Here is a 47,634-nt window from a genome sequence, read left to right as displayed (position 1 = left end):
ACGCTATGACAAACGCGCCTACATCTTCCTCGGCACCGTCACCCTGGCCGCCCTGGCCATCTGGCTCCGAACTTGATCTAAGAAACAGCTCTTAGAGCGAATTACGCGCTCCCTTCGTGTTGAGCTCGTGGTGGGCGGCCCCGCGGGCGGCGGCACGAAGCCATTCGACTACGGCGACGGCGCTGTGATCGTCGTTCCATGAGCTGAGCGTGTCGTCGGACGTCTCCCCGGGGTCGAAACCGAGGAAGTCGAGTAAGGCATCAATCGCAGCGTCAAGGCGGTCGGCTGGGTCGCCGTGATCGTCACCAGCTGCCCGGATTCCAGCATGCGCCGCAGTGCCTCACCGAGCTGCGCCAGCAGTTGATCGAGCCCGGCCGTGGCATTGCCGATACGGCTGAGCACGTCGTACACAGTGGACGGATAGGTGATGCCCGCGCAGGAGAGCGTGGCATGGTTGAGGACGCGGATCACCTCAGATAAGGCTATGGCGACCTCGCTGGTGTAGTCGTAGTCGTGAGGGCCATCTGGGGACAGCCTGACAGTTTCAGCCATCGCTCCTAACTCCGATCGCTCGAAACTTGTCAAGAAGCCTGTGTGTTGCAAGAGTGGTGACGAGAGTCAGCAGCCGACATACGAGCCGTCGAGGTCCCCTGAAGGCGTCTGCGCTCGCGCAGGATGGCATGCTGATCATGACCGACCCCTTTCGAGTGGGTCTGGCGCCTCGTGCGCCGGCAAGCATTCGCGGCGCCAGGTACTCCCCTGACAGTGATCTGGAAGTGGCCTGACATCGGAGGCCATCGATCGGGGCTGTTCATCTGTTTCATGGGCAGGCATCGCTGCCCGCCCGGTGTCCTCGATGTTGCGCCACAGCTCGACCAACTTGACGGAGAACACGTATACGACGGTGCTGCCGGAGCTTGCGCACGATGCGGCCGAGGCGAGCGCCGCTATCGTCCCGCGGGCGGTCTCCCAAACTGGCGGTCTCCCCTCGGTCTCCCAAGAGGGTTTCGGCGGCCCTGCGGATTCCGTGGGAGAGGTAAAGTCCCTGGTCAAAAGGGGAAAGAATGGTAGGGCGCCCGGGGCTCGAACCCGGAACCTACGGATTAAAAGTGGAGCGATGCTCACGCACCGGACGGCATACTGACCTGCGGTCAAGCGTCTGGCCTCTCCGGGCGAGGTGTCGGCGTTCCGCACATATTCCGGATCTTGCCCCCTGTGAGACTGCGGTCGATTGGGTCGGACGGAACCCAACCGCATTAGCAGCTCGGATGCCCCACGTCTCGACCGGTTCAATCTGGACCAACGGGCGTGACCGGTCCGTCTAGAACGACATGAGAAGGTGCTGGATTGCAACTAAAGCTGCAATTGGGAAGCGGTCACCACTGGCGGCATGGTCTCGATGATGCGGCTAGTACGCAGAGCTTATCGCCTTGCCATGTACTACTTTTTCAAAAGAGAGTGTCTTGATCCGAAATATGCGACTCTTGCACATCTTCTGGATCAATATTATTAGGAGATGCCGGGACATCCACAGAGGGAGTATCATTATCAGGCTGTGCGAGGAACTCACTCATCACGGCTCTAAGCTCGGCATCGGGCGCCCAAAGTACATTTACTCCAGCTTCCGCCAGCTTCCCAATAGGCGCTCCCTGATCTCCGGCGTCCAGGATCCACTTGCCGAAGTCGGCTTCTACATAAAGAGGCCCATTCCAATCAATTAGAGTGGCTCGTCTCACTTGCATTTCCTCATGTACAGCTGACGACAAACCTATTATGTCCGCATCCATAAGGAGATTCCGTGCCTCATCAACCTTTACTTCTACTTGGGTGGTAGGACCGATGAGAGAAAGCTGCTGAACTCTGTACGATTCAAGTCGCGGATTCAAGTCTGACCATGATGGCAAGCGATGAGTGCTGCGGACTTGACCGAAGCGACGCCTGTCTGACGCAAGAAGGACACGGAATCCGTCTCCTTCCAAGGCAAGAGAACGATCGCGGACACTCCAGCGTGGAAGATCCCGATCTAGGATCTCTGGGTCTCGATTTTCTACTGCAAGAACCAGCGCTCTAAAGCGATCGAGATTTGCCGATACGAGATTATTGAAATTCGCATTGTGGGGGATGTCTACAAAAGTTTCGAGCTGCTCTAGGTCGAGAAGGCCACCCAATCTTCTCCAGAAAGCGAGATCTTCAAGAGAAGGACTCGCAAATAGCTCAGTCAAAAGCTCACGCGCTTCCGAGTCGGATAGATGCCCAGAAAGAACATCGCTGCTCGGGAAGGTCTGCAATTCGTGGCCGTGAGCTCGCCACATTAGTTGCATAAAGCGGTTGAGGCGAAGCGTATGATCCTCTGCAAGGTATTGACCAAAGGTATCGATCGCTTGGGCAGTACTCTGCACGTCTCCCTCGTGAAGAGACTCCAAGCTATGACTGGCCGCTGCGGACACAGTTTCGGCTTCTTCATCGAGCAGTACACCCTTACCGCCTCTGATCAAGCTGCCAGCCACCATCCGCCCCAAGGACTGGGACGTCACATCTGGTTTAGCAATCTTTTCCAGCGCGGTGGCTTGAGTGATGAGAGTACTCGGTGCCTTATCTGAAAGATCACGCCGTAGAGGATGTGGAGTCCTACGGAGTGCCACGAACATCGGAGAGTCATTGGCAGCCGCACTCATATCAGCAGCCACGTCAGGTGTATCTAGGTGGAATCGCAGAAATACTTGCCGATTGTTCACCACCCCCGCATCGCGCCACTCAACAATCAAGTCAGGGATATAATTATGTGTAAAGTAGGAAGTGGATCTTACTCGAAGTCGACGGTCAAACCTTTGCAGCTCAGCTGCAATAACGTTCTTCGCCCGTCTCGCAGCATCCTCACGGTCAGAGGTTTCAAAAGCGTGGGCGATAGCAGATTCAACTGCCGTTGGCGCTTCCTCGCTCGCCATCACGTTGCATCCCGAACCGCTTGGGCCTTCACATGAGCGAAGTACTCGGGCCGCATCATCAATTCACTATGCTTGTCCGACAATATAAGCAGCCACAATCGCGACGCAACAAGCTGCAACATATCATCGGCCACTTTGGCGCCACCCAAAATGCTTGGATGATTTCCACAGGCAGCGCGCACCTCGACAGGAGACGAGAGCTCCTCCCATCGTGTCGCAGAGTGCGGCGACCAACTTATCCAAAAGAACTGCGTATTTCTGTCCGGTTGCGTGTCAAGCATATGCACTGTCACCGCATAGCAGTTCACAAGGAACTCTTCATACTTCTTCTTAAGATCAAGCTGTTTTTCGTATTTCTTCACTTCGGCATAAAAGTCGCGCCCCGGAGGGTCAAGGAAGCGACCAGCCAAATCGAATCTATGCGGAGTGCGATCGGGTCGCAGGAGCGTGGTGAACTGTGCATTGTCATATACCGTCCACGGCGCGTCGAGGCGAGTGGTGTAGTTCAGCCATCGGCGGGCGAACTCCACTCCCTCTTTACCTTTGACGTGTTCCGCTTCCGCAACCATATCCCTCACAACATAGATCGACTTCCTCGATCCGTAAAGGCTTGCATCGGAGACGTTATATAACGTACGAGTTACATTGTCTTGGGAACACACGTTCGCCTGGCCAACTCTGAACCGTAAAGAACCCCATGACTCCCCGCTGTTCCTCTTGTTCCCGCCCCATAAGGCCGCGGTACGGGCACGCCGGCCACCGAGTCCGGTGGGACAGGGCTGAGGCACGAAGCCCTGGACCGTCGATCGCCCCCAGCCATCTACGATGACCAGCCACACACAGGCGATCGTGCGGGTGGTATCCGCACGCTGTGCCTTCCGGGACTGAGCGCTTATCGGCCTAGACGAGTTAATGCATAATCGGGCTTATGTGAGCTATGAGGCGTCGAGCGGCCTGATCGTTGTCTCGTACGTGTCTAGCAGAATACTTTGGCTGCGCATTCCAGAGTCTTTCTCGACCAACAGGGCAGGTCGCTCGTATAGCCGGAGAAGCGTCTCTATCGCATATTGAAGAGACGCATTTTTATACTGATGAAGCTTATCCCGTTTTGGCTGCTGCTTTGAATTGCCGTGCACGAGGGCGCTGCGGGCCTTATATATGTCCTTTAGTTCCGCGTGGATCACTTTGCGCTTTTCCGGGTCTCGCGACTCGATAAGCTTGGCCATTGAGCTTGTGACGCGCAGTACAGCCTCCTGGGGACTTCCAAGCATATTTTCCCAGCAGATCACGCCATCAATAAGTGCATCTGTCGGATCGCGATCTACAGTAAAGGCGGTAATAAGTCGGCGCATAGTTATGTCTAGACTGGACGGATGCCGTTCTGCGACGACCTTCGCCCAGCTCTCTACCCTACGAGCTGCCGTCTCATCCAGCATCGCTGCTGCCGGACGGAACATCGGGGTCGGGTTAAACCCATATGACATTCCGCTTAGGATGCCAGGATTCAGTATTATGTCGAATGCGACTGTAGCTGTTTTAGGCCGGTCCTCGGAAGACGCTAGAAGCAACGAAAGCTGGACCATGGCCAGTTTCCTGCTGTTTTCATCTCGTGGGACCGCAAATTTTCCTTTGAGCTCATCCCATTTTTTAGATTGCTCCTCATCATTGCTCTCTTCCCGACCAATCCAAAGCACCTCTAGCGGAAAGTGCATAACGAGTAGCGCGGATGCCTGATTTTCGATTTCTGGCGTGCCGATAACGCCCCACCCAACGCTGCTTTTGATGATACCAAACGGCAATTTCATAGTTATAGTTTCTGGCACATCCACGCCTCTAATTCCTATGACATGTGGAACGTTAATCTTCTTGCCTTCCGCAAGTAGTCGAATTTGGCCCAGGATGGCCCTCACCTTCTCAAGATATGTCGCAGCGGTTGGGCGAGAGTCCAATACACACCAGCGCCAAGCTGCATCCAGCATCGACGGAAGGAGGCCTATTAGCTGAATCCCACTTCCCGAGCCATTGGAGAGAATAATCGAGGAGGATATCGCATGTGGATCGACTTCCTTCTCCGTGTCTACACCCGGGAAAAGATTTGCCAATGAAGGGTCCTGCAATGCCGCACGACAGAAGGGAATGCTTGCAGGATGTGTATATGCGATCGTTGGTGCGCCAATTCTGCCGCCGGAAATACTGTCTGGATACAAGAGCAAGTAGAGTGGGTATGTCTCACGGGCGACAGCCAAGGCGAGAGCCGCCACTGGATCCCCATCTGTTGCCTCAGGCAGATCTCCGCCGCATACTAGCCGCAACCTATTCGCTAGACTGAGACCGCTGTCATCGATGGAGCCGATTGCGTGCTGCAGATTAATATATTTGCCGAAAGGATCAGTGACGCCTTCGATCTGTTGCGCAATTTCTCGCAGAACTTGAATTGCTTCTGCCGGCTTGTCCGAATAGTCTATTGCTGGATATTCGCTAACCAGCGCATACATGAGAAATTTTTCGCCGTATGCCTGTGTAAGATCGTCCATCCCCCGATGCTCGCACAGGCGAGAACCTCATACCCTAAAAACCGTACGACTGGCCATCGATGCCTATCGCGACCGTCCTGCATGGCGTACATGGTTCCGAAGCGGATCCAGGCGAGCGTTAAAGTGTTTGTGACACGCGGCATACCTCGTCCTAGCGTGGCCCGAGCACGGCCGTGCGCGAGAACGGCCTCCAGGCCGCACGCGCAGCGTGCGGCCGAGCGCAGGGCCGCGCTAGCGGCGCGGAGCGCCGCGCTTGATACCTATGAGAACAATTCGGCAAGTTCCGTCAGCGTGCGTTTCCAGGGGTAGGCGTCGATGCGGTCGCCTCCGGAGCTGGGGGCATGGGGCTCGAACTGGCCAGGGCCGAACAGTACGTGTACGCCTTCGGCGCGTAGGTCTTCGACGCTGCGTTGGAAGGGTGCGCGTGTGGCGAGGGCGCTGTTGACGAAGGGCAGTACGACGACTGGGATGCCGAGTCCGGGGGCTTCGGACAGGACGCCGAGTGCGTAGGTGTCGGCGATGCCTTGGGCGAACTTGTTGATGGTGTTGTAGGTCGCCGGGGCGATGATGATCGCGTCGGCTCGTGGTGACTTCGGCTCGTCTGGTGTGCGGTACTGGCTGCGGACTGGGCGGCCGGTCTGCTGTTCCAGTTCCGAGACGTTGATGAAGTTGAGAGCTGGCGGGGTGGCGATGATCTGCACGGTCCAGCCGTCGTCTTGGGCGAGGGTGACGAGGCGGCCGACGTCTCCGGCTGGTCCGGCTGCGCACACGATGATGTAGAGGACCTTGCCGCGCTGGGTCACGCGCTGACTCCCAGAGACTCGGCGTATTCGCGGGCTTCGCGGCGCACACTGATGGGTGCGGTTGCTGCGATGTCGCGGACCAGGCGCAGGGCTGCGGCTCGGCCGGTGATCTCCTCGGGGGCTAGCTGGCCTGCGGCGCGAAGGATGTGCAGGGCCTTGTCGTGCTGGCCGCACATGAGGAACGCGCGGGAGGTGTCCAGGAGCAGCGTCGCTTTGCGCTCATTGATCGGGAGATAATCGATCTCGACCTGCCGCGCGTAGGTGATCGCGCTGCCTGCGTCGCCGAGTCGCAGAGCGATGTTGACGCGGTGGCATAGGACGTTGTTCGGTCCGAATGCGGTCCACATGTGGTTGGCGTCGACGCCGAGTCGGGTGCCGGCCTCGGCGGCTTCGTCCAGGAGTTCGGCGATGTTGTGGCGGCTGCCGGTGTTGGCGGCGGCGACGGCTCCTCGGAGTAGGAGTGATCCGTAGATGGACAGGTCGGCGGGTGATGGCTGGGTGAGGTCGGCGTCCATGCGGGTGGCGGCGCCGCGGGCGGCGTCGGTGGCGGCCTGGTAGTGGCCGCCGTCCATGAGGGCGTGGGTGATGATGCGTGAGCTGGAGCCGATCATGAGGGGGCTCTGGCTGGCGTGGGCCGCTTGGACGCTGCGGTCTGCGGCGAGCCATGCTAGGCCCTTGTCCTCCTGCTTGAGCAGGACGGAGGCGGCGACGTGGTGGGCCTCGGCGGACAGTGCGTGGGCGCGTAGCCGGGCGTCGCCGTCCAGGATCGTACAGGCGGCGCGCAGGCTCTGGAGGAGGGCGGGCAATGTTGCGCTGACCTGGGAGTATCGGCAGGCTTGGTAGTTTTGTTTGGCTGCCGCGACGGCGGCCGATAGCGCGTCGAGGTCGATGGGGCCGTCTGCAGGCGAGGCGTAGTCGACGAGAACGGCGGCCAAGGATTCGAGGTGGCGCTTCGCGTCTGTCGCGTTCTGCGGTTGCCCGAGAACTGCGTTGAACAGCGCGGCACCCGTGAGCCCGACGAATTCCCGGCGTCGCACGTCGTCTTCAGCCTCCCCCTGTCCAGCGAGATCCATCGTGCGGGGTTGGATGCCCTGATTGTCAACCTCTCCTGAACGGCGTTGCGCTGGCTTCTTTGCTGATCCGCCGCGTCTGGGGGTGAACCCTAGATCCTCCAGGTCGGTGTGCGTGACCTCCTTGATCGCGAATCGGTAGGGGTCATGCGGCCAGCGAACCTCCCCCGCTTCCCAACGTCGGATGCGCTCCTCGTCGCAGGTCAGACCGTGCTTGATGCCGCTCTGACTGAGGTTGATCATTTTGGCCATTTCGGCGCGGGTCAGATCCGCGTTCTCCCGCCACGCCCGAAGTCGATCATTGGGGGTCGCACCCGTCATATCCGCTCTGCTTTCCGATTGGGGGGATCGAAAAGGGGGCTGAAGGGGGGCCTTTTTAGAGGGCCTCATCCAGCCCGTTTGCCGGTGGACTTGCCATCAATCAACAAGGTACGTCACGCGGCTTCCCGGCACAGGGAACGCCGGTAATCGAGGAGATGGCGACGGTGATCCGGCCAGACGAGACCAGCGAGGTACGACCCTGTTTAGCGTGCCGGGGGCGTGGGACCAAGCGACGTACGCCGCGCCGGGCGCTGCTGGTGGGTGATGAGGAGTGCGAGCAAGCCGGTGGGGAGTTGCTGTGTCTCGATTGCGCCGGAAGCGGCCTGGGCGAAGAGAGCGGGAGATGAACTCGATCATGGCCTTGCTGGCCAACATGACCAATCCACAAGACGAGGCGGACAAGCTGCTGCGGTTGCAGGTCGAACTGGTGCGGATCGGGGTCCGGGCGGAGCTGCGCGACAACAACTCCGCGTTGATGGTGCTGCGTCCGGATCCTGGGCTGCCGGTGTGGGTGTTCGTCGGCTACAGCGGTGCGTACTACTCCTGGGACAACGCCAACGATCGGCATCCGGCCTCCGATCCGCAAGGGACTGCGCAGGCGCTGGTCAAGTACATCAAACCGTCCTGATCAAGCCGCCCCCTGAGACGGGCGCGGCGAGGTGGTCCATCCCGACCGAGGGGGTCGGGTGGATGCGCTCTCCAGCCCCTCGCCGCGCCTCTGATCGCCCCGGCAGGCAGGAGCGCCGGAACCCTGTGCGGGCCTATCGTCCGCCAAGGTCCGCCCGCGCCCTGTCTGCCGGGGTCGTTTGCTTGTATCGCTCGCGCCACATCGACCGACATGGACAGGCGGGGGTGCGCCGGGCTACGCTCCAACTTGGTAAAACAACCTGTCAGGTGCAGGACGGTCATGATGTCACTAGAGTCCGTGCCGCCGAAGTACGCACAGCTTGTGCAGACCCTTCAACGGCGTATCGAGTCCGGAACCTACCTTCCCGGCTCTCTTCTCCCCAGCGAGAACCAGCTCATCCAAGAGTTCGGCGTGTCCCGGCCCACTGTGGTCGCCGCGTTGCGGGTGCTGCGCGAACAAGGCTGGATCGACTCCCAGCAAGGCAAGGGCCGTTTCGTGCGCGGCCGTCCCGCGATGGCGGCCGTCGAGCGTAACCGCCCCGGTCGGGCGTACCTGATCCGGCCGGAGCTCGATTCGGAGGGCGAGGTGGTGCAGGTCGGCACCGTCGTCGCGCCCAACCGGATCGCCGCCCTGCTGGAACTGCCGGACAAGGACAAGGCGTTCCTGCGGCGACGGGTGATCACCCTTGAGGGTGAGCCAAGCATGCTGGTGTCGGTGTGGCTGCCTGCGGAGCTCTCGGAGGGCACCGATCTGACCAGTTCCGCCCCGTTGCCGCAGGGACTGCGCGAGCACCTCCAGGCGCGTAAGGGGGTGCGCTTCGATCACGTGGTTGAGCAGATCACCGCGCGCATGCCCACGGCCGGTGAGGCGAGGCAGCTTGCGATGGGCAAGAGCACTCCTTTGTTGGCGGTCTTCGGCGCGGTGCGCGAGGCTTCCGGCCGGCCGTTGCTGGTGGTGGAAGTGCTGCTGCCCGCTGATCGGCATGAGCTGGACGACGCCTATCCGATTGGTTAGGGAAGTGTTCCCGACAGAGCCCGCATAGGCACTTGACCTATCAAGCGGGCTCTCTTTATTCTCGAATCACTTGATAGGTTAAGTGCCTATCACTCGACAGAAGGAACTTGTTATGGCTCTGCAAGGCCCCATCCCCGTCACCTACCAGATGCTCTTCCCGCACGGCTGCTACGTGGTTGGCGAGATCGAGCCGGTCAAGGACTTCGACGCCTCGACCAACGGCCGGTTCGTCCAGGCCCGCGACAAGCAGTCCGGTGAGCTGGTCTGGCAGGTCGCGGTCATGGACGGCGACCCGACCCTCAAGCCCGCCCAGAAGACCGTCGCGGTCAAGATCCTGTCCCCGACCCAGCCCACCCCGCCCACGCCGATGCCGGGCATGCCGTTCACCCCGGTCCTGTTCGACCAGATCACCGTCACCCCGTACGTCAACGCGGCCGGACGGCTGTCGTACTCGATCCGGGTCCGCCAGATGCACGCACCCTCCACCGGTCCTGCGCACCGAGCTCCATCCGCGAAGGAGGGGCAGGCATGACCCGCCGTTGGACGCCTCGCCGCAGCGTGATCCGGCTGACCACCGCCCGGAACGCCACCGCCACCCACCACCGCTACCCCTACCGCTCGCCCGTGCTGGCGCTGGACTGCGGCGCAACCACCGTCGTACTCACCAGCGACGGGCCGGTCACGGCCGCTGACCTCGCCTTCGCCCACCAGCTCGCCCGCGAGGCCGCCCGCTACGCCCGCTCGGTCGAGACCCGCTTCTACCAGCCGAGCAACCCCCCGGAGGCGGCGGCATGAACAAGACCCCGTACACCAACGTCACGCTCTGTGTCAGCCCCGGCGAGACCACCCGGCTGGACGTGTCGTTCTACACCTCAAAGATCCACATCTACAACCTGCTGCTCGCCGAGCGTCCGGTCCTGGACCTGACCACCACCGAAGCGGCCGTCTCGATCAGCACCACCGGAGGCGGGTCCGTCACTGACGCTGACCTGGCCTTCGCCCGTGAGCTGTTCGCCGCTACCGCCCGCTACCTGTCCGACTGCGAGCGCCTGCACGCCATACAGGCCGACACGGTCACCAACGACGGCACCAGCAAGGCCACCGAACAGACGGCGGCCTGACCCTGTGGCGGGGCCGCCAGAAGCGCCAACTTCCGGCGGCCCCTTGGTTCTCCCTGATCTCACTCACGAGAGGTTCCAAGCATATGTTCCGCAAGCTCCCCGGCGATGAGGCTCGCAATCTTGTCTCCACCACCCCTGACACGGCCATCGTCTTCCGTCCGGCCGTCGTCACCACCCCCGCCATCATCACCATCGTCATCTTCGCCTGGCGGCTGCTCGTCGGGCTGGTGCGGCTGTCCTGGCGACACCCCGTCGCCGTGCTGGCTGTGCTCATTCCCGCCGCGCTGATCTGGCTGTACGGCTGGCGCGTCGCGCTGCTGCTGCTCACCCCGGTCCCGGTCGGGCTGATCGCCTGGCTTCTCACGGATCGCGCGTCGTTCGTGCACCTGGTCGGCTGGCGGCTGCTGGCCTGGTGGCGGCTCATCTGGATCTACCGGCGCCACTGGCAACCCGTCATGATCGTGTCCGGGCTCGGCAAACACGTCATGGGCCGCGACTACCTCCCCCGGCTCGGCAAGGTCACCTGCACCTCCTGGGCCGACCAGATAACCGTGCGCATGCTCGACGGGCAAGCCGTCAAGGACTGGTCCGACCGCATCGACCACCTCGCCCACGGCTTCGGGGCGCCTTCCTGCCGCGTCGCCATCATCAAGGCCGGTCGGCTGCTGCTGACCTTCCCCCGTCGTGACCCGCTCGCCACCGTGATACCGGCGCTGCCCATCCCGGCCACCCCCACCGTCGGACCGGTCAAGGTCGGCACGCGCGAGGACGGCACCCCCTGGTTACTGAAGATCCTCGGCACGCACATCCTCATCGCCGGTGCCACCGGGGCGGGCAAGGGCTCGATCATCTGGTCCACCATCCGCGCCCTACTCCCGGCCCTGCGGGCGGGCCTGGTCCAGGTGTGGGCGCTGGACCCCAAGCTGATGGAACTGTCCTTCGGCCATGCCCTGTTCGGTGACCGGTACGCGGCCACCCCGCAGGAGTGCGCCGAGCTGCTGGAGTCGGCCGTCAAGGTGATGCAGGAACGCGCCGCGCGCTTCGGCGGTGTCCAGCGCTCGCACACTCCGACCGTGGACGATCCGTTTGTCCTGGTCGTCGTCGACGAGGTGGCGTTCCTGACCGCCTACCAGGCCGACAAGGACCTGAAACGGCGCATCTCCGCAGCACTGGCCACACTCACCACACAAGGCCGCGCGGTCGGCGTTGGCGTCCTGGCGGCGCTCCAAGACCCGCGCAAGGAGGTCATGAACATCCGCAACCTGTTCCCCGACAAGATCGCCCTACGCCTCGACGAGTCGGAGCAGGTCGACATGGTTTTGGGTGACGGGGCGAGGGATCGGGGTGCGCTGGCCGACCACATCTCCCCGGTTCCCGAGCTGGGCGCGGGCATCGGCTATGTCCGGCTGGAAGCCTCACCTGATCCGATCCGGGTCCGGGCCGCCTACGTCGCCGACACCGACATCCGCGCCATGGTGGCCACCTTCGCGGGTGGTGAGGGGCGATGACGCTGGTGCACTTCCTAGACGGTCTGCGCTGCTCGGTCTGCCGGACGCTCAACACGCTGCGGCTCGACCCGGCCCGCTCGCTGGTCGAGTGCGCTGAGTGCGGACAGTCGGCGCTGGTCTTCCCCGCGATCGGCGAGGGGCAGGAGTCATGACTGACTGGCAAGCGGAGCGGCCGGCGCAATCCGAAGGACCCCAAAGGGGCCGCGAAGCGGTTGGGCCGGTGGTCGGAGCGACTGACCGCGCCACACCCCGTGCCCTGCGCATGGCTCAACCCCTGGCCCGTGAGGTGGCCGTGGAGGTCGCCAAGCAGCACGGCGTATGCATCCGGCCGGTGCCCCTCAAACGACTCGACATCCACACCGGAACCTGGGACGTCGTGGATGTGCCGTGCGGGGCCACGCTGGAGGCCACATGCCCGCCGTGCGCCAAGCGCAACCGGCAGCTCCGCATGGCTCAATGCCGGGAAGGCTGGCACCTCGACCAGGAACCCGTGATCACGCCCGACGAGCCGAACGACGAACAGCGCTGGCTGATCGAGTTCCGGGCCGACATCCAGGCCCAACACGACCAAGCTGTGTCCAAAGGTGAGGACACGGCCGACCAGGACGCGATCATCACCGAGTTGGATGGCGAGATCAACGAGGCGGGCATGCGCGGCAACGTACTCAGCCGAACGACTGCCAAACGCAACCGCTCGACTAGACGGCGGCAGGATGCCCCGAACCTGCCCAAGCGCGCCATGACGGCGACCACGCTGGGCAGAACGTTCACCAGCTCGGACGGCAAGACCTACCGACCGTCGCTGTTCCTCACGCTCACCCTGCCGTCCTACGGCAAGATCCGCAACGGCGTCCCGGTCGACCCCGCGAGCTACGACTACGCACGGGCCGCCCGTGACGCGCTGCACTTCTCCAAGCTGGTGGACCGGTTCGTGCAGAACCTACGCCGCGTCGCCGGCTATGACGTGCAGTACTTCGCCGCCGTCGAACCACAGAAACGGCTCGCGCCGCACCTGCACATGGCCATCAGGGGCACCCTGCCCAGAGCAGAGATCAAGCAGATAGCTGCCGCGACCTACCACCAAGTGTGGTGGCCCCCGGCCGAGACGGCCGCCTTCGATGGTGACCACCTGCCCATATGGGAAGACGGAGTCGGCTACCTCAACCCGGCAACCGGCGAGGTACTGCCCACCTGGGAACAAGCCCTCGACCAAACGGCCGAACCCTTGCACGTGTCCCGGTTCGGCGTCCAAGTCGACGTTCAGGGCGTGCTCGCGGGCACTCCGGATGCCGACCAGTGCATCCGCTACCTGTCCAAGTACCTGACCAAGTCCATCGCTGACAGCCTCGACCCCGACGACCAAGCCCAGAAAGATCACGCGGCGCGAATGACTGAGGCGCTGCGCTTCGAACCCTGCTCGCCCACCTGCCCCAACTGGCTACGCTACGGAGTTCAGCCCAAGGGCGCCAAGCCGGGGATGATGCCTGGCCGCTGCCGGTCCAAGGCGCACAAGCCCGATCACCTCGGCTACGCCGGACGGCGCGTCCTGGTCTCGCGCAAGTGGTCGAACAAGACCCTGACCGAACACAAGCAAGACCGCCGTACCTGGGTCCTGGAAGCCCTCGGCCAGAACGACCAGCCACCAGACCCGCACCGCTACGTCTGGAAGCCCGTCCCTGCCGGTGACGCCAACGTCGCGCCCCTGGCCGTACGCCTCCTCCGGTCGGTCGCTGAGCGGCAACGCTGGCGCACCCACATGGCCCAACTCCAAGCCCAAGCAGACAGCCAAGATCTTTCGGCAACTGATGGCCTGGCGGGTGCGGCATGAGCAAGCGAGACGAACTGCTCACCGTCGCCCAGGTCCTCGACGAACTCGGCGGTGTCTCTCGCCGCACCTTCTACCGCTGGCGCGAGATCGGCAAGGCACCCGAGGGCATCCGGCTCCCTAACGGCGAACTCCGCATCTACCGCAGCGACCTCAACGTCTGGCTCGAATCCCTCCGGAGCGCAGCATGAACACCTCGTACAAGGTCAAGTTCTGGGACATCCGCACCAACACCAAGTCGGACGGCACGGGTAAGAAGCTCCGGATCGTCTCCCACACCGTCCGCTGGACCGTTGGCGCACGGGAGAAGTCCTTGACCTTCAAGACCAAGGGACTGGCTGAGAGCTTCCTATCCGACCTTCGACAGGCGGCCAAGAACGGCGAGGCGTTCGACGAGGAAAGCGGGCTGCCGCTCTCAAAGATCAAGGCCAAGGACGCCCGTACCTGGTACTCCTTCGCGGTGGCGTACCTGCAAGCCTTCTGGCCACACGCGGCGGCCAAGTCCCGTGAGGGCATGACCGACACGCTGGCCTACATCACGCCGATCCTGACCAGCGACCTGCCCGGTCGTCCCGACGATGAGATCATTCGGCAAGCGCTGCTCAAGTACTCCTTCCTGCCGGCGGATCGGCGTCCGACTCCAACGCCGGAGATCGCCCAGGCGGTTCGCTGGCTGGAGAAGGCGTCGCTTCCATTGAAGGCGCTGGAGGAGGAGACCAAGCACACTCGGGCCGCGCTGGAGGGCCTGTCCTTGTGCCTGGACGGCAAGCGCGCGGCCACCTCGACCTATCGACGTAAGCGGGCGGTCTTCCATCACCTGCTGGAGTACGCCGTGGAGCTGGAAGAGCTGTCGTCCAATCCGCTACACAAGGTCAAGTTCCGCAAGGCCAAGGTCGGCGGCGAGGTAGACCGTCGTTCCGTGGTGAACCCCCAGCAAGCGCGCCGACTGCTGGTCGCGGTCGGCTACGTGGGCAAGAGTCGCGGTCCGATGATGGCGGCGATGTTCGCATGCATGTACTTCGCCGGTCTTCGTCCCGGCGAGGCTGCGGGCCTGCGCAAGAAGGACTGCTTCCTGCCCGAGAGGGGATGGGGCCTGCTGACGCTGGAGAAGACCCGGCCAGAGAGCAACAAGCGCTACACCGACTCGGGAGAGAGTCACGATGAGCGGGGCTTGAAGCATCGCGACGTGAAGGAGACTCGCCCGGTGCCGATCCCGCCCGAACTGGTCGAGATCCTGCGTCACCACATCGAACAGTACGGCGTGTCCAAGGACGGTCGGCTGTTCAGGACCAGCACAGGCAAGCCGTTCCCGGGCTCGACGGTGTCGATGGTCTGGCGCGAGGCACGGACCTACGGGCTGACGCCCGACCAGGTCGCCTCCCCGCTGGCGGCTCGGCCCTACGACCTGCGGCACGCGGCCGTGTCGCTGTGGCTCAACGCTGGCGTTCATGCCCCTGAGGCGGCCGAACGGGCGGGTCATGGCGTTGATGTCCTGTTACGCGTCTACGCCAAGTGCATCGACGGGCAACGCGATGTCGCCAATCAAAGGATCTTGGATGCCCTTGAGGCCGCGTAACAGGTGCTCACAGAGAAGGACCCCGAGATACCTCGGGGTCCTTCGTCGTTGTCGCGGAATCTCCGAAGAACGCTTCCGAATTGCTGCCTCGACCTGGGCAAACGCGCCAAGATCCATTCCGCGTATATTCCGGGAAGGGTGGCAGACGGCTGCTTTCGGTGGCCTGTGGCTGCCTTCGCGGCCCACGCCGTTCCAGGGCAAAACCCCAGCTCAGAAGCAGGATTCGAGGTAGAAGATGGTAGGGCGCCCGGGGCTCGAACCCGGAACCTACGGATTAAAAGTCCGCAGCTCTGCCAATTGAGCTAACGCCCCCAGCAACAGCAAGGGTACAGAGATTACCGCCCCCCACGCGACGCCCTTTCGCCCCCTCACCGGTAAGCCGCGAGCCCCGTCAGCGCCTCGCCCAGCACCAGTGTGTGGATCTCCTGGGTGCCTTCGTAGGTGAGCACGCTCTCCAGGTTGTTCATATGCCTGATCACAGGGTACTCCAGCGTGATCCCGTTCCCGCCCAAGATCGTCCGAGCTTGGCGGGCGATGTCCAGCGCTGCCCGTACGTTGGCCAGTTTGCCGAAGCTGATCTGCCGGGGCTCCAGCTTTCCGGCCTCCTTCAGGGCGCCCAGATGCAGGGCCGTCAGGCCGGCCTGGGCCGTCCCGACGTACATCCACGCGAGTTTCTCCTGTGTCAGCTGGAAGGCTCCGATCGGCTTGTCGAACTGGATGCGGGTCTTCGCGTACGAGACCGCCGCCTCCAGGCAGGCGCGGGCCGCGCCCACGACGCCCCAGATGATGCCGAAGCGGGCTTCTGAGAGGCAGGAGAGAGGGCCCTTGAGGCCGGACACGCCTGGGAGTACGGCGGAGGCGGGCAGGCGTACGTCGTCGAAGTACAGGGACGAGGTGACGGAGGCCCTAAGGGACAGCTTCTTGTGGATCTCAGGGGCGGAGAAGCCGGGTGTATCGGTCGGTACGACGAAGCCGCGGATGCCCTCGTCGGTCTGGGCCCATACGACGGCCACGTCGGCGATCGAGCCGTTGGTGATCCACATCTTGGAGCCGTTCAGGATCCAGTCGGAGCCGTCTCGTTTGGCGTACGTGCGCATGTTGGCGGGGTCGGAGCCGTGGTCGGGCTCGGTCAGGCCGAAACAGCCGATCGCCTCACCGGCGGCCATCGGGGGCAGCCATTGATCTTTCTGCTCGGAGGACCCATAACGCCAGATGGGGAACATCGCCAGCGATCCCTGAACCGAGACGAAGGACCGCAGACCCGAGTCTCCGGCTTCGAGCTCGCGGCAGGCGACGCCGTAGGAGATGGCGTCCGTGCCGGCGCAGCCGTAGCCCTCCAGGTGCATGCCGAGCAGGCCGAGCGAGCCCAGTGCGGGCGCGAGCTCGCGGGCGGGGAAGGTGCCCTGCTCGAACCAGTCGCCGACGTACGGCAGGACGTGGTCGGCGACGAAGGACTTGACCGTGTCGCGGATCAGCCGCTGGTCGCCGTTGAGCCGGTCGTCCAGGCGCAACAGATCATCCATCGATCGTCCTTCCGTAAGTAAGGGCCTACCAGGGTTCTACCAGGGGGAATCCTGATGTGCGAACGCCGGGCCGAAGGGCACTCTTGAGGCATGAGCGAATACAACGTCAAGAAGCTTCGTCGGACCAACAACGGCCGGATCATCGCGGGTGTCTGCTCGGGGATCGGGGAGTACGTCGGCATCGACGCCAACCTGATCAGGATCGGCCTGGCGATCGTCACGCTGTTCGGTGGGCTCGGGATCGGCGTGTACGCGGTCGGCTGGCTGCTCATGCCGGAAGAGGGCCGGGACGCCTCGATCGTCCAGGACCTGCTCGACAAGCAGCAGGCCAAGTCCACCTGGCAGGACCACACCGACTACAGCGGCGAGCAGAAGCCGCAGCAGTGATCAGGCGGGGGCGGGGGTCTCGGCGCGGGACTCGGACCAGAGGATGGCGAGCACGGCCGCGGCCGTCACACCGATGACGCCGGCCAGCGCGACCACCGGCTCTGGGCCGAGTCTCTCCGCGGCGAACCCGCCGATCAAGATCCCAATCCCCTGTACGGCCATGAGCCCCGACTGCACCAGGCCGAACGCCTGACCCCGTCGATCCGCCGGTACGCACTGAACGAAAGCGGCATTCGCCGCGAGCTGGTACGCCCCACCAACCCCCGACAGGAACCACGCGGCCAGCACCACGGCCAACGGTGGCCGCAGCGCGGTCACGACCAGCGGCAGACAGCTCAACATGGCCATCCACCCCATCATGCGCAGGCGCCGCGGCGGCGTGACGAACCTGCTGAAAAAGAACGCCCCCACCGCGGTCCCCGTCGGCATCGCCGCCATCAGCAGTCCGGTGACCACCGGGAGCGACAGGGCGCCGGTGCTGAGCTTCGCCGCATAGGGGACGGCCAGGCCCTCCGGCAGGATGTAGAAGCCGCAGAGCCACGCGAAGAGCACGAGGGTGCGGAGTTTTCGGTCACCGAAGACCAGGCGGGCTCCCGCCCTGGTCATCGCCCACATCGACGGCCTGGCGCCCTCGCGGGCGGCGGCTGGACGTGGTCGTACGCGGATGACCAGGATCAACGCGGAGCCCAGGAACGTGATCGCGTCGAGCGCGAGCGCGCGGTAGGGGCCTATCGTGGCGATCATCGCGCCGCCGGCCGCGAAACCGAGCATCTGGATGCCCTGGTTCGTCATGTTCTGCAAGGCGGAGCCGACGACGTACCGGTCGCCTTCGAGCACCTCGGGCAGCAGTGCCGCGCGCGCGGCCGAGAACGGCGCGCTGAGCAGCACCACGAGGAACACCAGCCCGCACAGCACGGGGAACGGCACCCCCGGGAGCGCCATCACGCCCACCAGGCCCGCGCGGAGCAGGTCGCACGTCATCATGACGCCCCTGCGCGCGAACCGGTCGGCCAGGCCGGCCAGCAGCGGGCCGCCGAGGATCGTCGGCAGGTAGGTCAGCGCGTAGACGGCCGCGGTCGCCAGCGGTGATCGTGTGCGGTCATAGACAAGGACGGCCAGCGCCACCTGGGCGAGCTGGTCACCGAGCAGGGAGAGGCCCTGGCCGTACCAGAGCGCGCGAAACTCCCTGATGGCGATGACCTCGCCGTATGTGGCTTGGCGTTGGAGGGCGCGGCGATGCCGTCCCAGCAGCCGTCGCGTCCGCATGGCCCCCATTGGACTCCGCTGTGCCTGACTCAGAGTGCTCGCTATGTCACCTAAGGTGCCCGATCCTTTAGCAGCCCGCAACCCAAAGCAGCCAACCCATTGCGAACGGTTACCAGCCTAGTTCATGAAGCCGGGCGTCATCGATGCCGAAGTGATGCCCGACCTCGTGGACGACCGTTATGCGTACTTCGTCGACCACGTCGTCCTCGGTATCGCAAATCTGGCATATCGGGTTCCGGTAGATCTCAATACGGTCGGGCAGGACTGCGGAGTACCAATCGCCGCGCTCAGTGAGGGGGATTCCGGTGTACAGGCCCAGCAGGTTGGGTTCGGGCGCATCGTCGACGACCGTGACGACGACATTGCTCATCGCCCGGGTCAGACCTGGGGGAATCGTGTCCAACGCCTCGGCTACGAGCTCCTCGAACTTCTCCCGCGAAACCTCGATCACCCTTGCCATTCTGCCCCGCTGGTCGGGTAAGCAAGAAACTGTATGAAGTTCACTGACAGAGTGAAGGCAGTCCTCCAGTCGCGGGTGTCCAGGGCCGTGGCCGTCCTCATCGTGGCCGCGGTGGGCGCCTGGCTCGGCATCTTCCTCAGCGGGACCCTCAGGGCTCAGGTCGGTCCGGTGGAGACGGGCATGTCGCTCCGGCCCGCCTGGGACGGCGAGACGATCGTGGACGCCAGCCCGCTGGGCACGCTCACGTTCCGCACCCATGACGCCCCGCTCAGACTCCGCATCTCGCTCGAGAACATCGACCAGGAACGCGCCAAGGCGCTCCTCGAGGACCCGCGCCTGGCGGACCGGCTGCCGGAGATCATCGAGCGCGACCTGCTGGACGGTGTCCGCTTGCTGCTGATCCGCTCGATGCTGTGCGCGGGAGCTGGGGCGCTGATCGCGAGCCTGCTGGTGTTCAGGCGCCCGCGGGTGGCGTTGCTCGGCCTGCTGGCCGCCTCGGTGGCGCTGGCCGGCACGAGCGCGCTCGCCGCGCTCACATTCCGCCCCAATTCGCTTGTCGAGCCCAGATACTCGGGCCTGATCGCCGCCGCGCCGTCGCTGGTGGGCAGCGCGGAGTCGATCGTGACGAAGTTCGAGTCGTACCGGTCGCAGCTCACCAAGCTGGTCACCAACGTCTCGAAGTTGTACGACACGGTGTCGACACTGCCGTTGTACGACGCGGACCCCAGATCCATCCGGGTCCTGCACATCTCGGACATCCACATCAACCCGATCGCCTGGAACGTAGTCCGCTCCCTGAAGGACCAGTTCAAGGTCGACATGATCATCGACACGGGCGACATTTCCGACCACGGCACCAAGACCGAGAACAAGTTCGTGGACGAGATCTCCACCCTCGGTGTCCCGTACGTCTACGTTCGCGGCAACCACGACTCGATGATCACCCAGAAGGCGGTCGCCAAGCAGAAGAACGCCATAGTTCTGGACGACAAGGCCCAGAAGGTGGCAGGTCTGAACATCTACGGCCTGGGTGACCCCCGCTTCACCCCCGACAAGACCGTCGCCGTCGACTCGGACCCGGCCGTGCTGGCGCAGTTCGGCCGCTCACATGTGCCGAAGATCGAGAAACCGGACGTGGTCGCCGTCCACGACCCGGAGGTCGGCCGCGGCTTCTCCGGCGCCACACCGATCATCCTCGCAGGTCACACCCATGAACGATCGACGACCGTGCTGCCCACGGGCACCCGTCTGCTGGTCCAGGGCTCCACGGGCGGCGCCGGCCTGCGTGCCCTCGAACACCCCCAGCCGACCCCCGTACAGGCCTCTGTCATGTACTTCGACAAGGAGACCAGACGCCTGCAGGCCTGGGACGACATCACGCTCGGGGGCCTCGGGGAGCAGTCTGTGTACATCCAGCGTCACGTGGAGCGTGACCCGGGACGTATGATTTCTCCAGCGCCAACGAACGCCCCGTCGCCAACGGGATCGATCACTGGCACGACAACGCCGGCCGCCGGTCCGCCACTTTGGCATCAAGGGCAATCGTCCCCTATGCTTCAGAGGTCTCCGACGGAAGGCGACAGGGAAAGTTCCTGAGCCCCCATCGTCTAGCGGCCTAGGACACCGCCCTTTCAAGGCGGCGGCACGGGTTCGAATCCCGTTGGGGGCACCGCAAAGCGCACCACAAAACGGTTGGTCGAAGGCCACCGAAGAACTGGTAAGCTAAGCGAGTCGCAAAGCAAGAAAGCAAGGTCCTGTAGAGCAGTTTGGAGTGCTCGCCACCCTGTCAAGGTGGAGGTCGCGGGTTCAAGTCCCGTCAGGACCGCTCTGGGTCAGGTAGCTCAGTTGGTACGAGCGTCCGCCTGAAAAGCGGAAGGTCGGCAGTTCGACCCTGCCCCTGACCACATTTTTTTGCCCCGAACGGATCATCGTTCGGGGCTTTTTGCTCTTCTGGGACGGTTTATGGAGCCCGTGGATTCCGTCGAGCCGAAATTCCTCCTGATCGACGGTGATGATCAGGTTCTCGGGGTCTGCCTCGACGCGGACGGCTTCTTCGCCGACCCGGGCGAGGACATGACGGTCGAACTCCTGGGCTGCCTTCCCACTCAGCGGCTACGCGACCACCTCGCAGGATCCAAGCGCTACCGCCAGAGGAACCCTCTGGGCCTGGAAGGGCTTCGGATGCTCGACACGGCAGGAGAGCCGCTCGCGGACTTCTGGATGAGCGAGATCATCGACTGGCGACCCTCGCGACTTGATCCCGAGCGGGTGGACATCGTCGCTCTGTGGGGATTCGACAGCCCTCCGCCCCGGATGCGGCATCTCTGGGAGCGCTGGCGGGTGGCTCGGCCTGATCGGCCGAACCAGTGGGCCGAGTACGGGCCGGAGGACAGGGCGGAATGGCTGACCATCGTCCGCCGCAGCAACTCCCGGCGGGTAAGACAACTCGATCATCCGCCAGGACGCGTCTACCACCTTGAAGGCACTCACGTCACCGATGAGGCCGCCTTCTACCTCGCGCTCGGAGAAGCCATCAACGGGCCCGGTGGCTACTTCGGCGGGAATCTTGATGCGCTGGACGACTGTCTGCGGGGTCGCTTCGGAGCTAGGACGCCGTTCACCCTGATCTGGAACGACTCCCACGTGGCGCGGCGGTCCCTGACGAGGGCATTGGCGGACGCTCAACCGTATTTCGCGATCATCCAGACGATCTTCGCGGAACACGATGTGGAGGTCGTGTGGAGGTGACCTCGTACGCCGGCGGTTCGAGTCGGGGTCCGGGGCTGTGCGGCCACCCCGAACCCCGCCCCGGACCCCGCTTCGTGATCAGGCGGTGGCGCCGCCGTCGATGACGAGGTCGTGGCCGACGGCGAATCCGGACTCGGGGGAGGCGAGCCACAGCACGGTGGCGGTGACCTCTTCGAGCGTGCCGACCCTGCCGAGCGGAATGTGCGGAGCGAGACGGGCGTCGCGTTCCTCCCGGCTCTCGCCGGGCCGCGTTGACATCGGGGCGTCGCTGGCTCCGGGGCTGACCGCGTTGATGCGGATGCCGTCATCGATGTGGTCGAGTGCCGCGGTACGGGTCAGGAAGCTCACACCCGCCTTGGAGGTGCCATAGGCGCTCGCCCCGCGGAGTCTGCGATGGGCGCCGATGTTGGAGGAGGTATTGACGATCGTGCCTCCGCCGTTGGAGCGCATGTGCTGGATCTCGTACTTCATCGACAGGAACACGCCGGTCAGGTTGACGTCCAGCACGTTGCGCCAGCCGTCGACGTCGAGGTCGGCGAGCGGAGCGACCTGGCCGAAGACACCGGCGTTGTTGTGCGCGACGTGCAGGCCGCCGTGACGCTCCACGGTCGTCGCCACCATCCGGGCGACGTCCTCCTGCTTGGTGACGTCGGCGATGACCAGGCTCGCTCGCCCGTTCTCGGCCTCGATCAGCTTGACCGTCTGGTCGAGGTTCTCCGCGTCACGCCCGGAGACGACGACGGTGGCGCCCTCACGGGCGAAGGCCCGGGCGGTCGCCCGGCCGATGCCGGAGCCACCGCCGGTAACCAGGGCGACCTTGCCGATGAATCGAGCAGTCATGATGTTCTCCTTTATCGAGGGGTGCGCAGCAGTAGGGCTGCGATCGGGGCCATGAGGATGAAGGCGACAGCGGCGATGCCGAGCGCGAAGCCATAGCCGGAGGTCGTGCCACCGGCCAGCGACACCAGCGCGGAGAGGCCGAGGGTCGGTCCGACCTCCATCGCCGTGTTGACCACGCCACCGGCGAGCCCGGCCTGCTCGTCGGGCACGTCGGTGACCGCGGCCACGGTCGCCCCGGCGAACGTCAGGGCGATGCCGAGCGGCAGGACCAGCAGTCCGGCGATGAGGGCGCCGTCGAACCTGCCGACCAGCACCAGTCCGGCCGCGGCCGTGATCAGCCCGGTCGTGAGAACGATCCGGATGCCGAAGCGCGCGAGCAGCCGCCCGGCGACCGCGCCCGTACCGATCAGGACCGCGCCGTACGGCAGGAACGCGGCAGAGGTCAGCAGCGGAGACAGGCCGCGAACCTGCTGGAGATGCAGCGAGAGGAAGAAGAAACTGGTGGCCATGCCCGCTGAGCCAAGGACGATCGCCGCCAGGGCGACGGCTCTCCGCGGTACGGCGAAGAACGCCGGTGGCACCAGAGGGGCGGCTGTACGGGATTCCACGATCATGAAGGCGAGCACCAGCACGGCTCCGCCGATGAGTGGGCCGTACGAGCTCTCCACCAGCCCGTAGCTCAGTGTGGAGAGTCCTGCCGTCACCAGTGCGGCGCCGAGGATGTCGATGCGTGTACGCCGGACCGGCCGATCGGCGGGCAGCAGCCGGGGTGCCGCCACCAGGGCGATTGCCGTGGCGATCACCGGCACGCCGAATGCCCACCGCCATGACGCCCACTCTGCGAACACACCGGACAGCAGCGTGCCCCCGGTCGCACCGATGCCCGCCAGACCGCCCCAGACGGCGGTGGCCCGGGCCCGCCGGTACGGGTCGGGAAAGACCACACCGAGCAGGGCCATGGCCGAGGGAGCCACGAGGGCGGCACCGATGCCCTGGGCGAACCGCGCGGTGAGGAGCAGGCCGAGCCCCGGGGCCAGGGCGGCCGCGGCCGAGGAGACCCCGAACAGGCCGAGGCCCAGCATGAACATCCGGCGCCTGCCGTACAGGTCCGCCAGCCTGCCGCCGAGCAGGAGCAACCCGCTGAACGCCAGCCCGTACGCCGTGCTGACCAGCGCCAGATCACCGCCGCTGAGCCGAAACTCATCCTGGATCGCCGGCAGGGCGACGGAGACGACGGTGATGCCCGAGATCAGCATGATCTGGACACCGCCGAGCAGCGCGAAGGCGGGGGCGGGCGAGACGGCTATGGGGACGGCCACGGACGCTCTTTCCAGATCGATCGTTCTAGTATGAAGGCATGAAAGTCTGAAGCTTCTAGGGGAGGTTCGGGCTAGTCGAGAGCGCGCAGCGCCTGTGCGGCGGCGTCGTAGAGGCGCTCGGGGTCGTTGGAGCTCTTGCCGATGACCCGTATGCCCTGCATCACGGTCAGCAGGAACCGGGCGAGCGCCCGGGGATCCTTCTCCTCGGCCAGCTCACCCTGGGCGCGGGCCCTGGTCAGCGCCGAGGTCAGCGTGGTCTCGATGAAATCCCAGTTGGACTCGACAAGCCGGGCCACCGTGGGGTCGTGCGGCGCCACCTCCACGGCGGTGTTGACCACCAGGCAGCCGCGGCGCCTCTCGTCGTGGGCGGACTCCTCGGCGAACCGCTCGACCAGCGCGCGTACGACGGGCAGCACCGGCCCCGGTTGGGACAGCAGGCCGATGTAGTCGATACCGTTCTGCTTGTAGCGCTCGTAGGCCTTCAGGTAGAGGTCGCGCTTGTTGCCGAACGTGGCGTAGATGCTGGCTCTGCCGATCCCCAGGTGCTCGACGAGGTCGGCCATCGACGTCGCCTCGTACCCCCGCTCCCAGAACAGCTCCAGGGCTGCCTGCAGAGCCTCGTCAGGATCGAACTCCTTGGTCCTTGCCACGACGCAGAGCCTACGGATTTCTAGAACGACCTGTCAAATATGGTTCACTTCTGGCGTCTCCAGAGCTTGCCTGTCGCCAGGTCGAGGTTGTAGACGCGGTCGTTGTTGTAGGTGCGCACCAGGAAGGAACCCTCCTTCGACCAGCCGAGGCCGATGTCGAGGAAGTCGGCGTCGGGGATATGGGGAACAACGCTGGACACACGCTCGCCGGTCCGTGGGTCGAAGGTGTCAACACGGCCCTCACTGCCTCGGACGGCCACGAAGTGGGTTCCGTCCGATCGGAGGTGGTACGTGTCCTCGGAATCGTCTTTCTCGATTTTCCTGAGGGGAAGCGCCATTCTCGTCTTTCCCCGATGGTCCAGAACGAGCACCTGAGATGCCGTCGTGACCACGATTCCGCTCTCGTTGAGGTCATGGACCTGCCGAGCGCCGGGGATCGACAGCGTGGTCCAGGTCTTGGTGTCAGTGATCTGCGCGCTGTCCTTGGCCAGGGCGACGTACCTGCTCTGGGCGGCGAACGTGGGCGTAGGCACTGCGGTGTCAGTCAGGCTGCCGGTGAGGTAGTGGACACCCCCGGCGTCCTGATACACCATGCGGCGATCGTGTCTGCCCAGGTAGACGACGGCCTTCTTGTCGGAGCTGCGGACGAACGGCGCCCGCTGAGGTGCTCCGCTTTTGCTGACGATGTACGGCGCGGCCTGGGAAAATGGCGCCTCGTTAACCAGCCAGTACCGGCAGGGATTGTCCATCTGAGTGGTCCACGGACAGGTAGGCCCCTTGAATTTGTCCACCGTCGCGAAAGTCCCTATACGTTCAGGAAACGACTGGGGCATCGAGTATTCGGGCAGTTCGCGTTGTGGCGGTTGCCCAGGGATGAGCAGCGCCCCTGACAGAACGATCGCGGTTCCCGCGAGGTAGAGGGTCCGCATTGACCATTGACCGATGGCCAGTTCGGCTTGGGCTATGTCATCCGAAGCTTCGGGTGCCGGCCTGGCGCTCAGTTTCCGGGCGGCGAGTGGTACGGCTGCCGCCACGACAATCACGATGACGGCATGGGCCAGACGCGCCGGGGTGGCGCCCTGGATCGCCAGGAGATAGCCCTCTGCCACCACGGCGCCGCCCAAACCGAGCAGCCATGCTTTCCGATAGATATTCGCTTCGTCGTGCGCATGGAGCAGCCGTACATCGCGGAAGACAGAAACGGCGCACCACCCCAGGACCAGATAGAACAGGTCATTGGTGAGGCAAGCCAAGGGAACGGCGGGGGTGAGGGCGATCAGCCGCCACCGGCGCAGGCCGGCGAAATGGTCGATGACCTGGCGGGCGTTGGCCTCTGTGACGGAAAGGCCAATCAGGGCGGCGAACCTGTTGAGCCGTTCTCGCGTGACCGGAACGGCTGCCGCCAGCAGGGCGATGGCGGAGACTACCCAAGCGATCATCGGAGGTATCGTCACGAAGGGCCACCATATATGGTTCTATATCGTGAGTTCGGACGATATATGGCAGCAATTTGGCATCGCCACGTGGCGTGCACGGCGTGCGCGATTACTGGTCGTGGTATGCAGTTCACTGTCGCTCGTGATTATCGCCGCCGCCCCGTGGTGGTCAACGGCGATAACACCGCATATCCGCTGGGAGGTCGACCCGTTCTTCGTCCATGCGGACGTCGACGAGAATGGCGTCCTGTCCACCAGGGCGTTCATCGAGCTCGAAAACGAGGGACCGGTCTCCGTCACCCTCACCGATATCTCGGCGGAAATCCCGGGCCTCCGCTTGCTACCTGCTGACAAGGTGGACGAGGAAAGTTCCGTGGTCACCTTGAGGCGCGGTGGCTCGGCGACCGTGAGTAGGCGCATCGTCATCACTGACTGCGCGGCGGTGCCACATGAGCCCCAGCCGATGCGCTTCACTTTCCGGACCTGGACGGGCTCAGGGTCAGCGGAGGCGCTGGCGGACTCATGGCAGCTGACAGGACCCACAGGTAGTATCCCGCTCGCCTGGCAGCGAGGCCTCGCCGACGACGTGTGCAATGACGCGGTGAGCCCGCAGTGGCCCTGACAGTCAGCTCAGACCCGCCTGGAAGGTTGTGGCGCATGCCGCCCGTCACGAAGATCGCCACCGGGTTCGTGTTCGTGTTCGGTGCCCTCCGTTTCAATGGCTTCGACCTGCTGTTCGACCCCGTCGGATGGGGATTGTGCGCGGCCGGGCTGGCTCAGCTGCAGCGATCCGTCGACGACCCCTTCAGCCGGGCCAGGTTCTTCGCCGCCGTCATGGCCTGCGCCTCGTTCGTCGTCATGCTCGCGTCCGGCGAGCGCTCGGGTCATCCCCTGACGGTTTTCTCCTTTTCGCACGTGCTCGGCCTCGCCAACACAGTCGGTGCCTTGGTCACGGTCTGGCTCGTGGTTGAGGCCATCATCGGACGGATTCGTCCCTGTGCGGAGAGCTCCAGGACCGCCCTCCTCGACGTGCTGCGCTGGGCCGTGGTCAGTCTGGGCGTGCTCGGCCTGCTGTCCGGGTACGGCTACGCCGATCTGGGACCTGTCACGACCATCGCGTGGTTCGCGACCGTCGTGGCCCTGATCGTCGTGCTCTACGGTTCGGCCGGCCTGCCGTACCTGGCCCCGACCTGGGAGCCCGTGGCCGATCGCGTGCCGTGACGAGTGCTCCTACTGGGTCGTGCAGACGGTTCCGTTGAGGGTGAAGACGGCAGGCAGCACGTTCGGGCCGTTGTAGTTGCCGACGAAGCCGATCGAGGTCGATCCTCCGGTGGGTAGTGAGCCGTTTCCGGTCTCGTTGACGGCCTTGACGTCCGATCCGGTCTGCGTCCAGACGGCGCTCCAGCCGCTGCCCAGGCTCTGCCACGTTCGGGGCCAGCTGAAGTTCAGGGTCCAGCCGTTGATCGGCGCGCCGTTGTTGGTGATGTCGATGGTGCCGACGTAGCCGCTGGCCCAGTCGGTCTGGATGGTCAGCCGTACCGAGCAGGAGCTGGAAGCGGGTGTGCCGGTGGTGAACGTCAGCGGCGGGGAGGCCCACGACAGGCCGCCGCCGCTGTCCCGGGCGATCACGTTGAGTGTGTAGCGGGTGCCTGGAGTGAGGTTGTTCACCGTGAGGGAGGTGCCGGGGGTCTCGCCGAGTTGCTCGCTGATGGCGCCGTTCTGGCGGTGGAGCTCGTACTTGACGATCGGGCGTGCGCCGGGGGCGGCGGCGGGCCAGGAGATCGTGGCGGTTCTGTCCGTGACGTTGGCGGCGGTCGGCTGCCCCGGCGTGCCCGGACGGCCGGTCTGGGGTGTGGAGGGGTGCAGGACGATCGTGGTCAGCGAGAGCGGTGACAGGGTCTGGCTGGTCGCGGTTCCCGCTGTCGAGCTGGTGATGCTCGTGGCGCCGTTGGTGTGCGTCAGTACGGTCGGCGCGCCGGACGCCGGGCTGAAGCCGGAGTAGCTGATCGTGACGGGGTAGGACGTGTCCGACGACGTGTTGATCAACAGGACCGACAGATCGCCGTTGGGGCGGCGGGCGGCGTGCGCGGTGACCTTCGCCTGGTCGGTCGCGGCCCGGATGAACTGGTCGCCGGGGCGGGCGAACCTGCTCATCATCTGGAGTGCGTAGTACGGCGCGAACGGGGTGTTCAGCGGCGGCTCGCAGACGCTGCCGTCGGAGGTGCACGTAGCGCTCGACAGCAGGCCGAAGTCTCCGTAATCGGTATGTCCTTCGACCTGGGTGACGTTGCCGATGCCGTTGTGGACGTTCCACCAGTCGACCGTGAACACCCCGTTCGCCAGCACCGTCGCGTAGGCGTCGGCGGCGGCCAGCGCGCCGGGCTGCGTGTTGGTGCCGGCGCTGCTGGACCCCGTGTTGAACTCGGTCATGGCGATGCCGATCCGCTCAGAGCCGGTCCCGGCGTACTTCGCGATCTGCTGCCTGGTGAGCTGGATCATGTCGGGGACCTGGGCGGCCTTGTCGAGAGCGCCGGGGTACCAGTGCAGGATCACGAAGTCGATCTTCGGTCCGGCGATCGACAGGACGACCTTGTTCCAGGTGCCGTTGTCGCCGTCGGCGACGATGGCGTCGGGCCAGTTGGCGGCCGTGGTCAGCACCGCGCCGATCTTGATGGTGGGGTCGACCGCCTTCATCGCGTCCGCGTAGGACACGACGTTGCGGGCGTACTCGGCCGGGCTCTTGTCGGCGTGGTTGTCCGCCTCCCAGGCGGAGCCGTAGTGGCCGTTGCCGTAGTTCTCGTTGCCGATCTCCCAGTACTTGACGCCGTAGCCCTTGGTGACGTTGGCGCTACGTACCCAGGCCGCGGCCTCCTCGGCGGTGCCGGTGCCGTAGTTGGCGGTCACCATCGGCTGCGCCCCGGTGCGACGCGCACCACGCATGAAGGTGTCGAAGTCGGTGTTGGGCGCCACATAACCGCCGGGAGCGGTGTGGTCGGCCCAGTGGTAGATGTCCGAATAGGAGCCGCCGGGATAGCGCAGCAGCTTCACGCCGGCGTCCTTGAGGAGGTCGGCGGTCGCGTCGGTGCCGAGATTGGTGTCCCAGATCGCATGGTTGGTGCCGATGCCGGTTTCGGGGACGGTGGCGAGCGCGGCGCGGGCGTTGACGGTCACCGCGACCGGGGTGACCTCGTCGGCGTACGCCGTGGGGGCGTTCAGGGCGGTCAGCGTCAGCAGGACGGCGGACGCTGCTCTTAGTGAGAACTTCGGCATCGGCGCACCTCGCCATGGATAGCGGCAATCACTCGACGCCTCCTTCCGGCCCAGGAGGCACCATGATCGTGCGGGGTGGCGGCAGGCCCGTCAAACAACGGTGAAACTTTCACACCGGATGCCCACGCTCATTCAACGATTAAGCAATTATCAAATGCGTCTCGGTATTAGTTGTCCACGGCAAATACCTTGACAGTCGGCTGGGCGGGGCGCTTGGCTTGGGCCAAGATCGGCTAAGGTGCGCGCACGCACATGATGGAGGCCCGGTGCATCCTGCTCAGACTCTGGTCATGCCCGGAACGGTCCGAGCTGCCCGGACGATCATGTGTGTGCAGATGGTCCTGTCGCTCATCATGACCGCCATCCTGGCCCTGCTGTTCCTACAGGTGGGCTGGAACGCCACCCTCCTGCTCACCCTGCTGTACGGAATCGCCGGCGCGGTGGTCGTCGTGCTGGTGGTGGTCAAGATGAAGTCGCGCAGGAAGTGGGTGCGCTGGACCGGGATCGGCATTCAGGGCGCGAACGTGATCAGCTACGTGGCGGGGGCGTTCACCGGGTCGAACGCGGGAGCGCCGAACGTGGGAGAGTTCCTGGGGCTCGGGCTGTCGGTGGCGGTCATCGCCCTGCTTCTGGTGCCGTCTTCCGCTGCCTGGTTCGACGCCTGAGACGAGCCGGTCCACGCCGCGGGAGCCGGCGGAGTACGTCCGATACACGTCCTCGTCGTCGTGTGGAGCCCGGCTTCCCTCGACGCGCGGTGTGGCCGCCACGCTCGGCCTCAACCTGCGCACCGTGCCACGGGGCTACCAGAAACCGCGAGACGAAGGACCGGTGGAGCCGCGGCCGGACGGCCGTCAGCACCGGATGGCCGACCAGTTCCGAACTCGGGCTCGCCGCGACCCAAGAGGCGCTCAACGCCACAGAGAAGCGTTAATTGTATTTGTACAACCTGGTGGCGATCCGGTGATTGTTGTCGAATACCGAGGCGCGGTACGTACATGCTGATGGCGAGCTCGCCGAGTTCGGCTTTTCCGCAGGTATTGGCGCCGGCCGGTTGCTGGATCTCGAAACGTGCCGTCGGGTCGCCGCCCACGAAGTATTCCGCGCGGGCCTGATGCTTGTCGGCGCCGGTGCCGCAGGTGAAGATGGTCGTGCCCGTCGCGGTCGCCCTGCCTGCTTCCGCCGTCCAGGTGCACGTCAACGCGACTGCGACTGCCTGCACCTACCAGCGATCCGGCAACCACTGGAACTGCGTCACGCAGGGCGCGTACTGCCCGAAAGCCGCGCACAACCGGTACGGATTCGCGAAGGTAACCAACCGTAAGTATCAGTGCAGCCCGTACAGCAACGGGCAGTGGCGGTGGAAGCGGGTTTGAGCCCCGCGCGAAACAACAGCCCCGCGCGAAACGACCGCCCCGCCGAACAGGCGAGGGCGGTCGTTTCGCCAAGGCTCAGGATGACGGCTTGCTGTCGGTCCAGCCGGCTTCCAGTACGGCCTGCGAGCTCCACACGGTGCCGGGTTCGAAGGCACTCTGGACACCGTCGGGCTTCACCAAGACGCTCTCGTTCGCCAGGCCCCGCCCGGTCGCCTGGTCGAAGATCAGCCGAGTCTCCACGACGCCGGAGTATTTGGTGTGCGACTTGACCGCCACGGCGGTGCCCTGGCGGCCCTCCGCGTCCGTGACGTTCTCGATGACGTCGACGGTGTCGAGGTCGGCGAGCATCCGGAAGGCGGCGCCGCGTACCTGGGGTGTGACCGGCATGTCGGTGATCAACCCTGAGCCCAGGTTGAAGAGCCAGGCGTCGGCCGTCATCGCATAGCCGTTGGACTCGGTGCCGTGCCCCTCGTACGAGCGCAGCAGCCACGCCTTGAGCTTGGCCGGGTCGGAGGGCAGGCCGCGCAGGTCCTTCATGGTGACGTTCCGGCCGAGCCAGAGCACCTTGTCCCCGTCGATCAGAGGGCTGTGGTCGGTGAACGCCTTTCGGGGAGAGGTCGAGAGGGTCATCGGGCGTGGCTTGCCCGGCACCTTGACTGGGATCTCGGCCGGGGAACCGGCCTGCTTCCACGCCTTCTCGTCCGCGGCGGTGACCGGTCGCGCACCGAGCGGCTTGGTGCTGGCCCACATCTCCCCACCAATGGCGCTGGGCGCCCAACCCTCGTACCGCTGCTGGTCCATGACCCGGTAGTCGGCGCCCTCGACCGCGAACAGGGTGCGCTGCACGGACACGGTGTGCCAGTAGGCGCCCGTCCCGGCGGGCCGGCGGGCCGCCTTGGCGGCGGCGGTCAGCAGGATGTCCCGAGCCGACAGCTTCACCTTGGGCGTGGACGAGGTGACCGTCGCCAGGGCCGCGTCGGGCGCCCGCGGCGTCGTGCCGCCGGTGCCGGAGACCACGACGGCCACGGCGGTCGCGGCCGCGGCGGCGCCGACGAGGCTGAAACCCCACACCGGTCGTACGGTCCTGCGCTTACGCCGCGCCGACCGCGGCCGGGACATGGCGTACGAGAGCTCCGCGGCCCTGGTGCGTTCGTCGACCGGCGTGTCGCCGAGGTGTGCGGGCCGGGCGGCCCGTAGTTCGTCGATGGGGTTCATGACCACTCCTCACTGAGGTTCCGCACCCGGGCCCGGGACTGTCCCGCCGGTTCCATCGCCTGCTTGAGCCGCTTGCGCGCACGATGCAGCCGTACGCGGAAGGCGGCGGACGAGCAGCCGATGACCCGGGCCGCGTCCTTGGGGGACAGGCCCTGCCAGGCGATCAGGAGGAGGACCTCCCGGTCGTCCTCCGGCAGTTCGGCCAGCGCCCGCAGTACGCCGAGCCGTTCGGTCACCTGGTCGGCCACGTCGCCCTCGGTCCAGGCCCGCAGCTCCGCGTTCAGCGCCTCCCGCCGGGTCTCCGCGCGGATGTTGTCCCGCAGGACGTTGCGCGCGACGCCGAGCAGCCATGGCAGGGCCGGTTCCGGTACGTCGTCCAGCCGCCGCCAGGCGATCGCGAACGTCTCGCTCACCACCTCGTCCGCCACCTGCCGGCCCGCACGACTGACCACGTAGGCCCACACACGTTGTCGGCATCCGTCGTACATGCTGGTGAACCGGTGCGCGTCATCCGTCACCGCCTCAGCCCCTTAATCCCGGACATCGTTCTTCTGACACCAGGAAGTGGTCCGAGCCCCATCGTTGTTACAGCAATCCTGAAATATACGGACGGCCTCCTACGCAGAAAGAGCCCCTATACGCTCGATGCCGACGTAGCCGAGGGCGGGGGACGAACGTGGACGAACGGATCGAGCGAGCCAGACTGCTGTACGAGCGCGCCATCTTCGACGGCGATGCCACGGCACTGGAGACGGCCGACCGGGAACTGGACGCCGCCGAGGCGGATCTCGCCCTGGCCCGCGGCCGGATCATCCATGGTCGATTCCTGGACGGGGAGAAAGAGGACCCGGCCGAACTGACCCTGTTCGAGCGCGCGGCGCGGCTCTACCAAGCGCTCGGCGACGTGCGCGGCGAGGGCGAATCGCTGTTCTGGATCGGCATCTTCCACCAGGTCGTCCGCCAGGACGACGACACCGCGGTCCCCGCACTCGAACGCTCCCGCGAACTCGCCGCCCAGGCGGGCGACAAGCTGACCATGTCGTACGCCCTCAGGCACCTGGGCATCGCCGAGCACGTCGCCGGCCGGCTGGGCCCGGCCCGCGAACGGCTGGAGGAGTCGGTACGCCTGCGCCGCGAACTCGGTTTCCTGCCCGGCGTCGCCGCGAACCTGATCGGCCTGGCCTACATCACCGCCGCCGAAGGCCGCCGTGACGAGGCACTGGAGGTGCTCGCCGAGGCGGGCGAGATCGCCGAGGCCACCGGCGCCCACGGCATCCTGCGCTCGGTCGAGGAGACGCACAAGACCCTTGGATAAAGCTACGTTCTACGTACTATGGCCTTCGGCAAGACAGGGGTTGCCTGAGCGACGCCCGCCAGCCGTACGGTCACCGCCAGGCCGCCTTCGGGCCTGGCCGCGGCCGTGACCGTGCCGCCGTGCGCGTCGACGATGGCCCGCACGATCGACAGCCCGAGCCCCGACCCCCTGGCCGACCGCACCCGATCGGCGTGCAGCCGGTGGAACGGCTCGAACAGGTCGTCCACCTCGTACGGCGAGACCGGCGGGCCGGTGTTCTCCACCACGATGACGGCGCCGTCACCGTCGGGGCGGACGGTCACCCACACCTCGCCGTCGCGGACGTTGTACTTGATCGCGTTCTCCAGCAGGTTGAACACGCAGCGCTCCAGGAACAGCGGGTCGCCCCCGGCGACGGCCGGACGCAGGTCCTCGTGCATGGTGACGTGCCGCTTCCCGGCCGCGAGCTCGATCTGCTCCAGCGCGATCCGGACGATCCGCGGTAGCTCCACGGGCTTGCGCGCGGTCAGCTCCTGCTCCGACTGCGCGAGCAGCAGCAGGCCCTCGATCAGCCGCTCGTAACGGGCGTTGGTGCCCAGCAACGCCCGAGCCAGCGCCTTGAGATCCGGAGAAGCCGCCGGCTCCTCCAGCGACACCTCCAGAATCGTCCGGTTGATCGCCAACGGCGTCCGCAACTCATGCGAGGCATTACCGATGAACCTGCGCTGCGCCTCGAACACCCGATGCAACCGATCCAACATCGCATCGAACGTATCGGCCAGCCGCTTCACCTCATCATGCGGACCCCGCAACCCGATCCGCTCATGCAACGTACTCTCCGACAACCGCCGCGCCGTCTCCGTCACCCGATCCAACGGCCGCAACGCCCGATCAGCCACCAGATAGCCGAGCACGAACGCGATGACCCCGATCAGGATCATGATGACGACCGAGGACCGCAGCATGTCACTCAGCACGGTGGCCGCCCCTTGTTCCACGTTGACCTGTACCTGCTGCATGGAGGGGCCGACGATGGGCGGATCCTTCGTGACGGCGATCGCGGAGCCGCCGAACCTCGTGACGAACTGCGTGTTCAGCGCCTTGGCGGTCAGCAGATAGGTGACCCAGAGCAGCATCGACCCGGCGACGAAGAACAGCCCGCCGTACAGCAGGGCGAGCCGCATCCGCAGCCCGAGCCGGTCCCACGGCCGCGCACGCGTCACAGCCGGTAGCCCTTGCCGGGCACGTTCTGGACCGCGAGCGGCGCGCCGAGCTTCCTGCGCAGCGAGGTGATCGTGACGCGCAGCACGCCGGTGCCGGTGTCGGCGTGCTCGTCCCAGACGCGCCTGCGCAGCTCGGCGGAGGTGACGAGGTCGCCGCCGGCCAGCAGCAACTGCTCCAGGACGTCGAACTCCTTGCGGTTCAGCGCGACCACCCGCTCGTCCCTGGTCACCGTACGGCGGCCGGGATCGAGCCGGATCCCGGCCCGTTCCAGCGCGGCCGGCGCGGCCCGGGAGGAGCGGCGGGCCAGCGTCCGGATCCTGGCCACCAGCTCGGCGAACGCGAACGGCTTGACCAGATAGTCGTCGGCGCCCAGCGACAGGCCGTCCACCCGGTCGCGGACCTGCCCGGCGGCGGTCAGCATGAGGATCCGGCTGGAGCTGGCCAGCTCGCCGCAGACGTCGTCGCCGTGCACCTCGGGCAGGTCGCGGTCGAGGACGACGACGTCGTAGTCGACGTACGAGGCCAGGTTCAGCGCCTCCTGCCCGTCGTAGGCCACGTCGACGGCCATCGCGTGCAGCCGCAGGCCGCGCGCGACCGCGTCGGCCAGCTCTTCCTCGTCTTCCACGACAAGCACTCGCATGTGGTCGAGCGTGGCGGGTCGGGTGTTAGCCGCGAGTAAGCGCCTTATCCGGGTTTAGCACGGCTGGGAGTGGAGTGGGCTCCGCATCCCGGGCGAGTGACCCGGGCGGCGAAGGAGCGGGTCATGAGAGTTCGACTGCTGCCTGCAGTACCTCTGCTGGTGTTGGCACTGGCGGCATGCGGGCAGAGCAAGGCCGCCGACGACGGGATCGCCAGCGCGGGCAAGGGTACGGCCACGCCCACCGCGTCGAGGTCGGTGTCGGAGACCGACCGGCAGGCGGCGCAGCTGAAGTTCGCCCAGTGCATGCGGGAGCACGGCGTCAACATGCCCGACCCCGGGGCCGACGGCAGCGTGATGCTCAGGCAGAAGAAGGGCGAGGACCCCAGCAAGATGAAGAAGGCGATGGAGGCGTGCCAGCCCCTGATGAAGGACGTGATCGGCGACAAGGTGAACCAGCCGATGGATCCGAAGCAACGGGACCAGATGGTGAAGTTCGCCCGCTGCATGCGGGAGCACGGCGTGGACATGCCGGACCCGGGGGCGAAAGGGGAGATCAAGATCAAGATGCGCGGCGGCGAGAAGAAGCTCCAGGAGGCGCAGGAAGCCTGCAAGAGCCTCGCTCCGGGCTTCGGTAGCTTCCGGGCCAAGCCGTGAGGCGGCCCCTGGTCGTCGCCGGCGCCGCCCTCCTCGCGGTCGCCGCCGCCTGGACGGCGCTGACCGTACTGAACCAGAGCGGCGGCACGGGCGCGGCGGCGCCGAGCAAGCCCCCGGTGCCCGCCACCGCGGAGATCACCAGGCAGGACCTGGTCGACACCAAGACCGTCAGCGGCGCGCTCACCTACTCCGGCGAGCGCGAGCTCGCGGCCGGCTCCGCGGGCACCGTGACGTGGGTGGCCGCGGAGGGCGCGGTGATCCGCCGGGGACGCCCGCTGATCAGGATCGACCGGAAACCGCTCGTCCTGATGTACGGCAAGCTGCCGCTCTACCGGACACTGCGTTCCGGCATGTCGGACGGCCCCGACGTCGAGCAACTGGAGCGCAACCTCAAGGCGCTCGGCTACGGCGACGACCTCACCGTGGACGACCACTTCAGCTACGCGACGCGGCTGGCCGTCAAGGAGTGGCAGGACGACGTGGGACTGTCCGAGACGGGAGAGGTGGACGCCGCGCAGGTGACGTTCCTGCCTTCGGCGGTACGGGTGACCGAGACGAAGGCCGCGGTCGGCGGCAAGGCCGGTCCCGGCCGGACGGTCCTCACGGTCAGCGAGCTGCGGCGGCTGGTGCACGTGGACCTCGACACCGGCGACCAGGCGATGGCCAGGAAGGGCGCCAAGGTGAGCGTGGAGTTGCCCGGCGGCGAGCAGGCGGCCGGGAAGATCAGCGAGGTCGGCACGGTGGCCAAGAGCCAGGAGGACAGCACCACCATCGACGTGGACATCACGCTGACCAAGCCCCCGAAGTCCAAGCTGGACCAGGCCCCGGTCGAGGTGGAGCTGGTCAGCGAGCGGCGTAAGAACGTGCTGAGCGTGCCGGTGGAGGCGCTGCTGGCGCTGCGCGAGGGCGGCTTCGGCGTCGAGGTGGTCGAGGGCGGCGCGACCCGCGTCGTGGAGGTGAAGGTCGGCGGCTTCGGCGGCAGCCGGGTCGAGATCAGCGGCGCGGGGCTGGCCGAGGGCATGAAGGTCGGGGTGCCCGCGACATGAGCGTTGTGGAGCTGCACGACGTGACCAAGGTCTACGAGGGCCACGTCGAGGCGCTGCGCGGAGTGGACCTGACGGTCGAGCGGGGTGAGCTGGTGGCCATCGTGGGGCCGTCGGGCTCCGGGAAATCCACCATGCTCCACATGATCGGCACCCTGGACCTGCCCACCAGCGGGACCGTGCGCGTCGCCGAGTACGACGTCGCCGAGCTCTCCGACCGGGAGCTGTCCGCGCTGCGGGCGCGGCATCTGGGGTTCGTGTTCCAGCAGTTCCATCTGGCTCCGGGGGTGAGCGCGCTGGACAACGTGGCCGACGGCCTGCTGTACAGCGGCATCGGGCTGCGGGCCAGACGCGAGCTGGCCGCCTCCGCCCTGGAACGGGTGGGCCTCGGCCACCGGCTGGGCCACCGGCCGAACCAGCTCTCAGGCGGCGAACAGCAGCGGGTGGCCGTGGCCCGAGCCGTCGCCGGTGACCCGCCGCTGCTGCTGGCCGATGAGCCGACCGGGAACCTGGACTCCGCCTCGGGGGCCGAGGTGCTGACGGTTCTGGGCGGGTTGCACGCGGCCGGTACGACGATCGCGATCATCACCCACGACGCGGAGATCGCCGCCTGGTGCCACCGCCAGGTCAGGCTCCGCGACGGCCGGATCGTCGCAGACCTCACACGGACCGCCGACCTCACGCGCAACGCCGACCCAGAGCGGGCCGCCGGTTTCGAGCAAGGAGCTCCAGAGTGACGCGTAACCGGCTGACACCCGCGCGTCTCGGCTTCGCCGACGTCCTGCGGGTCGGCGCGGCTGGGCTCAGCACCCGTCCGACAAGAGTGATCCTGTCGGCGCTCGGCATCGCCATCGGCATCGCGACGATGATCGCGGTGATCGGCATCTCGGCCTCCTCCCGCGAGCAACTGCTGCGTCAGCTCGACCGGCTCGGCACCAACCTGCTGACCGTCTCGGCCGGCCAGACCATGTTCGGCAAACCGGCCGAACTGCCCACCGGCGCGGTCGCCATGGTCGAGCGCATCGGCCCGGTCCGCACGGCCGGCGCCACCGGAGCCATCACCGCCACCGTGCGGCGCACCCGCTACATCCCCGAGGAGGTGACCGGCGGCATCGCCGTACAGGCGGCGACCACCGGCCTGCTTACCACACTGGAGGGCGGCCTGTCGAAGGGCACCTGGCTGAACGCCGCCACCGAGCGGCAACCCGTCGTCGTCCTGGGCGCCAAGGCCGCGGAGACGCTCGGCATCTCCAGGACCGGCGTGCGGGTGTGGATGGGCGGCCGGTGGTTCACCGTGGTCGGCATCCTGACCCCGATGCCGCTCGCCCCGGAGATCGAGCGGTCGGTGCTGGTCGGGTTCCCCGCCGGGGCGGAGCTGCTGGGCTTCGACGGCCACCCGTCGACGATCTACGAGCGGTCGGCGGAGGAGTCGGTGGAGGGCGTACGAGGGGTGCTCCCGCGTACGGTCAACCCGGAGAACCCGCAGGAGGTCAACGTCAGCAGGCCGTCCGACGCGCTGGCGGCCAGGGCGGCCGCCGCGGGCGCGTTCACCAACCTGCTGCTCGGCCTCGGCGCGGTCGCGCTGCTGGTCGGCGGCGTGGGCGTGGCGAACACCATGGTGATCTCGGTACTGGAACGACGCAGCGAGATCGGCCTGCGCCGCTCGCTCGGCGCGACGCGTGGGCAGGTGCGGGTGCAGTTCCTTTCGGAGTCGCTGCTGCTGTCCGCGCTGGGCGGGGTCGTCGGGGCGGTGCTGGGCGCGCTGGCCACCACCGGCTACGCGCTGTCACGCGGCTGGCCGGCCGTGGTGCCACCGTGGGCGCTCGGCGGCGCGATCGCCGCCACACTCGTCATCGGCACGATCGCCGGCCTCTACCCGGCCATGCGAGCCGCCCGCCTGTCCCCGACGGTCGCCCTGACGACCACCTGATGGTGGCGCTAGGCGTCGTCTGACGCGCGGGTCGCGCGGTCGAACGTCTCGACCAGTTCGTCCGCGCACAGCTCCGGATCCAGCCCGTCGACCAGCCGATCGGCCACGGCGTCGACCGCGGCCCGCAGCGTCGTGGCCATGATCGTCGAGTCGAACGACCGGAACGTCCCCGTACGCCGGCCATCATCGAAGAACGCCACCAACCGGGCGATCGCCGCGTCCCGCTCCTGGCCGCCGAGCGGGGCGGAGTTGGCGGCGATCTGCTGAACGGCCCGCACATGGTCGGGATGGGCGGCGATGAAGGCCACGTTCGACCGGATGTAGGCCTGGAGCAGGTCGCGGGCGCCGTCGGCGGCGTCGAGCGCGGGCCGCATGAAGGCGGCCGCGTCGTCCACGACCTTGCGGACCACGGCCGCCAGCAACTCGTCCTTGCTGGAGAAGTGGTAGGAGATGAGCCGCTTGCTGCTGAGCCCGGCATGCTCGCAGATGGCCTCGAAGGTCGTCGCGGCGTAACCGCGTCCGGCCAGCAGGGCGATCGTGGCCTGGGTGATCTGGGCCTTGCGTGCCTCAGTCGCCGCATGACGAGCTGTCTCCATGTCATCCGAGCTTGCCACGCTTCGGGTAGGCCTGCCGTACGGTCCGGCGGTTGACGAGCGTCGCGACGGCCACCAGCAGCACCCCGACCAGCCCCTGCTCGACCCGCATCCAGAGCGGGTAGCCGCTGGACGGGACGGCCACGATGAGCAGGATCCCGATGGGGGCGATGGTCGCGATGAAGCGGATGCGGACATAGGCGGCCCGCCTGCCCTTCTCGGCCTGGCCGGTCAGCGCGATGAGCCAGGCGGCAGCGGCGGCCACGGCCACGCCGCGTACCCACACCACCCAGTCCCCGCCGATGATGGCCGCCACCACCAGAGCCAGGACCGAGACGGCGAGCATGACGACGAAGAGCGTCCTGACATGAGTCCAGATTTTGTTATCCATGCGAGTAAATTTATCCGCACGGATAACTAGTTGGCAAGCAGTAATCGGCACGGCGCCGGCCGTACCGATCACTTGTTCGTCACATGTTGATCATGTGGCCGGCGAGGCCGTGGATAGCTTCCTTGACCGCTTCGCCGAGCGTGGGGTGGGCGTGCACGTTGCGCGCGACCTCGTGCACGGTGAGGTCCCACTGCTGGGCCAGCGTCAGCTCGGGCAGCAGCTCCGTCACCTCCGGGCCGATCAGGTGCGCGCCGAGCAGCTCACCGTACTTGTTGTCGCTGATGATCTTGACGAAGCCGTTCGCGTCGCCCAGGCCGTGCGCCTTGCCGTTCGCGGTGAACGGGAACTTGACCACCTTCACGTCATAGCCCAGGTCCCGGGCCTGCGCCTCGGTGTAGCCGAAGCTGGCCACCTGCGGCTGGCAGTACGTGGCCCGCGGGATCATCACGTAGTCGAGCTCCATGGTCTCCGCGTCGCCGATCGTCTCGGCCGCGATGATGCCCATGGACTCGGCGGCGTGCGCCAGCATCAGCTTGGCGGTGACGTCGCCGATGGCGAAGATGTGCGGCACGTTCGTCCGGCACCTGCCGTCGATCGCGATCGCGCCCCGGTCGGTGAGTGCCACGCCGGTCTTCTCCAGGCCGTAGCCGTCGACGCGCGGTGCGAAGCCGATGGCCTGCAGCACCTTGTCGGCCTCCAGCACCTGCTGCTGCCCGTCGCGGGTGACGGTCACCTTGACCGAGGCGCCGGTGTCCTCGATGCCGTCGACGCGGGTGGAGGTGAGCACCTCGATGCCGAGCCGCTTGTAGCGCTTGGCCAGCTCGGCCGAGACCTCCGCGTCCTCCAGCGGGACCATGCGGTCGAGGAACTCCACGATCGTCACCTTGACGCCGTAGTTGTGCAGGACGTACGCGAACTCCACCCCGATCGCGCCCGCGCCCGCGATGATGATGCTGCCGGGAAGCTGATCGGTCATGATCTGCTCCTCGTACGTCACCACCCGCTCCGACAGCGACGTGCCCGGGATCAGCCTGGTGCTGGCCCCGGTGGCGATGATGCAGGTGGCGAAGGTGATCGTCTCGTCGTTCACCTGGATCGTGTTGGCGTCGAGGAACGTGCCGCGGCCGTCGTACTCCGTGATGGCGTTCTTCTTCATCAGGTAGTGGACGCCCTTGACCCGCCCGTCGGCCACCTTGCGGCTGCGCTGGAAGGCGGCGCCGTAGTCGAAGCTGACCTCGCCGCTGATGCCGAAGGTCTTGGCCTCGTTGTGGAAAATGTGCGCGAGCTCGGCGTTGCGCAGCAGTGCCTTGGACGGGATACAGCCCACGTTCAGGCAGACGCCACCCCAGTACTTCTCCTCGATGACCGCTGCGCGCAGCCCGAGCTGGGCGGCGCGGACCGCGGCCGTGTACCCTCCGGGACCCGCGCCGAGAACGACGACGTCATAGTGAGTGCTCATGAGTCAGACCGTACCGTCCACCTAGCGCTACCCCTGAACCTCGCCCCCGTGCCAATGACCCGGCCGATCGCGCTCGGTTGGATCTAGGCATGACCGAATTCCCCGGACGGTGGGCCGAAGGCGTCAGCCTCGTGATCGCGCCGGTCCTCATGCTGGCGGGCGTGCTGCTGCGCCTGCCGTACGACGCCTTCTTCCCGCGCCAGCTCGCGGCCTTCGCCGGGGACCCGGCGCTGATGACCGCCTCCTACAGCTGTTTCGCCGCGGGCAACGTGCTGCTCTGGCCCGGCGTGCTCGGCCTCGTGCGGCGCTCGCCCGGCTCGCGGTGGGTGCTGTGGGGCGGGGTGATGGTGATGCTGGGCCTGTTCGAGCGGGCCTTCCACGCCGGGGTCAGCCATCTGGCGTTCCAGCTGGTCTCCGTGCAGGGCCTTCCGGCCGCGCAGCGGGCGGTGGCGGACTCCTATGGCGCCTTCCACGTCTTCGCCTCGCTCAGCGTGGCGCTGTTCTTCGGCTGGATCGTGCTCGCCGTCGGCCTGTGGCGGGCCGGCACGCTGGATCTCGTACGGGCGGTCGCCCTCGGCCTCATGTCCGCGCTGCCGATCGGCGTGCTCAAGGGCACCGGCGTGATGTCGATCGTGGCCACCGCGGGCCTGTGCGTCGCGCTCGTGCCCTTCGGCGTCAAGGTGCTGCGCGACGGCCCCGCGCCGAAGTGGTGGGCGTTCCCCCTGGCTCTCGCCATCGGCGCGGGCGCGGTGGTGCTCGGCACCCTCGGTTAGACCTCCACCTTGTACGGCAGCGCCAGCTCGTCCGCCGGGACCCCGCGGATGCCCCAGTTGACCTTGGGCATCTCGATGATCGTGATCTCCACGTCCTCGGCGGCGAGCCCCGACCTCTCGTAGATCGTCCGGATCAACGCCCGCTTGGCGTCGTCGCTGCGACCGGTGAAGCAGACCACCTCGATGATCAGGTAGTCCGGGCCGCGCTGCGGGCACACGAAGTCCTCGGCGTCGAGCAGCAGGAACCGGTGGAAGCGCTTGTCCTCCGGCAGCCCCCACGCGCTCACCACGCAGGAGTGCAGGAGATCCGAGAGCTCCCGCTGCCGCCCGGCCCACACGTCCCGCCGACCATAGATCTTGAGCTGCGCCATGCCGGTCAATATAGGGGGTCACCGTGATTGGTAGCCTGACCCCTGATGTATCGCCTCGTGTTCACGCAGGTCTTGCGACGTTTCGACGCCGAGGCCGTGCACCATCTGACTGTCAGGGCCCTCGCGCTGCTCTCGGCGCTGCCCCTGCTCAAGCGGCTGCTCTATCGAGCGCTCGCGCCGCACGACCCGGTTCTGCGCGTCAGCGCGTTCGGCGTGCACTTCCCCGGACCGCTCGGCCTGGCCGCCGGGTTCGACAAGGACGCCGCCTGCGCCGAGGGCGTCGCCGCCCTGGGCTTCGGCCATGTCGAGGTCGGCACCATCACCGCGCACGCCCAGCCGGGCAACCCCCGGCCCCGGCTGTTCAGGCTGGTGCCGGGACGGGCCGTCATCAACCGGATGGGCTTCAACAACGCCGGGGCGGTCGCCGCGTCGCGCCGCCTGCGCCGCCCCAGAGGGCTGCCGGTCGTGGTCGGGGTCAACATCGGCAAGACCAAGGTGGTGCCCGAGTCCGGAGCCGTCGCCGACTACGTGGCCAGTGCCAAGGAGCTGGCGTCGCTGGCCGACTACCTCGTGGTCAACGTGAGCTCGCCCAACACCCCCGGACTGCGCGACCTGCAGGCCGTGTCGCTGCTGCGCCCGCTGCTCGCCTCGGTCAAGGAGGTCGCCGACGGCACGCCGCGCCGTACCCCGCTGCTGGTGAAGATCGCCCCCGACCTCGCGGACGAGGACATCGACGCGGTCGCCGACCTGGCGCTGGAGCTGGGGCTCGACGGGATCATCGCGACCAACACCACGATCCGGCATGGCGGCCAGACCGGCGGGCTGTCGGGGCGCCCGCTGAAGGCGCGCTCCCTGCAGGTGCTGCGCCGGCTGCGGGCCCGCGTCGGCGACCGGCTCACGCTGGTCTCCGTGGGTGGCGTGGAGGACGTCGACGACGTGTGGGAACGCCTGCTCGCCGGGGCCACGCTGGTCCAGGGCTACACCGGGTGGATCTACGGCGGGCCGTTCTGGGCCGCGCGCATCCACCGGCAGCTCGCGCGCCGCGTCCGCCGCCACGGCCTCACCTCGATCTCGGAAGCGATCGGTCGTACGGCCTGAGACAGCCGACGATCGGTCGTACGGCCTGGAACGGGTGGACGGCCTGGAGTTCACGGCAGGCCGAAGAACGAGCCAACTGGGACGGCACGCGTTCCCGGCGTTGCTAGGGTTCCCGGATGCTCGATGATCTGCACGCCACACCCGCGCGCCTGTGCCGGGACTACCTCGAACTGGCCGATCGCCACGCACCGGGTCTGATCGAGGGGCTGTACCTGCAGGGGTCGATCGCGCTGGGCGACTACCGGCCGCGGGTGAGCGACGTCGACTTCGTCGCGGTGACCGGCCGGCCGCCCGATCCCGCCGCGCTCCGTACGATCCACGCCGAGCTGAAGACCCGTGGGGCCAAGCCGCACTTCGACGGCCTCTATGTCACCTGGGACGACCTGCGCAAAGACCCGGCGCAGGCGCCCGAGGGGCCGTCGGTGCACGAATGGCGGCTGACCGAGTCCGGAAGGTTCGAGCGCGGCCTGGTCACCTGGCACGTGCTGGCCCAGGGTGGCGTGGCCGTGAGAGGGCCGTCGGCGGCCCAGCTCGGCATCCACACCGACTGGGACACCCTGGCCAGGCAGACCAGGAAGAACCTGGCGACGTACTGGACCAGGTGGGTACAGCACAGCGCCCGGCCGGCCTCCCGGGCGGGCGTGGCCGCGCTGAGCGAGTACCAGACCGCGTGGGGGGCGCTCGGCGTCACCCGCCTGCGCCAGACGCTAGCGGTGGGCGAGGTGACGTCGAAGACCGCCGCCGGCGAATACGCGCTGGAGGTGTTCGACGCGCGCTGGCACCCGATCGTGCGCGAGGCGCTGCGGATCAGGCTGGGCGGGCCCGCGCTCTACCGCAATCCGTTCCGTCGCCGGGCCGATCTGCTGGCCTTCATGACCATGGTGCTGGAGATGTGACGGACGGTCACACGCTGGGTCTGGTCGACTCCGCGTCGTGGGTCATCGAGTCGACCCGCTTCATCACCTCGGCCGCGCGTACCGTGGCGGGCCGGTGGGGTCTGCGCCGTTGCCACGGCTTGGGCCCGTCCAGCGGCCGGTACTCCACCCCGATCGCGTCGAGCCGGCCGAGATGCTCCTCCAGGCGGGCGGGGAAGTCGGCCCCCGCCGAGCCGGACCACGCCACCTCCGCCAGGGCGCACGCCCGCGGCCACGCCCGGTAGTCGAGCGTGCGAGGGTCGGGGATGCGCTCGGTCCAGAGCTGGGCCTGGGCCCCGACGACCCGCGACCGCTCTTCGCCGGACCAGTCGTCCGGGGCGGGGGAGAAGGCCGCGACGTCGGCGACGGTGATCGCGTCACCGATCGCCATGGGCTCGTCGGCCGACGCCGACTCCGCGTAGTCGAAGTACAGCGGGAAAACCGGCGTCGCGATCACGTCGTGGCCCGCCGCGGCGGCCCGCCGGCCGACGCCCATGCCGCGCCACGGCATCACCAGCGTGTCGTGCCGCAGCTCGCCGCTGACGAACGCCTCGTCCCACACGACCGCCCGCGCGCCGCGGTCCGCGAGCACGTCGGCGAGCCGGCGCAGGAACCACGCCTGCAACTCACCCATGGACGACAGACCCAGCGAGTCGCGGTAGGCGATGATCTCGGGGGAGGCGGCCCAGTGGTCGAGCACCACCTCGTCGCCGCCGATGTGCACGTAGGGAGTCTCGCCGATGGCGCCGATCAGCTCGTCGAAGATCGTGGTCAGGAACTCGACCGTGGGCGGCATGGGGGACAGGATGGCCGGGGTGATGCCCCACCGCTCCAGCACCTGGTAGTCGTCGTCGGAGGAGCCGAACTCCGGATAGGCGGCCAGGATCGCCTGGGCGTGCCCCGGCACGTCGATCTCCGGCACGACGACGACCGCACGGGCCCGCGCGTAGGCGGCGATCTCCGTCAGGTCGTCGAGCGAGTAGTAGCCGCCGTGCGGGATCTCGTCGTAGGCGTCGGGCTCGCGGTAGTGGTTGGTCGCCGTACGCGAGCGGTGCGAGGCCACCTCGTGCAGCCGCGGGTACGCCCTGCTCTCCACCCGCCAGCCCTGGTCGTCGACCAGGTGCAGGTGGAGCCGGTTCAGCTTGTGCATCCCCATCAGGTCGATCAGGCGGAGCACCTCACGCTTGGGGAAGAAGTGCCTGGCCACGTCGAGGTGCAGGCCACGCCAGGAGAAGCGGGGAGCGTCCTCGATCCGCACCCCGGGAACGATCCACGCCGCCTCGGCCGAGAAGCGGTAGGAAGCGGGCGGCAGCAACTGGTGCAGCGACTGCCCCGCGTAGAAGGCGCCCGCCCGGTCACCCGCCGTGATCTCCACCCCGCGCGACCCCACGACCAGCCGGTACGCCTCCGGGCCGAGGGCTGGGTCGTGCCGCAGATCGACGGCTCCCGCGTCGCCCGGTCGCAGGTCGAGCACCGGCAGCGCCAGCCGTACGGCGTCGACCAGGTCCTCGGGCCCCGAGACGGCCGCGCCCGAGGTCAGCTCGTAGGAACCGGAGAGATTGCTCAGCAGATTGGGGCGAGGAATCATGCTTTGAGATAGTGCTGCAAACCGTCGGCCAGCGCCACCGCGATGCGCTGCCTGAACGCGGAATTCTGGAACTTGGCCGCCTCGCCCGCGTTACGCATGTTGCCGCACTCGATGAAGATCTTCGGCACCGTCGACAGGTTGAGGCCGCCGAGGTCGTCGCGGAAGTCGAGGGCGTTGCTGCCGATGTAGGTCGAGTAGGGCAGCCCGGTCTCCTTCTTGTACGCGTCACGCACGGCCAGGCCCAGCTTGCGCGAGTCGGCCACGACGGGGTCGACCGGGCCGTTGATCTTCTTCGGCATGATGACGTGGAAACCGTGGTTGGCGGCCGCGGCGCCGTCGCCGTGCACGGAGATCGCGGCGTCGGCCTTGGCCTTGTTACCGATCGCGGCCCGTTCGGTGATGCACGGCCCGACACTGCTGTTGTCGGCCCTGGTCAGCTTCACCGTGGCGCCACGGGCCTTGAGGATCTTGACCATGCGGTTGGAGACGTCCCAGGTGAAGGCGGCCTCGGTGTAGTGGCTGTTGGTCTCGGTCCCCGTCGTGTCGCACGGCTTCCATTTGGTCAGCACGTTGACCTTGCGGTTGACGGCCTTCGGATCGCGGTAGTTGCCGCCGTTGTGCCCCGGGTCGATGACGATGGTCTTGCCCTCCAGCGGCCGGGCCGCGGCCTGCGGCTTGGCGCGGGCCTGGGGCTTGGTACGAGCCTGAGTCGGGGCGGGGGCCAGGGTCGTCGCGTCCGCTTGGGCGGCCTGACCTGCCGCGGCGCCACCGCTGCCGGTGCTGCCGCACGCGGTGGCGATCAGGCCGCAGACAGCGAGGAGTGACGCAGGAAGAGCACGCATGCGTTCCAACTTACGTCAAGAGCGGTCCTCGCCAGACGCTTATGTCCAGAGCGGTCCCCGCCGGAGGCTCACCTCAGGGGCGGGCGTCACCAGACGTGTTCGCCCACCTCCTGCCGTTCGAGCAGCGCGGCCAGCTCCCGTGCGTCCTCGGCGTCGAGACCGAGAACGACGCGGGGACGGCCCCATGGGTGGTCGAGGGAGTGGGCGACGTAGCTGGCCACGGACTCCGCGCCGACGTCGGTACCCCTGTCCCTGCCCGCGCGCCACTGCGCCCAGGCGCGTTCGAGCTCGGTCGCCGCGCGCTGGGCGCAGGACACCAGTTCCGGATCACGCATGGCTGTCCCCCCGGATCAGATCGTGTCGCTTGACCTGACGAGTAAACCTCCGTGCGGCGCCGCCACCGCACGGGTTGACCCAGCTTTGGCCCTCTCTAAACGCGACCCGTGCTCCCTCGGCCCTCCCTAGGCGGGTCCGGTGCTTCGCCGGACGATCAGTTCGGGGGTCACCTGGCGCAGCCGGGCGACTTTCGCTGGGTCTCCGATCCGGTCGCTGAGCAGGGCCGCCGCGGACCGGCCCATGGTGCGGCGCGGTTGGTCGACGGAGGTGAGATTGATGTGGTGCGAGGCGGCCAGGTGGGTGTTGTCGTAACCGACCACCGACAGGTCGTCCGGCACCTTCAGGCCCAGTTCCGCCGCGGCCGACAGGACGCCGAGCGCCACCACGTCGTTGGCGGCGAAGATCGCCGTGGGCCTGGGTTCGCGGCTGAGCAGGGCGAGGGCGGCCTGCCGGCCGTCCTCCTCGGTCGACTCCGCGGCCTCGACCATGATGTAAGGCGCCAGCGAGTGCCTGCGCATCGCCACGAGATAACCCTCGCAGCGGGATGAACGCGGACCCTCGATGTGCGCGATCCGCTTGTGGCCGTGGTCGACCAGGTGGTCGATGGCCAGACGGGCGCCGAGCTGGTCGTCGTCGACGACGATGTCGACGC

Annotated in this window: 51 protein-coding genes and 4 tRNA genes (1 of these 55 only partly in view); 28 read left to right on the top strand and 27 right to left on the bottom strand. The window is 66.6% G+C overall.

Annotated elements, in window-relative coordinates; genetic code table 11:
• Window positions 1–168: 168 nt before the first annotated feature.
• From ACGFNP_RS60055 to ACGFNP_RS60030, 6 genes are all read right to left on the bottom strand, one after another.
• Window positions 169–552: a hypothetical protein gene (locus ACGFNP_RS60055; RefSeq protein ID WP_393334031.1), complete on the bottom strand. Its 384-nt coding sequence runs from the start codon at window positions 550–552 to the stop codon at window positions 169–171.
• A gap of 896 nt (window positions 553–1,448) precedes the next feature.
• On the bottom strand, window positions 1,449–2,948 hold the full coding sequence (locus ACGFNP_RS60050) for a hypothetical protein (RefSeq protein WP_393334028.1): 1,500 nt from the start codon (window positions 2,946–2,948) through the stop codon (window positions 1,449–1,451).
• Complete coding sequence (locus tag ACGFNP_RS60045) at window positions 2,945–3,514, bottom strand: hypothetical protein (protein WP_393334024.1); 570 nt, start codon at window positions 3,512–3,514, stop codon at window positions 2,945–2,947. The genes ACGFNP_RS60050 and ACGFNP_RS60045 overlap by 4 nt, the downstream gene beginning before the upstream one ends.
• Window positions 3,515–3,880: 366 nt before the next feature.
• Window positions 3,881–5,479 (bottom strand): hypothetical protein, encoded by a 1,599-nt coding sequence (locus ACGFNP_RS60040; RefSeq protein WP_393334021.1) that lies wholly within the window; start codon window positions 5,477–5,479, stop codon window positions 3,881–3,883.
• A 260-nt stretch (window positions 5,480–5,739) separates the two neighbouring features.
• On the bottom strand, window positions 5,740–6,282 hold the full coding sequence (locus ACGFNP_RS60035) for a flavoprotein (RefSeq protein ID WP_393334018.1): 543 nt from the start codon (window positions 6,280–6,282) through the stop codon (window positions 5,740–5,742).
• Entirely contained in the window at window positions 6,279–7,673 is a 1,395-nt protein-coding gene (locus ACGFNP_RS60030; protein WP_393334014.1) for a helix-turn-helix transcriptional regulator, read from the bottom strand. Before ACGFNP_RS60030 ends, ACGFNP_RS60035 begins: the two co-directional genes overlap by 4 nt.
• 343 nt (window positions 7,674–8,016) lie before the next feature.
• Here ACGFNP_RS60030 and ACGFNP_RS60025 point away from each other — a divergent pair, with 343 nt between their 5' ends.
• From ACGFNP_RS60025 to ACGFNP_RS59980, 10 genes are all read left to right on the top strand, one after another.
• The gene (locus ACGFNP_RS60025) at window positions 8,017–8,301 is read left to right on the top strand and encodes a hypothetical protein (RefSeq protein ID WP_393334011.1); all 285 of its coding nucleotides are present in this window, start codon (window positions 8,017–8,019) and stop codon (window positions 8,299–8,301) included.
• Between the two features lie 321 nt (window positions 8,302–8,622).
• Window positions 8,623–9,315, top strand: a complete 693-nt coding sequence (locus ACGFNP_RS60020; RefSeq protein ID WP_393334008.1) for a GntR family transcriptional regulator — start codon at window positions 8,623–8,625, stop codon at window positions 9,313–9,315.
• A gap of 112 nt (window positions 9,316–9,427) precedes the next feature.
• Window positions 9,428–9,847 carry a plasmid replication, integration and excision activator gene (locus ACGFNP_RS60015; protein ID WP_214643573.1) on the top strand — a complete coding sequence of 140 codons (420 nt, stop codon included), beginning with the start codon at window positions 9,428–9,430 and terminating at the stop codon, window positions 9,845–9,847.
• Window positions 9,844–10,110 (top strand): hypothetical protein, encoded by a 267-nt coding sequence (locus ACGFNP_RS60010; protein WP_393334004.1) that lies wholly within the window; start codon window positions 9,844–9,846, stop codon window positions 10,108–10,110. The genes ACGFNP_RS60015 and ACGFNP_RS60010 overlap by 4 nt, the downstream gene beginning before the upstream one ends.
• Entirely contained in the window at window positions 10,107–10,436 is a 330-nt protein-coding gene (locus ACGFNP_RS60005; RefSeq protein WP_393334001.1) for a hypothetical protein, read from the top strand. The genes ACGFNP_RS60010 and ACGFNP_RS60005 overlap by 4 nt, the downstream gene beginning before the upstream one ends.
• Window positions 10,437–10,519: 83 nt before the next feature.
• Window positions 10,520–11,944, top strand: coding sequence for an FtsK/SpoIIIE domain-containing protein (locus ACGFNP_RS60000; protein WP_393333999.1), 1,425 nt, complete (start codon window positions 10,520–10,522; stop codon window positions 11,942–11,944).
• Entirely contained in the window at window positions 11,941–12,096 is a 156-nt protein-coding gene (locus ACGFNP_RS59995) for a hypothetical protein (protein WP_393333996.1), read from the top strand. Before ACGFNP_RS60000 ends, ACGFNP_RS59995 begins: the two co-directional genes overlap by 4 nt.
• Before the next feature lie 110 nt (window positions 12,097–12,206).
• Complete coding sequence (locus tag ACGFNP_RS59990) at window positions 12,207–13,772, top strand: replication initiator (RefSeq protein WP_393333994.1); 1,566 nt, start codon at window positions 12,207–12,209, stop codon at window positions 13,770–13,772.
• Entirely contained in the window at window positions 13,769–13,960 is a 192-nt protein-coding gene (locus ACGFNP_RS59985) for a helix-turn-helix transcriptional regulator (protein WP_393333991.1), read from the top strand. Before ACGFNP_RS59990 ends, ACGFNP_RS59985 begins: the two co-directional genes overlap by 4 nt.
• Complete coding sequence (locus ACGFNP_RS59980; RefSeq protein ID WP_393333988.1) at window positions 13,957–15,345, top strand: tyrosine-type recombinase/integrase; 1,389 nt, start codon at window positions 13,957–13,959, stop codon at window positions 15,343–15,345. Before ACGFNP_RS59985 ends, ACGFNP_RS59980 begins: the two co-directional genes overlap by 4 nt.
• A 236-nt stretch (window positions 15,346–15,581) precedes the next feature.
• Here ACGFNP_RS59980 and ACGFNP_RS59975 read toward each other — a convergent pair.
• Window positions 15,582–15,657, bottom strand: a tRNA-Lys gene (locus ACGFNP_RS59975).
• A 56-nt stretch (window positions 15,658–15,713) separates the two neighbouring features.
• A complete protein-coding gene (locus ACGFNP_RS59970; protein ID WP_358319452.1) occupies window positions 15,714–16,868 on the bottom strand; it encodes an acyl-CoA dehydrogenase family protein in 1,155 nt (384 codons plus the stop codon).
• A gap of 90 nt (window positions 16,869–16,958) precedes the next feature.
• Here ACGFNP_RS59970 and ACGFNP_RS59965 point away from each other — a divergent pair, with 90 nt between their 5' ends.
• Entirely contained in the window at window positions 16,959–17,255 is a 297-nt protein-coding gene (locus tag ACGFNP_RS59965) for a PspC domain-containing protein (RefSeq protein ID WP_358319449.1), read from the top strand.
• Here the strand turns inward: ACGFNP_RS59965 and ACGFNP_RS59960 are convergent, their stop codons facing one another.
• Window positions 17,256–18,521: an MFS transporter gene (locus ACGFNP_RS59960; protein ID WP_358319446.1), complete on the bottom strand. Its 1,266-nt coding sequence runs from the start codon at window positions 18,519–18,521 to the stop codon at window positions 17,256–17,258.
• 109 nt (window positions 18,522–18,630) lie between these two features.
• Window positions 18,631–18,981 (bottom strand): metallopeptidase family protein, encoded by a 351-nt coding sequence (locus ACGFNP_RS59955; protein WP_393333983.1) that lies wholly within the window; start codon window positions 18,979–18,981, stop codon window positions 18,631–18,633.
• A gap of 51 nt (window positions 18,982–19,032) precedes the next feature.
• Between ACGFNP_RS59955 and ACGFNP_RS59950 the strand changes: the two genes are divergently transcribed.
• The 5 genes from ACGFNP_RS59950 (at window position 19,033) to ACGFNP_RS59930 (ending at window position 21,729) form a co-directional block, all read left to right on the top strand.
• Window positions 19,033–20,577, top strand: coding sequence for a metallophosphoesterase (locus tag ACGFNP_RS59950; RefSeq protein WP_358319444.1), 1,545 nt, complete (start codon window positions 19,033–19,035; stop codon window positions 20,575–20,577).
• Window positions 20,578–20,650 (top strand) — tRNA-Glu (locus ACGFNP_RS59945).
• A gap of 81 nt (window positions 20,651–20,731) precedes the next feature.
• Window positions 20,732–20,806 (top strand) — tRNA-Asp (locus tag ACGFNP_RS59940).
• Between the two features lie 5 nt (window positions 20,807–20,811).
• Window positions 20,812–20,885, top strand: a tRNA-Phe gene (locus tag ACGFNP_RS59935).
• A gap of 67 nt (window positions 20,886–20,952) precedes the next feature.
• Entirely contained in the window at window positions 20,953–21,729 is a 777-nt protein-coding gene (locus ACGFNP_RS59930) for a barstar family protein (protein ID WP_393333981.1), read from the top strand.
• A gap of 78 nt (window positions 21,730–21,807) precedes the next feature.
• Here the strand turns inward: ACGFNP_RS59930 and ACGFNP_RS59925 are convergent, their stop codons facing one another.
• The 4 genes from ACGFNP_RS59925 to ACGFNP_RS59910 form a co-directional block, all read right to left on the bottom strand.
• The gene (locus ACGFNP_RS59925) at window positions 21,808–22,569 is read right to left on the bottom strand and encodes a glucose 1-dehydrogenase (RefSeq protein ID WP_358319439.1); all 762 of its coding nucleotides are present in this window, start codon (window positions 22,567–22,569) and stop codon (window positions 21,808–21,810) included.
• A gap of 11 nt (window positions 22,570–22,580) precedes the next feature.
• Entirely contained in the window at window positions 22,581–23,888 is a 1,308-nt protein-coding gene (locus ACGFNP_RS59920; RefSeq protein WP_393333979.1) for an MFS transporter, read from the bottom strand.
• A gap of 71 nt (window positions 23,889–23,959) precedes the next feature.
• Window positions 23,960–24,538, bottom strand: a complete 579-nt coding sequence (locus tag ACGFNP_RS59915) for a TetR/AcrR family transcriptional regulator (protein ID WP_393333977.1) — start codon at window positions 24,536–24,538, stop codon at window positions 23,960–23,962.
• A gap of 44 nt (window positions 24,539–24,582) precedes the next feature.
• The gene (locus tag ACGFNP_RS59910; RefSeq protein ID WP_393333975.1) at window positions 24,583–25,977 is read right to left on the bottom strand and encodes a hypothetical protein; all 1,395 of its coding nucleotides are present in this window, start codon (window positions 25,975–25,977) and stop codon (window positions 24,583–24,585) included.
• Between the two features lie 43 nt (window positions 25,978–26,020).
• On the opposite strand from ACGFNP_RS59910, the gene ACGFNP_RS59905 reads away from it, so the two are divergent.
• Together ACGFNP_RS59905 and ACGFNP_RS59900 are read left to right on the top strand one after the other, a co-directional pair.
• Window positions 26,021–26,596 (top strand): hypothetical protein, encoded by a 576-nt coding sequence (locus ACGFNP_RS59905; protein ID WP_358319427.1) that lies wholly within the window; start codon window positions 26,021–26,023, stop codon window positions 26,594–26,596.
• Window positions 26,597–26,631: 35 nt separating this feature from the next.
• Entirely contained in the window at window positions 26,632–27,195 is a 564-nt protein-coding gene (locus ACGFNP_RS59900; RefSeq protein WP_393333972.1) for a hypothetical protein, read from the top strand.
• Window positions 27,196–27,204: 9 nt separating this feature from the next.
• Here the strand turns inward: ACGFNP_RS59900 and ACGFNP_RS59895 are convergent, their stop codons facing one another.
• Entirely contained in the window at window positions 27,205–29,244 is a 2,040-nt protein-coding gene (locus ACGFNP_RS59895) for a cellulose binding domain-containing protein (RefSeq protein WP_393333969.1), read from the bottom strand.
• 290 nt (window positions 29,245–29,534) lie between these two features.
• On the opposite strand from ACGFNP_RS59895, the gene ACGFNP_RS59890 reads away from it, so the two are divergent.
• Window positions 29,535–29,909: a hypothetical protein gene (locus tag ACGFNP_RS59890; protein ID WP_393333966.1), complete on the top strand. Its 375-nt coding sequence runs from the start codon at window positions 29,535–29,537 to the stop codon at window positions 29,907–29,909.
• Between the two features lie 471 nt (window positions 29,910–30,380).
• Window positions 30,381–30,617: a hypothetical protein gene (locus ACGFNP_RS59885; RefSeq protein WP_393333963.1), complete on the top strand. Its 237-nt coding sequence runs from the start codon at window positions 30,381–30,383 to the stop codon at window positions 30,615–30,617.
• Window positions 30,618–30,692: 75 nt separating this feature from the next.
• On the opposite strand, the gene ACGFNP_RS59880 is transcribed toward ACGFNP_RS59885, so the two are convergent.
• Window positions 30,693–31,832: a CU044_5270 family protein gene (locus ACGFNP_RS59880; RefSeq protein ID WP_393333960.1), complete on the bottom strand. Its 1,140-nt coding sequence runs from the start codon at window positions 31,830–31,832 to the stop codon at window positions 30,693–30,695.
• Complete coding sequence (locus tag ACGFNP_RS59875; protein WP_393333958.1) at window positions 31,829–32,350, bottom strand: RNA polymerase sigma factor; 522 nt, start codon at window positions 32,348–32,350, stop codon at window positions 31,829–31,831. The genes ACGFNP_RS59880 and ACGFNP_RS59875 overlap by 4 nt, the downstream gene beginning before the upstream one ends.
• Before the next feature lie 158 nt (window positions 32,351–32,508).
• Here ACGFNP_RS59875 and ACGFNP_RS59870 point away from each other — a divergent pair, with 158 nt between their 5' ends.
• Window positions 32,509–33,147 (top strand): hypothetical protein, encoded by a 639-nt coding sequence (locus ACGFNP_RS59870; RefSeq protein WP_393333955.1) that lies wholly within the window; start codon window positions 32,509–32,511, stop codon window positions 33,145–33,147.
• Window positions 33,148–33,149: 2 nt separating this feature from the next.
• Here the strand turns inward: ACGFNP_RS59870 and ACGFNP_RS59865 are convergent, their stop codons facing one another.
• Entirely contained in the window at window positions 33,150–34,349 is a 1,200-nt protein-coding gene (locus ACGFNP_RS59865) for a sensor histidine kinase (RefSeq protein WP_393333952.1), read from the bottom strand.
• Window positions 34,346–34,990, bottom strand: coding sequence for a response regulator transcription factor (locus tag ACGFNP_RS59860; protein ID WP_393333949.1), 645 nt, complete (start codon window positions 34,988–34,990; stop codon window positions 34,346–34,348). Before ACGFNP_RS59860 ends, ACGFNP_RS59865 begins: the two co-directional genes overlap by 4 nt.
• Window positions 34,991–35,113: 123 nt before the next feature.
• Here ACGFNP_RS59860 and ACGFNP_RS59855 point away from each other — a divergent pair, with 123 nt between their 5' ends.
• Genes ACGFNP_RS59855 through ACGFNP_RS59840 form a run of 4 tightly spaced genes read left to right on the top strand, consistent with a single transcriptional unit; the run spans window position 35,114 to window position 38,617 of the window.
• Complete coding sequence (locus ACGFNP_RS59855) at window positions 35,114–35,644, top strand: hypothetical protein (RefSeq protein ID WP_393333946.1); 531 nt, start codon at window positions 35,114–35,116, stop codon at window positions 35,642–35,644.
• Complete coding sequence (locus ACGFNP_RS59850; RefSeq protein WP_393333943.1) at window positions 35,641–36,690, top strand: efflux RND transporter periplasmic adaptor subunit; 1,050 nt, start codon at window positions 35,641–35,643, stop codon at window positions 36,688–36,690. Before ACGFNP_RS59855 ends, ACGFNP_RS59850 begins: the two co-directional genes overlap by 4 nt.
• Window positions 36,687–37,424, top strand: a complete 738-nt coding sequence (locus ACGFNP_RS59845) for an ABC transporter ATP-binding protein (RefSeq protein ID WP_358319393.1) — start codon at window positions 36,687–36,689, stop codon at window positions 37,422–37,424. Before ACGFNP_RS59850 ends, ACGFNP_RS59845 begins: the two co-directional genes overlap by 4 nt.
• On the top strand, window positions 37,421–38,617 hold the full coding sequence (locus ACGFNP_RS59840) for an ABC transporter permease (protein ID WP_393333939.1): 1,197 nt from the start codon (window positions 37,421–37,423) through the stop codon (window positions 38,615–38,617). Before ACGFNP_RS59845 ends, ACGFNP_RS59840 begins: the two co-directional genes overlap by 4 nt.
• 8 nt (window positions 38,618–38,625) lie before the next feature.
• Here the strand turns inward: ACGFNP_RS59840 and ACGFNP_RS59835 are convergent, their stop codons facing one another.
• The 3 genes from ACGFNP_RS59835 to lpdA form a co-directional block, all read right to left on the bottom strand.
• Entirely contained in the window at window positions 38,626–39,213 is a 588-nt protein-coding gene (locus ACGFNP_RS59835) for a TetR/AcrR family transcriptional regulator (protein WP_393333936.1), read from the bottom strand.
• Window position 39,214: 1 nt separating this feature from the next.
• Window positions 39,215–39,601, bottom strand: a complete 387-nt coding sequence (locus ACGFNP_RS59830) for a hypothetical protein (RefSeq protein ID WP_358319384.1) — start codon at window positions 39,599–39,601, stop codon at window positions 39,215–39,217.
• A gap of 79 nt (window positions 39,602–39,680) precedes the next feature.
• Entirely contained in the window at window positions 39,681–41,060 is a 1,380-nt protein-coding gene (gene lpdA, locus ACGFNP_RS59825) for a dihydrolipoyl dehydrogenase (RefSeq protein ID WP_358319381.1), read from the bottom strand.
• 89 nt (window positions 41,061–41,149) lie between these two features.
• Between lpdA and ACGFNP_RS59820 the strand changes: the two genes are divergently transcribed.
• A complete protein-coding gene (locus tag ACGFNP_RS59820; protein ID WP_358319378.1) occupies window positions 41,150–41,833 on the top strand; it encodes a hypothetical protein in 684 nt (227 codons plus the stop codon).
• On the opposite strand, the gene ACGFNP_RS59815 is transcribed toward ACGFNP_RS59820, so the two are convergent.
• Complete coding sequence (locus ACGFNP_RS59815) at window positions 41,830–42,204, bottom strand: tautomerase family protein (protein WP_358319375.1); 375 nt, start codon at window positions 42,202–42,204, stop codon at window positions 41,830–41,832. The two genes, ACGFNP_RS59820 and ACGFNP_RS59815, sit on opposite strands and share 4 nt — an antisense overlap.
• Before the next feature lie 45 nt (window positions 42,205–42,249).
• On the opposite strand from ACGFNP_RS59815, the gene ACGFNP_RS59810 reads away from it, so the two are divergent.
• Both ACGFNP_RS59810 and ACGFNP_RS59805 read left to right on the top strand, forming a co-directional pair.
• The gene (locus ACGFNP_RS59810; protein WP_358319372.1) at window positions 42,250–43,302 is read left to right on the top strand and encodes a quinone-dependent dihydroorotate dehydrogenase; all 1,053 of its coding nucleotides are present in this window, start codon (window positions 42,250–42,252) and stop codon (window positions 43,300–43,302) included.
• A gap of 116 nt (window positions 43,303–43,418) precedes the next feature.
• Window positions 43,419–44,198: an aminoglycoside adenylyltransferase domain-containing protein gene (locus ACGFNP_RS59805; RefSeq protein ID WP_393333930.1), complete on the top strand. Its 780-nt coding sequence runs from the start codon at window positions 43,419–43,421 to the stop codon at window positions 44,196–44,198.
• A gap of 7 nt (window positions 44,199–44,205) precedes the next feature.
• Here the strand turns inward: ACGFNP_RS59805 and ACGFNP_RS59800 are convergent, their stop codons facing one another.
• From ACGFNP_RS59800 to ACGFNP_RS59785, 4 genes are all read right to left on the bottom strand, one after another.
• A complete protein-coding gene (locus ACGFNP_RS59800; RefSeq protein WP_393333928.1) occupies window positions 44,206–45,804 on the bottom strand; it encodes a beta-N-acetylhexosaminidase in 1,599 nt (532 codons plus the stop codon).
• Window positions 45,801–46,646: an N-acetylmuramoyl-L-alanine amidase gene (locus ACGFNP_RS59795; RefSeq protein ID WP_393333925.1), complete on the bottom strand. Its 846-nt coding sequence runs from the start codon at window positions 46,644–46,646 to the stop codon at window positions 45,801–45,803. Before ACGFNP_RS59795 ends, ACGFNP_RS59800 begins: the two co-directional genes overlap by 4 nt.
• 86 nt (window positions 46,647–46,732) lie before the next feature.
• The gene (locus tag ACGFNP_RS59790) at window positions 46,733–46,981 is read right to left on the bottom strand and encodes a hypothetical protein (RefSeq protein WP_219532555.1); all 249 of its coding nucleotides are present in this window, start codon (window positions 46,979–46,981) and stop codon (window positions 46,733–46,735) included.
• 126 nt (window positions 46,982–47,107) lie between these two features.
• Window positions 47,108–47,634, bottom strand: partial view of a LacI family DNA-binding transcriptional regulator gene (locus tag ACGFNP_RS59785; protein WP_358319360.1) — the 3' portion only. It continues 523 nt past the right edge of the window; 527 of the gene's 1,050 nt are visible here — the last part of the coding sequence; its start codon lies beyond the right edge, outside the window; its stop codon occupies window positions 47,108–47,110.

The sequence above is a fragment of the Nonomuraea sp. NPDC049269 genome (assembly GCF_043197155.1).
Taxonomy (GTDB): domain Bacteria; phylum Actinomycetota; class Actinomycetes; order Streptosporangiales; family Streptosporangiaceae; genus Nonomuraea.
The sequence above is the reverse complement of the archived record's forward strand: the minus strand, read 5'-3'. Positions and strand labels throughout refer to the sequence as shown.

Coding starts and splice junctions, on each gene's coding strand:
- ACGFNP_RS60040 (WP_393334021.1), bottom strand. CDS start 5,479: ATGGACGATCTTACACAGGCATACGGCGAAAAATTTCTCATGTATGCG.
- ACGFNP_RS59795 (WP_393333925.1), bottom strand. CDS start 46,646: ATGCGTGCTCTTCCTGCGTCACTCCTCGCTGTCTGCGGCCTGATCGCC.
- ACGFNP_RS59960 (WP_358319446.1), bottom strand. CDS start 18,521: ATGCGGACGCGACGGCTGCTGGGACGGCATCGCCGCGCCCTCCAACGC.
- ACGFNP_RS60025 (WP_393334011.1), top strand. CDS start 8,017: ATGAACTCGATCATGGCCTTGCTGGCCAACATGACCAATCCACAAGAC.
- ACGFNP_RS59835 (WP_393333936.1), bottom strand. CDS start 39,213: ATGGAGACAGCTCGTCATGCGGCGACTGAGGCACGCAAGGCCCAGATC.
- ACGFNP_RS59965 (WP_358319449.1), top strand. CDS start 16,959: ATGAGCGAATACAACGTCAAGAAGCTTCGTCGGACCAACAACGGCCGG.
- ACGFNP_RS60005 (WP_393334001.1), top strand. CDS start 10,107: ATGAACAAGACCCCGTACACCAACGTCACGCTCTGTGTCAGCCCCGGC.
- ACGFNP_RS59955 (WP_393333983.1), bottom strand. CDS start 18,981: ATGGCAAGGGTGATCGAGGTTTCGCGGGAGAAGTTCGAGGAGCTCGTA.
- ACGFNP_RS60045 (WP_393334024.1), bottom strand. CDS start 3,514: ATGGTTGCGGAAGCGGAACACGTCAAAGGTAAAGAGGGAGTGGAGTTC.
- ACGFNP_RS59980 (WP_393333988.1), top strand. CDS start 13,957: ATGAACACCTCGTACAAGGTCAAGTTCTGGGACATCCGCACCAACACC.
- ACGFNP_RS59900 (WP_393333972.1), top strand. CDS start 26,632: ATGCCGCCCGTCACGAAGATCGCCACCGGGTTCGTGTTCGTGTTCGGT.
- ACGFNP_RS60010 (WP_393334004.1), top strand. CDS start 9,844: ATGACCCGCCGTTGGACGCCTCGCCGCAGCGTGATCCGGCTGACCACC.
- ACGFNP_RS59890 (WP_393333966.1), top strand. CDS start 29,535: ATGCCCGGAACGGTCCGAGCTGCCCGGACGATCATGTGTGTGCAGATG.
- ACGFNP_RS59855 (WP_393333946.1), top strand. CDS start 35,114: ATGAGAGTTCGACTGCTGCCTGCAGTACCTCTGCTGGTGTTGGCACTG.
- ACGFNP_RS59910 (WP_393333975.1), bottom strand. CDS start 25,977: ATGATCGCTTGGGTAGTCTCCGCCATCGCCCTGCTGGCGGCAGCCGTT.
- ACGFNP_RS59990 (WP_393333994.1), top strand. CDS start 12,207: ATGGCTCAACCCCTGGCCCGTGAGGTGGCCGTGGAGGTCGCCAAGCAG.
- ACGFNP_RS59985 (WP_393333991.1), top strand. CDS start 13,769: ATGAGCAAGCGAGACGAACTGCTCACCGTCGCCCAGGTCCTCGACGAA.
- ACGFNP_RS59790 (WP_219532555.1), bottom strand. CDS start 46,981: ATGCGTGATCCGGAACTGGTGTCCTGCGCCCAGCGCGCGGCGACCGAG.
- ACGFNP_RS60015 (WP_214643573.1), top strand. CDS start 9,428: ATGGCTCTGCAAGGCCCCATCCCCGTCACCTACCAGATGCTCTTCCCG.
- ACGFNP_RS59800 (WP_393333928.1), bottom strand. CDS start 45,804: ATGATTCCTCGCCCCAATCTGCTGAGCAATCTCTCCGGTTCCTACGAG.
- ACGFNP_RS60030 (WP_393334014.1), bottom strand. CDS start 7,673: ATGACGGGTGCGACCCCCAATGATCGACTTCGGGCGTGGCGGGAGAAC.
- ACGFNP_RS59895 (WP_393333969.1), bottom strand. CDS start 29,244: ATGCCGAAGTTCTCACTAAGAGCAGCGTCCGCCGTCCTGCTGACGCTG.
- lpdA (WP_358319381.1), bottom strand. CDS start 41,060: ATGAGCACTCACTATGACGTCGTCGTTCTCGGCGCGGGTCCCGGAGGG.
- ACGFNP_RS60055 (WP_393334031.1), bottom strand. CDS start 552: ATGGCTGAAACTGTCAGGCTGTCCCCAGATGGCCCTCACGACTACGAC.
- ACGFNP_RS59880 (WP_393333960.1), bottom strand. CDS start 31,832: ATGAACCCCATCGACGAACTACGGGCCGCCCGGCCCGCACACCTCGGC.
- ACGFNP_RS59970 (WP_358319452.1), bottom strand. CDS start 16,868: ATGGATGATCTGTTGCGCCTGGACGACCGGCTCAACGGCGACCAGCGG.
- ACGFNP_RS59995 (WP_393333996.1), top strand. CDS start 11,941: ATGACGCTGGTGCACTTCCTAGACGGTCTGCGCTGCTCGGTCTGCCGG.
- ACGFNP_RS59860 (WP_393333949.1), bottom strand. CDS start 34,990: ATGCGAGTGCTTGTCGTGGAAGACGAGGAAGAGCTGGCCGACGCGGTC.
- ACGFNP_RS59925 (WP_358319439.1), bottom strand. CDS start 22,569: ATGACTGCTCGATTCATCGGCAAGGTCGCCCTGGTTACCGGCGGTGGC.
- ACGFNP_RS59820 (WP_358319378.1), top strand. CDS start 41,150: ATGACCGAATTCCCCGGACGGTGGGCCGAAGGCGTCAGCCTCGTGATC.
- ACGFNP_RS59815 (WP_358319375.1), bottom strand. CDS start 42,204: ATGGCGCAGCTCAAGATCTATGGTCGGCGGGACGTGTGGGCCGGGCGG.
- ACGFNP_RS59805 (WP_393333930.1), top strand. CDS start 43,419: ATGCTCGATGATCTGCACGCCACACCCGCGCGCCTGTGCCGGGACTAC.
- ACGFNP_RS59810 (WP_358319372.1), top strand. CDS start 42,250: ATGTATCGCCTCGTGTTCACGCAGGTCTTGCGACGTTTCGACGCCGAG.
- ACGFNP_RS59845 (WP_358319393.1), top strand. CDS start 36,687: ATGAGCGTTGTGGAGCTGCACGACGTGACCAAGGTCTACGAGGGCCAC.
- ACGFNP_RS59830 (WP_358319384.1), bottom strand. CDS start 39,601: ATGGATAACAAAATCTGGACTCATGTCAGGACGCTCTTCGTCGTCATG.
- ACGFNP_RS60000 (WP_393333999.1), top strand. CDS start 10,520: ATGTTCCGCAAGCTCCCCGGCGATGAGGCTCGCAATCTTGTCTCCACC.